This window comes from Psychroserpens mesophilus (assembly GCF_050617655.1).
GTDB lineage: Bacteria > Bacteroidota > Bacteroidia > Flavobacteriales > Flavobacteriaceae > Psychroserpens > Psychroserpens mesophilus_A.
In genome coordinates this window covers 461,371-519,041 of sequence record NZ_JBODQC010000001.1, presented here as the reverse complement: position 1 = coordinate 519,041, position 57,671 = coordinate 461,371, and the positions used below count along the sequence as shown (strand labels likewise).

50 protein-coding genes (2 of these 50 only partly in view) are annotated in these 57,671 nt (G+C 33.9%); 23 read left to right on the top strand and 27 right to left on the bottom strand.

The features are described from left to right. The 13 genes from hemA to ACRHNM_RS02225 form a co-directional block, all read left to right on the top strand. Positions 1 to 152: the 3' end of a glutamyl-tRNA reductase gene (gene hemA, locus ACRHNM_RS02285; protein WP_431133235.1), read on the top strand. Its footprint begins 1,111 nt before the window's first position; the window shows 152 of its 1,263 coding nt (coding positions 1,112–1,263); its start codon lies beyond the left edge, outside the window; the stop codon is at positions 150 to 152. Continuing rightward, positions 145 to 1,725 (top strand): hydroxymethylbilane synthase, encoded by a 1,581-nt coding sequence (hemC, locus tag ACRHNM_RS02280; RefSeq protein ID WP_431133233.1) that lies wholly within the window; start codon positions 145 to 147, stop codon positions 1,723 to 1,725. The genes hemA and hemC overlap by 8 nt, the downstream gene beginning before the upstream one ends. 104 nt (positions 1,726 to 1,829) lie before the next feature. After that, positions 1,830 to 2,855 (top strand): uroporphyrinogen decarboxylase, encoded by a 1,026-nt coding sequence (hemE, locus tag ACRHNM_RS02275; protein ID WP_431133231.1) that lies wholly within the window; start codon positions 1,830 to 1,832, stop codon positions 2,853 to 2,855. A gap of 17 nt (positions 2,856 to 2,872) precedes the next feature. Further along, complete coding sequence (locus ACRHNM_RS02270; RefSeq protein ID WP_431133229.1) at positions 2,873 to 3,643, top strand: EI24 domain-containing protein; 771 nt, start codon at positions 2,873 to 2,875, stop codon at positions 3,641 to 3,643. Then, positions 3,640 to 3,795 (top strand): hypothetical protein, encoded by a 156-nt coding sequence (locus ACRHNM_RS02265; RefSeq protein ID WP_431133227.1) that lies wholly within the window; start codon positions 3,640 to 3,642, stop codon positions 3,793 to 3,795. The genes ACRHNM_RS02270 and ACRHNM_RS02265 overlap by 4 nt, the downstream gene beginning before the upstream one ends. A gap of 27 nt (positions 3,796 to 3,822) precedes the next feature. Further along, positions 3,823 to 4,725 (top strand): oxygen-dependent coproporphyrinogen oxidase, encoded by a 903-nt coding sequence (gene hemF / locus ACRHNM_RS02260; RefSeq protein WP_431133225.1) that lies wholly within the window; start codon positions 3,823 to 3,825, stop codon positions 4,723 to 4,725. A 98-nt stretch (positions 4,726 to 4,823) separates the two neighbouring features. Beyond that, the gene (hemB, locus tag ACRHNM_RS02255) at positions 4,824 to 5,813 is read left to right on the top strand and encodes a porphobilinogen synthase (RefSeq protein WP_431133223.1); all 990 of its coding nucleotides are present in this window, start codon (positions 4,824 to 4,826) and stop codon (positions 5,811 to 5,813) included. Positions 5,814 to 5,842: 29 nt separating this feature from the next. Beyond that, positions 5,843 to 6,967, top strand: coding sequence for a CNNM domain-containing protein (locus ACRHNM_RS02250; RefSeq protein WP_431133221.1), 1,125 nt, complete (start codon positions 5,843 to 5,845; stop codon positions 6,965 to 6,967). Between the two features lie 2 nt (positions 6,968 to 6,969). After that, a complete protein-coding gene (locus ACRHNM_RS02245) occupies positions 6,970 to 7,443 on the top strand; it encodes a methylated-DNA--[protein]-cysteine S-methyltransferase (RefSeq protein WP_431133219.1) in 474 nt (157 codons plus the stop codon). A 69-nt stretch (positions 7,444 to 7,512) separates the two neighbouring features. Continuing rightward, entirely contained in the window at positions 7,513 to 8,658 is a 1,146-nt protein-coding gene (locus tag ACRHNM_RS02240) for a serine hydrolase domain-containing protein (RefSeq protein WP_431133217.1), read from the top strand. Between the two features lie 112 nt (positions 8,659 to 8,770). Beyond that, positions 8,771 to 11,176 (top strand): penicillin acylase family protein, encoded by a 2,406-nt coding sequence (locus ACRHNM_RS02235; RefSeq protein WP_431133215.1) that lies wholly within the window; start codon positions 8,771 to 8,773, stop codon positions 11,174 to 11,176. Next, positions 11,173 to 11,535, top strand: a complete 363-nt coding sequence (locus ACRHNM_RS02230) for a hypothetical protein (RefSeq protein WP_431133213.1) — start codon at positions 11,173 to 11,175, stop codon at positions 11,533 to 11,535. Before ACRHNM_RS02235 ends, ACRHNM_RS02230 begins: the two co-directional genes overlap by 4 nt. Before the next feature lie 4 nt (positions 11,536 to 11,539). Beyond that, positions 11,540 to 12,253, top strand: a complete 714-nt coding sequence (locus ACRHNM_RS02225) for a 3'-5' exonuclease (protein WP_431133211.1) — start codon at positions 11,540 to 11,542, stop codon at positions 12,251 to 12,253. A gap of 328 nt (positions 12,254 to 12,581) precedes the next feature. Here the strand turns inward: ACRHNM_RS02225 and ACRHNM_RS02220 are convergent, their stop codons facing one another. Then, positions 12,582 to 18,458 (bottom strand): immunoglobulin-like domain-containing protein, encoded by a 5,877-nt coding sequence (locus tag ACRHNM_RS02220; protein WP_431133209.1) that lies wholly within the window; start codon positions 18,456 to 18,458, stop codon positions 12,582 to 12,584. A 230-nt stretch (positions 18,459 to 18,688) separates the two neighbouring features. Next, positions 18,689 to 23,464, bottom strand: a complete 4,776-nt coding sequence (locus ACRHNM_RS02215; protein ID WP_431133207.1) for a reprolysin-like metallopeptidase — start codon at positions 23,462 to 23,464, stop codon at positions 18,689 to 18,691. A gap of 232 nt (positions 23,465 to 23,696) precedes the next feature. Between ACRHNM_RS02215 and ACRHNM_RS02210 the strand changes: the two genes are divergently transcribed. Beyond that, entirely contained in the window at positions 23,697 to 25,388 is a 1,692-nt protein-coding gene (locus tag ACRHNM_RS02210; protein WP_431133206.1) for an ABC transporter ATP-binding protein, read from the top strand. Positions 25,389 to 25,788: 400 nt separating this feature from the next. Here the strand turns inward: ACRHNM_RS02210 and ACRHNM_RS02205 are convergent, their stop codons facing one another. From ACRHNM_RS02205 to ACRHNM_RS02185, 5 genes are all read right to left on the bottom strand, one after another. Further along, positions 25,789 to 26,442 (bottom strand): CoA transferase subunit B, encoded by a 654-nt coding sequence (locus ACRHNM_RS02205; RefSeq protein WP_431133204.1) that lies wholly within the window; start codon positions 26,440 to 26,442, stop codon positions 25,789 to 25,791. Positions 26,443 to 26,444: 2 nt separating this feature from the next. Continuing rightward, on the bottom strand, positions 26,445 to 27,146 hold the full coding sequence (locus ACRHNM_RS02200) for a CoA transferase subunit A (protein ID WP_431133202.1): 702 nt from the start codon (positions 27,144 to 27,146) through the stop codon (positions 26,445 to 26,447). Positions 27,147 to 27,239: 93 nt separating this feature from the next. Continuing rightward, the gene (locus ACRHNM_RS02195) at positions 27,240 to 29,594 is read right to left on the bottom strand and encodes a penicillin-binding protein 1A (protein WP_431133200.1); all 2,355 of its coding nucleotides are present in this window, start codon (positions 29,592 to 29,594) and stop codon (positions 27,240 to 27,242) included. A gap of 2 nt (positions 29,595 to 29,596) precedes the next feature. Continuing rightward, positions 29,597 to 30,097, bottom strand: a complete 501-nt coding sequence (locus tag ACRHNM_RS02190; protein WP_431133198.1) for a gliding motility lipoprotein GldH — start codon at positions 30,095 to 30,097, stop codon at positions 29,597 to 29,599. Beyond that, a complete protein-coding gene (locus ACRHNM_RS02185; RefSeq protein ID WP_431133196.1) occupies positions 30,084 to 31,256 on the bottom strand; it encodes a PSP1 domain-containing protein in 1,173 nt (390 codons plus the stop codon). The genes ACRHNM_RS02190 and ACRHNM_RS02185 overlap by 14 nt, the downstream gene beginning before the upstream one ends. A gap of 243 nt (positions 31,257 to 31,499) precedes the next feature. On the opposite strand from ACRHNM_RS02185, the gene ACRHNM_RS02180 reads away from it, so the two are divergent. Then, positions 31,500 to 32,915 carry a peptidoglycan DD-metalloendopeptidase family protein gene (locus tag ACRHNM_RS02180; RefSeq protein WP_431133194.1) on the top strand — a complete coding sequence of 472 codons (1,416 nt, stop codon included), beginning with the start codon at positions 31,500 to 31,502 and terminating at the stop codon, positions 32,913 to 32,915. Between the two features lie 35 nt (positions 32,916 to 32,950). Here the strand turns inward: ACRHNM_RS02180 and ACRHNM_RS02175 are convergent, their stop codons facing one another. Further along, positions 32,951 to 34,015 carry a rhodanese-related sulfurtransferase gene (locus tag ACRHNM_RS02175; protein ID WP_431133191.1) on the bottom strand — a complete coding sequence of 355 codons (1,065 nt, stop codon included), beginning with the start codon at positions 34,013 to 34,015 and terminating at the stop codon, positions 32,951 to 32,953. 448 nt (positions 34,016 to 34,463) lie between these two features. Between ACRHNM_RS02175 and recA the strand changes: the two genes are divergently transcribed. The 4 genes from recA (at position 34,464) to ACRHNM_RS02155 (ending at position 38,177) form a co-directional block, all read left to right on the top strand. Then, on the top strand, positions 34,464 to 35,468 hold the full coding sequence (recA, locus tag ACRHNM_RS02170) for a recombinase RecA (protein WP_431133189.1): 1,005 nt from the start codon (positions 34,464 to 34,466) through the stop codon (positions 35,466 to 35,468). A gap of 117 nt (positions 35,469 to 35,585) precedes the next feature. Then, on the top strand, positions 35,586 to 35,999 hold the full coding sequence (locus ACRHNM_RS02165) for a hypothetical protein (protein ID WP_431133187.1): 414 nt from the start codon (positions 35,586 to 35,588) through the stop codon (positions 35,997 to 35,999). Between the two features lie 34 nt (positions 36,000 to 36,033). Then, the gene (locus tag ACRHNM_RS02160; RefSeq protein WP_431133185.1) at positions 36,034 to 36,576 is read left to right on the top strand and encodes an RNA polymerase sigma factor; all 543 of its coding nucleotides are present in this window, start codon (positions 36,034 to 36,036) and stop codon (positions 36,574 to 36,576) included. Next, on the top strand, positions 36,576 to 38,177 hold the full coding sequence (locus ACRHNM_RS02155; RefSeq protein ID WP_431133183.1) for a hypothetical protein: 1,602 nt from the start codon (positions 36,576 to 36,578) through the stop codon (positions 38,175 to 38,177). Before ACRHNM_RS02160 ends, ACRHNM_RS02155 begins: the two co-directional genes overlap by 1 nt. 52 nt (positions 38,178 to 38,229) lie before the next feature. Here ACRHNM_RS02155 and ACRHNM_RS02150 read toward each other — a convergent pair whose 3' ends face one another. Continuing rightward, positions 38,230 to 38,991 (bottom strand): lysophospholipid acyltransferase family protein, encoded by a 762-nt coding sequence (locus ACRHNM_RS02150; RefSeq protein ID WP_431133181.1) that lies wholly within the window; start codon positions 38,989 to 38,991, stop codon positions 38,230 to 38,232. A gap of 146 nt (positions 38,992 to 39,137) precedes the next feature. Here ACRHNM_RS02150 and trpS point away from each other — a divergent pair, with 146 nt between their 5' ends. Both trpS and ACRHNM_RS02140 read left to right on the top strand, forming a co-directional pair. Further along, on the top strand, positions 39,138 to 40,106 hold the full coding sequence (gene trpS, locus ACRHNM_RS02145) for a tryptophan--tRNA ligase (protein WP_431133179.1): 969 nt from the start codon (positions 39,138 to 39,140) through the stop codon (positions 40,104 to 40,106). A gap of 1 nt (position 40,107) precedes the next feature. After that, the gene (locus ACRHNM_RS02140) at positions 40,108 to 40,287 is read left to right on the top strand and encodes a hypothetical protein (RefSeq protein WP_431133177.1); all 180 of its coding nucleotides are present in this window, start codon (positions 40,108 to 40,110) and stop codon (positions 40,285 to 40,287) included. Here the strand turns inward: ACRHNM_RS02140 and dprA are convergent. Beyond that, positions 40,270 to 41,373 (bottom strand): DNA-processing protein DprA, encoded by a 1,104-nt coding sequence (gene dprA, locus ACRHNM_RS02135; RefSeq protein ID WP_431134007.1) that lies wholly within the window; start codon positions 41,371 to 41,373, stop codon positions 40,270 to 40,272. The genes ACRHNM_RS02140 and dprA overlap by 18 nt on opposite strands. A 101-nt stretch (positions 41,374 to 41,474) precedes the next feature. On the opposite strand from dprA, the gene ACRHNM_RS02130 reads away from it, so the two are divergent. Together ACRHNM_RS02130 and ACRHNM_RS02125 are read left to right on the top strand one after the other, a co-directional pair. Continuing rightward, positions 41,475 to 42,416 carry an SPOR domain-containing protein gene (locus ACRHNM_RS02130; protein WP_431133176.1) on the top strand — a complete coding sequence of 314 codons (942 nt, stop codon included), beginning with the start codon at positions 41,475 to 41,477 and terminating at the stop codon, positions 42,414 to 42,416. A gap of 225 nt (positions 42,417 to 42,641) precedes the next feature. Beyond that, entirely contained in the window at positions 42,642 to 43,154 is a 513-nt protein-coding gene (locus ACRHNM_RS02125; protein ID WP_431133174.1) for an acyl-CoA thioesterase, read from the top strand. Positions 43,155 to 43,250: 96 nt separating this feature from the next. Here the strand turns inward: ACRHNM_RS02125 and ACRHNM_RS02120 are convergent, their stop codons facing one another. The 17 genes from ACRHNM_RS02120 to ACRHNM_RS02040 all read right to left on the bottom strand — a co-directional run. Next, positions 43,251 to 44,477, bottom strand: coding sequence for a murein hydrolase activator EnvC family protein (locus ACRHNM_RS02120; RefSeq protein WP_431133172.1), 1,227 nt, complete (start codon positions 44,475 to 44,477; stop codon positions 43,251 to 43,253). Beyond that, a complete protein-coding gene (locus ACRHNM_RS02115) occupies positions 44,467 to 45,249 on the bottom strand; it encodes a DUF4292 domain-containing protein (protein ID WP_431133170.1) in 783 nt (260 codons plus the stop codon). The genes ACRHNM_RS02120 and ACRHNM_RS02115 overlap by 11 nt, the downstream gene beginning before the upstream one ends. Before the next feature lie 4 nt (positions 45,250 to 45,253). Next, complete coding sequence (locus ACRHNM_RS02110) at positions 45,254 to 46,615, bottom strand: tetratricopeptide repeat protein (protein ID WP_431133168.1); 1,362 nt, start codon at positions 46,613 to 46,615, stop codon at positions 45,254 to 45,256. Between the two features lie 100 nt (positions 46,616 to 46,715). Then, the gene (locus tag ACRHNM_RS02105) at positions 46,716 to 47,735 is read right to left on the bottom strand and encodes a sugar phosphate nucleotidyltransferase (RefSeq protein ID WP_431133166.1); all 1,020 of its coding nucleotides are present in this window, start codon (positions 47,733 to 47,735) and stop codon (positions 46,716 to 46,718) included. 37 nt (positions 47,736 to 47,772) lie between these two features. Further along, complete coding sequence (locus ACRHNM_RS02100; protein ID WP_431133164.1) at positions 47,773 to 48,087, bottom strand: GIY-YIG nuclease family protein; 315 nt, start codon at positions 48,085 to 48,087, stop codon at positions 47,773 to 47,775. A 34-nt stretch (positions 48,088 to 48,121) separates the two neighbouring features. Next, positions 48,122 to 48,556 (bottom strand): dUTP diphosphatase, encoded by a 435-nt coding sequence (dut, locus tag ACRHNM_RS02095; RefSeq protein ID WP_431133162.1) that lies wholly within the window; start codon positions 48,554 to 48,556, stop codon positions 48,122 to 48,124. Between the two features lie 35 nt (positions 48,557 to 48,591). Beyond that, positions 48,592 to 50,055, bottom strand: a complete 1,464-nt coding sequence (locus tag ACRHNM_RS02090; protein WP_431133160.1) for a lipopolysaccharide biosynthesis protein — start codon at positions 50,053 to 50,055, stop codon at positions 48,592 to 48,594. A 57-nt stretch (positions 50,056 to 50,112) separates the two neighbouring features. Further along, positions 50,113 to 50,622, bottom strand: coding sequence for a hypothetical protein (locus ACRHNM_RS02085; RefSeq protein WP_431133158.1), 510 nt, complete (start codon positions 50,620 to 50,622; stop codon positions 50,113 to 50,115). 92 nt (positions 50,623 to 50,714) lie between these two features. Beyond that, positions 50,715 to 51,869 carry a hypothetical protein gene (locus ACRHNM_RS02080; protein WP_431133156.1) on the bottom strand — a complete coding sequence of 385 codons (1,155 nt, stop codon included), beginning with the start codon at positions 51,867 to 51,869 and terminating at the stop codon, positions 50,715 to 50,717. 79 nt (positions 51,870 to 51,948) lie between these two features. Then, positions 51,949 to 52,809, bottom strand: coding sequence for an ATP synthase F1 subunit gamma (atpG, locus tag ACRHNM_RS02075; protein ID WP_431133154.1), 861 nt, complete (start codon positions 52,807 to 52,809; stop codon positions 51,949 to 51,951). A 51-nt stretch (positions 52,810 to 52,860) separates the two neighbouring features. Continuing rightward, positions 52,861 to 54,441, bottom strand: coding sequence for a F0F1 ATP synthase subunit alpha (atpA, locus tag ACRHNM_RS02070; RefSeq protein WP_431133152.1), 1,581 nt, complete (start codon positions 54,439 to 54,441; stop codon positions 52,861 to 52,863). Positions 54,442 to 54,501: 60 nt separating this feature from the next. Beyond that, positions 54,502 to 55,038 carry an ATP synthase F1 subunit delta gene (gene atpH / locus ACRHNM_RS02065; protein WP_431133150.1) on the bottom strand — a complete coding sequence of 179 codons (537 nt, stop codon included), beginning with the start codon at positions 55,036 to 55,038 and terminating at the stop codon, positions 54,502 to 54,504. Positions 55,039 to 55,044: 6 nt separating this feature from the next. After that, a complete protein-coding gene (locus tag ACRHNM_RS02060; RefSeq protein ID WP_431133148.1) occupies positions 55,045 to 55,542 on the bottom strand; it encodes a F0F1 ATP synthase subunit B in 498 nt (165 codons plus the stop codon). Positions 55,543 to 55,624: 82 nt separating this feature from the next. Continuing rightward, positions 55,625 to 55,819, bottom strand: a complete 195-nt coding sequence (atpE, locus tag ACRHNM_RS02055) for an ATP synthase F0 subunit C (protein ID WP_008272393.1) — start codon at positions 55,817 to 55,819, stop codon at positions 55,625 to 55,627. A 39-nt stretch (positions 55,820 to 55,858) separates the two neighbouring features. Next, the gene (gene atpB, locus ACRHNM_RS02050) at positions 55,859 to 56,968 is read right to left on the bottom strand and encodes a F0F1 ATP synthase subunit A (protein ID WP_431133146.1); all 1,110 of its coding nucleotides are present in this window, start codon (positions 56,966 to 56,968) and stop codon (positions 55,859 to 55,861) included. 129 nt (positions 56,969 to 57,097) lie between these two features. Next, a complete protein-coding gene (locus ACRHNM_RS02045; protein WP_431133144.1) occupies positions 57,098 to 57,484 on the bottom strand; it encodes a DUF6168 family protein in 387 nt (128 codons plus the stop codon). After that, positions 57,485 to 57,671 carry the 3' portion of an AtpZ/AtpI family protein gene (locus ACRHNM_RS02040; protein ID WP_431133142.1) on the bottom strand. The gene runs 86 nt beyond the window's last position, so only the last 187 of its 273 coding nucleotides appear in the window; the start codon falls outside the window, past its right edge; it ends in the stop codon at positions 57,485 to 57,487.

The window sequence follows — 57,671 nt, the reverse complement described above, 5'->3', positions numbered from 1 at the left end:
AAGTTCAGGCCGAAGTGATTAGTAAAAATATCATTCAGAAAATCACAAACCACTTTGCGCATCATTTAAAAGGCGATGATATGTCTACAGATGACAGCCTTGAACTCATAAAAAAAGTGTTTCAATTAGAAGCAACCGCAGACAATGTCTAAAATTATAAGAATTGGAACTCGTGATAGCGAACTCGCGCTATGGCAAGCCAAAACCGTACAAAGTCAACTCGAACATTTAGGTCATAAAACACAATTAGTTCCTGTGAAATCTACAGGAGACATTGTACTTGACAAACCCATTTACGAATTAGGAATTACAGGTGTTTTTACAAAAACACTCGATATCGCAATGCTTAATGGCGATATTGACATTGCTGTACATTCTTTAAAAGATGTGCCTACGCTATTACCAAAAGGCATAGTGCAGGCAGCTGTTATTAAACGCGGAAATGTTAGAGATTGCCTGGTATTTAAACATAACGAAGAATTTTTATCACAACGAGAAGCTGTTATAGCAACAGGTAGTTTACGCAGAAGAGCTCAGTGGCTAAACCGTTATCCAACACACACTATTGTTGGTTTACGTGGTAATGTAAACTCCCGATTACAAAAGTTAAAGGACAATGATTGGAATGGTGCCATTTTTGCTGCTGCTGGTTTAGGCAGACTGAATATGAAGCCTGAAGAAAGCTTTAATTTAGAATGGATGATTCCTGCACCTGCTCAAGGTGCTGTTATGATTACAGCCATAGAAAATGATGAGGAAACCCTTGCTATTTGTGCTGAAATAAATCACAAAGACACTGAAATTGCAACATCTGTTGAGCGCAAATTCCTGAACCTTTTAGAAGGTGGATGCTCTGCTCCTATTGGCGCTTTAGCCTTTGTAAAAGATGAAGAAATACATTTTCAAGGCGTTTTGTTAAGTCTTGACGGAAGTAAAAAGATTGAAGTACAACGTACAATGGCTCTTGAAAAACATGATGAACTCGCTCAATTCTGTGCTGATTTCATTATCGAACGTGGCGGAAAACGTTTAATGGATAACCTTAAAAAATCATCTCAACATACTAATATCTATTCCACAAAAACATTAACTGACCAGCAAAAACAATTGTTTCATGATGATGTCGTTTCAGAAAGTTCAGACTTTATAAAAATTAGTTTAAACCGAATGACACCACAAGTCATAAAACCTTTACCTCAAAATGTCATCATTACCAGTAAAAATACTGTAGATGCCTTATTGATGAATTTTTCTTCAGAAGAATTGAAATTTGAGAACATTTATTGTGTAGGCAGACGAACCAAACGTCTTGTAGAACGTAAAATTGGTAAGGTAAAACACACTGAAAATAACTCTAAAGCTTTAGCCGAACACTTAGTTGAATATATTGAAGGAACTGAAGTCACTTATTTCTGCAGTGATATTCGTTTAGATGAACTACCAAGTATTTTAAATGAAAACAATATTGAGATTAAGGAAGTTACAGCTTATGAAACCAAATACGATCCAGTAAAAATTAATGACACTATAAAAGGTGTGATGTTTTACAGTCCATCAACAGTACAAAGTTACAAGCAAGAAAATGTTGTGTCTGATGATATGATTGCATTTTGTATTGGAGACACTACAGCTAAAGAAGCTAGTAAACATTTTAATGATGTAAGAATTGCAAAAATACCAACCGTTGAAAGTGTGATTGATTTGGTAAATGAACTTTTTGTTTAACTATTAAATGTCATTACGAGGAATGAAATGACGTGGTAATCTTATTAAGCACAAAAAGATTGCCACACCAACAAGTTTGCTTCGCAATAACAAAACGAAAAACAATGATTAAAAACGATTTATTTTTAAGAGCCTTAAAAGGAGAAACCGTTGAACGTCCACCAGTATGGATGATGCGTCAAGCTGGACGTTATCTTCCGGAGTTTATGGAAATCAAAGCTAAATATGATTTCTTTACGCGTTGTCAGACTCCAGAATTAGCAAGTGAAATCACTGTGCAGCCAATCCGAAGATATGGAATGGATGCTGCCATATTATTTTCAGATATTTTAGTGATTCCTCAGGCAATGAATATTGAGGTACAAATGAAACCAAATTTTGGACCTTATTTGCCAAATCCTATTCGTACACAAAAAGATGTCGATAATGTCATTGTTCCAGATGTAAAAGAGGCATTAAATTATGTATATGAAGCGATAAAAGCTACCAAAGAAAAACTAAACGATGAAATCCCTTTAATTGGCTTTGCAGGTTCACCTTGGACCATATTATGCTATTGTGTTCAAGGACAAGGCAGCAAAAACTTTGATAAGGCTAAAGAGTTTTGTTTTACCAATCCTATGGCTGCACATCAATTATTACAGAAGATTACAGATACTACAATTGCTTATTTAAAAGAAAAAGTAAAAGCAGGTTGTAATGCTGTTCAAGTATTTGATTCTTGGGGAGGCATGTTGTCTCCTGTAGATTATCAGGAGTTTTCTTGGCAATACATTCAACAAATTATTGATGCATTAAAAGATGATGCTCCAGTTATTGCCTTCGGAAAAGGCTGTTGGTTTGCACTTGGAGACATGGCTAAATCTGGTGCTTCTGCATTAGGTGTTGATTGGACTTGTTCTCCAAAAAATGCACGCTATTTAACAGGAGGAGATATCACCTTACAAGGTAATTTTGATCCAACGCGATTGTTTTCTCCTCCATCAGAAATTAAAAAAATGGTACACCAAATGATTAATGATTTTGGGAAGGATAAATATATTGTAAATTTAGGTCATGGTATTTTGCCAAATATTCCTTTAGATCATGCAAAAGCATTTATTGATGCAGTAAAAGAATATAAGGCTTAATAAATTTAAGTTTTAATATGATAAAGAGTATCCTAAAAGGTATCCAAGCGTATTCTGGCGCTTTAGCATTAATTTCAAAATTAAATCTTTGGAAGTTCTTTTTCATTCCAATCATCATTAGCATTATTACAGCAACCGTAATTGGGTTATCTGCTTATGGCTTTTCTGATAATATTGGTCGGTTTATTTCTAAAATTTGGATTTGGGATTTTGGTAAAGAGACATTTACCACCATTTCAACGTTTATTGGTGTCATAGTTGTTTTAGCTATTGGTTTGATTCTTTACAAACACATCATTATGGCATTATCTGCACCATTTATGAGTCCTGTATCTGAAAAAATTGAAATTTACCTGACTGGTATTAAAAGACATAATCACAGAAACACAACGTTTACGGAACAGCTGTGGCGAGGTATTAGAATAAACATGAGGAACCTTATTAAAGAACTTTTAATAACCATCCCAATCCTGTTACTAAAGTTTATTCCTGTCGTCAATATTTTTTCAACCGTTTTATTATTTGTGATACAAGCCTATTATGCTGGTTTTGGAAATATGGATTATACTTTAGAGCGGCATTTAAATTATCGCAAAAGTGTTCAGTTTGTAAGAAAGCATAAAGGTTTTGCCATTGGAAACGGCATGGTGTTTATCTTGTTTTTACTCATTCCTGTTCTTGGTGTCATCTTAGTATTGCCACTAAGTGTAACTGCTGCTTCTTTAAAAACTGTTCATCTTCTTAACGATGAACATCTACTTCTGGAGCATAAAATCACAGTAACATGATTGCTCAATTTAATGGTTTTGAAATCAACCCTATTTATGAAGGTGATGCCTGGAAAATTTGTGATTTTGTAACTGTAAATACAAATCGTTTAAAACGTTACTTTCCGAAGACATTAGAACTAAATTTACTCCAGCTGGTGAACAAACTCTAGACATGGAGCTAAATGAATTATATAAACATGAAAGATAAATTCTTCAATTACATACACGAATTACAAGATACAATCACTTCAAAATTAGAAACAGTAGATGGTACAGCCAGGTTTCAGGAAGACATCTGGAAACGCCCTGAAGGTGGAGGCGGAAGAACACGTGTAATAGAAAACGGAAACGTATTTGAAAAAGGTGGTGTTAATATTTCGGGAGTTCATGGAAAATTACCAGATTCGATGCAAAACTACTTTGGTGTTAAGGATACCAATTTTTTTGCTTGTGGTTTGAGTTTAGTCTTACATCCTAAAAATCCAATGGTGCCAACTGTTCATGCAAATTGGCGCTATTTTGAAATGTATGATCAAGATGGAAATATCGTTGATCAGTGGTTTGGAGGTGGTCAAGATTTAACACCTTATTATTTGTTTGAGGACGATGCAACACATTTTCATCAAACCTGTAAATTAGCATGTGATAAACACAATGCAGACTTCTATCCAAAATATAAAGCGCGTTGTGATGAATACTTTTACAATGCTCACAGAAATGAAGGTCGTGGTATTGGTGGTTTATTTTTCGATTACTGCAAAGCTTCAAACGATATGAGCATGCAAAACTGGTATGATTTCGTAACCGAAACAGGCAATAGTTTCCTTGATGCTTATGTTCCAATTGTAGAAAAACGGAAACATCTTAATTATACAAAAGCACATCGCGACTGGCAGGAAATTCGTCGTGGTCGATATGTAGAATTTAATTTAGTTCATGATAAAGGCACCTTATTCGGATTAAAAACCAACGGAAGAATTGAAAGCATTTTGATGAGTCTTCCTCCACATGTGCAATGGGTTTATAATCACCATCCAGAAGCAGGAAGCGAAGAAGAAAAATTAATAAAAATATTAAAAAACCCAATTGATTGGGTATAAATTTGTCATTAAGAAGGAGTGAGACGACTTAAAAATCTCTTTGTATTATAAAAAATTCTTCACTGCATTCTGAATGACTCCTAATAAAAAATTAAAATATGTATCCATTAAGAAGAAACCGAAGATTAAGAACTAATGACGCTATTAGAGGTTTAGTTCGTGAAACGATAATTACACCAAATGATTTCCTCGTTCCACTCTTTGTAGTAGAAGGAAAAGGTATTAAGCAGGAAATTGCATCAATGCCTGATTACTATCGGTTCAGTTTAGATATGTTGGAAAATGAAGTTAAAGAACTCTGGAAGCTCGGTTTAAAATCGGTGTTACTATTCGTCAAAGTACCTGACAATCTCAAAGACAACAAAGGCACTGAAGCTTTAAACCCAAACGGACTCATGCAACGTGCGATTAAAACCGTTAAGAATGTGTGTCCTGGAATGTTAGTAATGACAGATGTTGCACTCGATCCCTATTCGTCTTATGGTCATGATGGAATCATTAGAGATGGAAAAATCATCAACGACGATACTGTTGATGTTTTAGCAGAAATGAGCTTGTCACATGCACAGGCTGGAGCCGATTTTGTTGCTCCAAGTGATATGATGGATGGTCGTATTTTAGCAATTCGTGAAGCCTTAGAAGACGACGGATTTACAGATACAGGTATTATGAGCTATTCCGCAAAATATGCTTCTGCCTTTTATGGTCCGTTTCGTGATGCTTTAGATTCTGCTCCTGCAGATATTAAAAACATTCCAAAAGATAAAAAGACCTATCAAATGGATTTTGCCAACCGTTTTGAAGCCCTTAAAGAAACCGAAATGGATATTGATGAAGGCGCTGATATCGTCATGGTAAAACCAGGTTTGTGCTATTTAGATATTGTTCGAGAAATAAAAAACGACGTTGATGTTCCTGTGGCAGTATATCAGGTTTCTGGTGAATATGCAATGCTTAAAGCTGCTGCTGAAAAAGGGTGGCTAGACCATGATGCAGTCATGTTAGAGCAAATAACAGCAATCAAACGTGCTGGAGCAGATGTGATTGCTTCCTATTTTGCTAAAGACGTTGTAAAATTATTGTCGTAAATTCGTAATAATCAAACTAAAATCAATTCATGGGATTACTCATATTCTACGCACTTATATCTATTTTCTTTTCTTTTTTGTGTTCTATTCTGGAAGCTGTACTTCTTAGTATCACGCCTACATTCATCAATTTAAAAAAGAGTGAAGGACATGCCTATGCTGATAATTTAGAAGCACTCAAGAAAGACGTCGATCGTCCACTAATTGCCATTCTTACTTTAAATACCATTGCACATACAGTTGGAGCAATCTTGGTTGGTGTACAAGCAAAAGTTGCTTATGCTGAACTTTATGGCTCAACATCAAGACGCGTTTTTGGAATTACATTTACTGAAGATTTAATGGTAGGTATTGTCTCTACAATTATGACGATTCTCATTCTTGTAGCTTCAGAAATCATACCTAAAACGATTGGAGCAACCTATTGGAAACAGTTGGCACATTTTACAACAATAGCGCTTAATCTTCTTATTTTTCCTTTAAAATGGACAGGTATTCTGTGGGTTTTACAATTGACTACAAAACTTATTGGTGGCAAAGGTCATGGCAGTGTATTAAGTAGAGAAGGCTTCCTCGTTATGGCAGATATGGCTCACGAAGAAGGTGTGTTTCAAGAAAATGAAAGTAAGATTATTAAAAACTTATTGACCTTTAAAGAGATTTTTGCTAAGGACGTAATGACACCTAGAACAGTTATGAAATCTGTTGATGAGAATACAACTGTAGAAGATTTTTTTAATAAAAATATGAACTTGCGTTTTTCCAGAATTCCAATTTATGCAGATGATCCTGATAACATAAAAGGACTTGTCTTAAAAGACGAGGTTTTTAAAGAAATGGCATTGGATCGTGGTCCAAAAAAACTATCTGAACTCAAGCGAAATATAATCGTGGTTTCTAGAGAATTACCTATTCCAAAACTGTTTGAAAAATTAGTAGAAAGCAGAAACCACATGGCTTTAGTTGTTGATGAATATGGTTCGGTAAGTGGTTTAGTTACTATGGAAGATGTCATAGAAACACTTCTTGGTTTAGAAATCATGGATGAAAGTGATAATGTATCAGATCTTCAGCATATGGCAAGAAAAAGCTGGGAAAGCAGAGCTAAAAAATTAGGCATTCTTGACGATGAGCCTTCAGAAGAAAACGAATAATATTGGAACACTGTATTATAAAATCACCTTTAGGTTTTACCAAAATTGTTGGAGATGAAGTTGGCATTTCTGAAGTGACTATTCTTAATTCTGAAGAGAAAGAAACAACTATAATTCCATTAGAACTTGAAGATTGTGTCATTCAACTTCAGGAGTATTTTGAAGGTACCCGAACTCATTTTGACCTCAATTTAAATCCTAAAGGCACTGACTTTCAAAATAGAGTTTGGAATCAGTTGCAACAAATTCCTTACGGAAAAACCATTTCCTATTTAGAACTCTCTAAACAGCTTGGTGATATTAAAGCCATTAGAGCAGTTGCCAATGCCAATGGTAAAAATCCGCTATGGATCATCATTCCATGTCATCGTGTGATTGGAAGTGATGGTAGTTTAACAGGATATGCTGGTGGGTTATACAGAAAACAATGGCTCTTAGAACATGAAAGTCCGTACAAACAACAAAGTCTTTTTTAATAGATAAAATAATTACTTTTATAAAGCAATTTATATAGCTAAAAAAAATCAAAACAATAATACGCTCCAATGAACTACTTAAAAAAATTCCTAAAATGGACCCTTTTTACAATTGCAGCATTAGTCCTTTTAATGTATATTTTTGATTATGGATACATCTTAAGAGGTGTTCGTGTCGTCTATTTCACAGGGCACAATACAGCCTTTATAGACGATTTTCCTTATTTTGAAAATGATACCATTAAAAAAGGAGATAAAACAGATGTATGGCCAAATCATAAAGATTACAATTCTGTTGAAGCTACAAACATCTTAAAAAGGGCAAATAAAGATTGGGGAACAGTTGCCTATCTCATCATAAAAAATGATAGTATTTGGTTCGAAAGCTATTATGATGGTTTTGATGAAAATTCGAAAACAAATTCGTTTTCAATGGCAAAAAGTTATGTGTCTGGTTTATTAGGAAAAGCGATTATGGATGGTCATATTAAAAGTTTAGACCAACCTATAAGTGATTTTTATCCAGAATACAGTTATGCTAAAACTACTGTTGGCGATTTATCGTCTATGGCTTCTGGTTTAGATTGGGTTGAACATTATACAAGTCCATTTTCTGTAACTGCTAGAGCAAATTATGATGATGATTTGGCAGAAACTATTTTAAATCAAAACGTAGTCAAAACTCCCGGTGTTGAATTTGAATATTTAAGTGGAAGCACACAATTATTAGGTATGATTATTGAAAAAGCTACAGGTAAAACACTATCAAATTATCTATCTGAGAGCTTTTGGAAACCTCTAGGTTCTTCAGATAATGCGTTATGGCAATTAGATGATGAAGATAATAAACTTGCTAAAGCGTTTTGTTGTATCGGAAGTAATGCAAAAGATTTTGCGCGATTCGGAAAACTTTATAAAGACCACGGAAAATGGAATGAACAACAGATTTTAGACTCTGCATTTGTAGCTAAATCTATAGTACCTCGTTTTCCTGAAAGTCCAGAATATGGTTATGGTTTTTGGCTTAAAGAGCATTTAGGAAAACAGTTTTTTATGATGCAAGGTCATCTTGGTCAATATGTCATAGTAGAACCTAATGATAATATTATAATTGTTAGATTAGGACATTCAAAAGGTCCTGGTGATCCGTTAGAAACTTATACTGAGGATATTCAACTTTATATTGAAGAAGCTTATAAAATGTTAAATAAATAGATATTTGACACACTAAATTATATTAACCACAAAGTATTAAAGCTACAATATATAGATTATATTCTATATTTTTATATCTTTGGTGCTGTATTGAGATACATCTATGAAATATATGAAGTTCATTAGTTCGCTTATAGCTGTTGTGGCTATGTTTTATGCTTTAAATACTAAGTTGGGCAGTCTTCCTCCTCTTGGAAAATTTTTAGCTCCAAATGAAGGTATCTGGCAAAATGAAATAGATGATGCCACTTCTGGCGATGTTTTGATTAGTAGTTTTGAAGATGATGTTACTGTCCATTACGATGCACAACTCATTCCCCATATTTTTGCTAAAAATGATTATGATTTATATAAAGCGCAAGGGTATATTACTGCTAAGCATCGCTTATGGCAAATGGAATTCCAAACTTTTGCAGCAGTTGGACGTCTTTCAGAAATTATTGGTGAGAAAGCTTTAGACTATGACAGAGCACAACGCAGAAAAGGTATGTTATTTGGTGCAGAAAACAGCTTAGAGGTTATAAAAAATGATCCTCAAGCTCTTAAATATCTTCAAGCGTATAGTGATGGTGTCAACGCGTACATCCATCAGTTAAAACCTGAAAACTATCCTGTTGAATATAAGTTATTAGACTACCAGCCTGAAGCATGGAGTATTGAAAAAACAACGCATTTATTAATGTATATGACAGACATGCTCTGTGGAAGAGACTCAGATTTAGAATACACTAACATGCTCAGAAAGTTTGGTAAAGAGCGCTTCGATTTATTATTTCCTGATTTTTTTGATATCAACGACCCTGTAATTCCTAAAGAACAAGACTGGAGTTTCATTGATGCTGAACAAACTGAAATTCCTCTTAGTGAATTGCCTTTGGATTCCATTTCAGAAACGATGGAAAAACCTCATCCAAACAATGGAAGTAACAATTGGGCTGTGGCTCCAAAAAAATCGTATTCTGGACATGCAATTTTAGCTAACGATCCGCATTTGGGTTTAAACCTGCCTTCCATCTGGTTTGTGATGCAATTAAATTCTCCTAATCAAAATGTTTTTGGTGCCACACTTCCTGGTGCCTTAGGAATTATTATCGGATTTAATAATGATATTTCCTGGGGAGTTACCAATGCAACAAGAGATGTAAAAGACTGGTATAAAATTGAATTTCAAGATAAAAGCCGTCAAGCTTATAAGTATGATAACGCTTGGAAAAAAACATCTGTCAGGTTAGAAGAAATTAAAATTAGAAATAAGGAAACCTATATCGATTCTGTAATTTATACACATCATGGACCAGTAAGTTATGATCACACATTTAAAAGTGATGACGAGAAAAAAGGCTATGCTATGAAGTGGGCTGGGCATACAGGACATAACTTTACAGAGTTATTTTTAAAACTCAATAGAGGCAAAAATTATAACGATTATGTGAATGCGATTTCAAATCATGTAGCTCCAGCTCAAAACTTTGCTTTTGCTTCAACTGAAGGTGATATTGCCTTATGGATACAAGGTCAATTTCCCAATAAATGGGAAGGGCAAGGTAAGTTTCTATTAGATGGAAGCAATCCAGAACACGACTGGCAAAGTTATATTCCTAAAGAATTTAATGCTCATATAAAAAACCCAGAACGTGGATTTGTGAGTTCTGCTAATCAACATCCTGTTGATGAATCTTATCCCTTTTATGTGTTTAATGATGGTTATGAAACCTATAGAAACCGAGTTATTAACGACTATTTTAGAGCAAGAGAAACCGTTAATATTCAAGATTTTAAACGTCTTCAAAATAACAATTTCAATTTAAAAGCGATAGAACTTATTCCTTATATGCTCGATAATATGGAAACTCCTGCGCTAACTGAAAATGAACAACAACTTCTTAACCACATTAGAGTTTGGAATTTTAATAACACTACTGATAATGTTGGTCCAAGTATTTGGTCTACTTGGATCAAGCATTTGTACAAACTCACTTGGGATGAGTTTGATGTAAATGATGAAGCACTTAAAACACCTTTTATGTATCAAACCATTTACATGTTAAAGAATCATCCTAATGATCCTTTTATGGATATTGTAGAAACACCAGAGAGAGAAACAGCTGTTGATTTATTTATTTTATCATTTAAAGCTGCTGCTAAAGAATTAGAAGCTTGGAAAACAGAAAATGGAGATTACAATTGGCAACATTATAAAGGAGCTTATGTTGGTCATTTATTACAAGCATTACCTGCTTTTTCGAGATTTGATATTCCTATTGGAGGTGACCGAAACACGGTAAATGCATCAGATGTTAATCATGGACCTTCTTGGCGAATGATTGTTGAAATGTCTTCACCTCCTAAAGCTTACGGCATTTATCCTGGTGGACAATCTGGAAACCCAGGAAGCAAATACTACGATAATTTTATCGATGATTGGGCTGCTGGAAACTACTATAACCTATTATTTATGCAAGACCAAAACACTACTGAAGGCGTTACTTCTACACAAACACTAACACCAAAACAATGAAAAAAAATCTGATTAATTTTATAGTCACTATTACCATTGCTTTACTACTATCTCTGGTTTTACCTTGGTGGTCTGTAATGCTTGCCGGTTTTATTACAGCCATACTTTTCAGTTTAAAAAAGAGTGCTGTATTTTTTGTGCCTTTTTTAGCTATTGCTCTATTTTGGATGGTGTATGCGTTTTGGTTGAGTAGTAGTAACGACTTTACACTTTCTAAAAAAATTGCAGTATTATTACCACTTGAGGGTAATCCTTACCTATTGATTTTAGTCACAGGAATCATTGGTGGAGTTGCTGCTGGAACTGCTGCTATTTTTGGAAAACAATGTGCAACCTTATTAAAAACCACTAAAACCTAATATTATGATTTCTAAACTCAACTTAGAACATATTTTGTTTTTAGATATTGAAACCGTTCCTGAAACTGAACATTTTTCAGGTTTAGATGACACGAAACAAAAACTTTGGGAATTAAAATCGCAATATCAAAGACGTGACGATTTTACTGCTGAAGAATTTTATGATCGTGCTGGTATTTGGGCTGAGTTTGGCAAAATTGTGTGTATTTCGGTTGGGTATTTCACCTATCAAGGTGATGTTAGAACGTTTAGAGTGACTTCTTTTTATGGAGATGAAATGAAGATTCTGAAAGATTTTAAAAATCTTTTAATCTCACATTTTAGTCAGACAAGACATTTACTTTGTGCACATAATGGGAAAGAATTTGACTTTCCATATATCGCAAGGCGAATGATTATTCACCATATTGAATTGCCTTATAAATTAAATCTCTTCGGAAAAAAACCATGGGAAGTGCCTCATCTCGATACTTTAGAACTATGGAAATTTGGAGATTACAAAACCTATACGTCCTTAAAATTATTAACTAATGTTTTAGGCATTCCTTCGCCTAAAGATGATATTGATGGCAGTGAAGTGTTTAACGTTTACTATAAAGAAAACGATATAGATCGTATTGTTCGGTATTGTGAAAAAGATACGATTGCTGTAGCTCAAATATTTTTAAGATTACGAGGTGATGAGCTGCTTCATGAGAATGAGATTATTCATATTTAAGTTGAGTTCGACGTGATAATAATTGTATTTGTTAATTGAGTACAACAAAATTAATTATTTGACTTAGGTTTCGACTGCGCTCAACCTGACAAAACGAATAAACACTTGAAAAAGCATGGCTAATCTATGTTATTTAGTTTCGCAAAAAGGATTGAACGGTTTGTTTGAAATCCTTTTTTTATTTTCAAAAAAAGATTGAGTAGTGAAAGCCTGGTTTATGGTTTTATACCTCTTTATATTTAAAATTCTATAAAACTATAAATTTGCACAAATAAAAAAAGCCCAGACTTAACATCTGGACTTTTCTCGATTAGTAGTTGGTTAATTATTACTGTTTTATAAAACGCTTAACCAAAGTCTCACCTTCAGTCGTGAATTTAACCTGATAGATAGCTCCATCTAAATTGCTTACATCAATAGCATTTCCTTTAAGTTCTCCTTTGGCTACAGTTTGACCAACAGTATTGTAAATTTCATACGTTACATTCGTATAGGTTGTAGCAACATGTAATGTACTTCCTTTGACAGGATTAGGGAATAATTTAATCTCCTTAATCGTTTCAATTGACGAATCTGCAACCACGTCTCCTTTAGCTGTAGAACCCGTTGAAAGATTAATATTATCAATTGCAAGATCTGCCTGCCAGGTATTTCCTGTGACTCTGTTAAAACGCAATTGTACGCTTCCGCCAACATAAACTGATAGATTAACATTAGCTGATTGCCAAGCATTTCCTAAGTTTCCTGAGCTACTCCAGATGGATGTCCAGCTTGAACCATTATCATTACTAGCTTCAAGATTTAGAGTTCCCATATTAGCAGCACCATATTGATGGTAGTTGAAACTAAAAGTCGCAGACGATTGCGAACTTAGATCAAAACAAGGTGAATTTAGAATTGCTTGTTTGGTTGGATATCCAGTATTATTCCCAGATGCTTCCACAAAAATGTAGAAACTTCCTTGAATAGCACTTGATGGACCAGTACCACTTGAAGGTGTTCCGTTTGCATCACGTGTCCAGTTCAAATCATCAGCTACAGACTGTGTCCATGCTCCAAAAGAACTTTCAAATCCTTCAGTATAAGGATACGAAGTGATACCTCCTGAACAACCTGTAGATGTAGTACTACCATCGGTTAAACTCACATCGTCAACAGCAATATCTGCCTGCCAAGTACTCCCTGTAATTCTGTTAAAACGCAATTGAATACTTCCTCCAACATAAGCGTCAAGGCTTACATTAGCCGTTTGCCATGTATTTCCTAAGTTTCCTGAACTGTTCCAGATTGAAGTCCAACTTGCACCTTCATCATCACTAACTTCTAAATCGAAAGTTCCCATATTTGCAGAACCATACTGATGGTATTTGAATGTGAATGTCGCTTCAGATAATGTTGATAAATTAAAACAAGGTGAATTTAAAATGGCTTGTTTAGTTGGATATCCAGCACTTCCCGAGGCTTCCACATAGACATAATACGACCCTTGGAAAGCACTTGATGGTCCTGTATTGCTTGAAGGTGTTCCATTAGCATCCACTGTCCAGTTAATATCATCTGCACTAGATTGCGTCCAGGCACCAAGTGTGTTTTCAAAACCTTCATTATAAGGGAACGATGAAACTCCTCCTGAGCATCCTGTAGAAGACTCAGAAACGTTTATAGTTCTTGTGACCTGAGCAGCAGCATTTCCAGAAGAATCACTAACGTTATAATAGACATTGTATGTTCCTGCGGAAGCTGTATTGACCAATCCTGAAATTACAATACTAGACGTTAGATTTCCATCTAAATTATCGGTTGCTGTTGCACCTTGTTCGTTATAAGTGTCACCAACATTTAAGTTGATAGTAGAAGCTCCCACCAATGTGATTACAGGAGCTGTAGTATCTGGATTAACCGTTACTGTTCTTGTAACTTCTGTTGCTGCATTTCCAGCAGCATCACTTACATTATATGTAATGACGTAAGTTCCAACTACATCAGTGTTAACCGTATCTCCTCCAACAACAATACTTGATGTTAAATCACCATCAATATTATCGGTTGCCGTTGCACCTTGATCTGAATACGAATCACCAAGTTGTAAATTAATGTTTGAAGATCCAATAAGGCTGATGACTGGAGCAGTGGTATCTGGACCAGAACCTTCAATTGTTACAGTATAATCTTCTACTTCGCCATAAGTGAAATTATCACATGGTCCAGGAATTTGATTGTAACGCATAATGACTCTCATTCGTGTTGAAGTTTCAGCAGCACCTGAAGGAATAGTAAAACTACCACTAACTGAAGTCGCTTGCGTATTACCTTGTGTGAACACCTGTTCTCCAGCATCTGTAAAATCACCATCTTTATTGTAATCTATCCAAACACCATACGCTTCGTTATAAACAGTACCTGTCCATGTTGGAGTAATTGTAATAGTATACTGCGCATTCTTAGTTAAAGTTGTTGAAATATTTGTAAAATCTGAATAAAACTGAGGTCCTGAGCTATTGTCAATAGTATTCAATTGAACTCTACTTATGTATTCATCATTTGTATTTGTACTTGCCGCATCACAATACGTTATCTGAACCGTTGAAACATTTACAGTTCTTACCACTTCAGTAGCTGCATTTCCTGCAGAATCACTAACATTATAAGTCACTAAATAGGTTCCTATAGCAGCAGTATTAACTGTTCCAGCGATGACTATGCTTGATGTTAAGTTCCCGTCTAAGTTGTCGGTTGCAGTTGCGCCTTGCTCGTTATACGTATCGCCAACATTTAAGTTAATTGTTGAAGCTCCAACCAATACGATAACTGGAGGTGTTGTATCTGCATTAACGACAACTGTTCTGGTAACCTGAGCAGCAGCGTTTCCAGAAGAATCACTCACATTATAATTTACAAAATATGTTCCAGCAGAAGCCGTGTTTACGGTTCCTGAAATTACAATACTAGACGTTAAATTTCCGTCAATATTATCGGTTGCAGTTGCTCCTTGTTCGTTGTAGGTGTCACCTACATTTAAATTAATCGTAGAAGCACCATTTAATGTAATCACTGGAGCTGTGGTATCTGGATTAACTGTAACTGTTCTTGTAACTTCAGCTGCATTATTTCCTGCAGCATCACTTACATTATATGTTATGATGTAAGTTCCAACAACGTTGGTGTTAACCGTATCTCCACCAACAACAATACTAGAAGTCAAATCTCCATCTATATTATCTGAAGCTGTTGCGCCAGCATCTGAGTATGAATCTCCGAGTTGTAGGTTTATATTTGCAGATCCAATAAGTGTAATTACAGGAGCCGTCGTATCAGGAATCACATTCACTGTTCGAGTGACTTCAGTAGCAGCATTTCCTGCAGTATCACTTACGTTATAAGTCACAATATAAGTGCCTGCTAAACTTGTATTAACAGTATCTCCACCAATGATAATACTTGACGTAAGATTTCCGTCTACATTATCAGTAGCAGTTGCTCCCAGTTCTGTATAGGTATCACCTACATTAAGATTTACTGTAGAAGCACCATTTATTGAAATCACTGGAGCTTCAGTATCTGGTCCAGAGTCTTCAATAATAACAGTATAATCTTCGACTTCTCCATATTGAAACGTTTCACAAGAGGTTGGAATGCCGTTATATTTCATAGAAACTCGCATTCGTGTTGAATTTTCAACAGCGCCTGACGGAATTGTAAAGCTTCCGCTTACTGGAGTGGATTGAGTAGCCGCTTGCGACCAAACTAATTCTCCAGCATCTCCAAAATCACCATCTCTGTTATAATCAATCCAAACCGCATATCCTTCACTATAAACAGTACCTGTCCATGTTGGTGTTACTGTTATCGTATATTGTGTATCCTTAGTTAACGTTGTAGAAATACTCGTGAAATTAGAATAAAACTGAGCACCTGAACTGTTATCAATGGTGTTTAACTGAACTCTCCCTATATATTCATCATTTGTATTTGTGCTAGCAGAAGCGCAATAGTTTAATTGCACATCTGTAGTCGTAAAGTTTACTAAACTCGTATAGGCAGAATTACTTCCTCCAGTACACTTACTTCTTACTTGAGCTTCATATTGCGTTAAAGCTGTTAAACCTGTCACGTTTGAAGAAATTCCATTGACAGATGTTGTAGTCCAAGCAGAAGCTCCAACTTCACGATATCTTAGATCGTAACTAGCTCCAGGAACTGCAGTCCAACTTAATGTAGCAGAAGTTGCAGCTACATTTGAAGCTGCTAAACCTGTTGGGATATTTGCATTACAAACAACGGTTCCTGCAATGGTAAAATTAGAATTTGAAATATCAAAGAAGATGTTGTTGGCTCCTTTAACCATAATTCTGCATTGAGTTCCTTGATTGTTTGGCACTACGATATCATGAGAACCATCGTTAGGAACTCCAGAAGCAAGAGAAATTGGGTAGGTGTCTCCACCATCAGTTGAAAGAAAAATATCGACATTTGCAGCATTAACTCCATTGCCAGTTGTGCCAGCAACATTCCATGTTACAGTTTGTGTTGTTCCAGCGTTCCAAGTTACATTGGTATTAGGAGTGTTAACCACAAAAGGACCAGCAGTACCATTTACAGTAACAACCATATCATCACTATTGTTCGTTGCTCCTCCTGCTCTATTATCTCTAACTGTTAATCTGAAATTTAAATTTCTAGCAACATTAGGAACCGCTTCCCATTGCCATGAAGTTGCACCTGTTTTAATCGTTGATAATCTTGGAAAATATCTTTTTGTGTTAGTTGTTGGACTATAAGATCTAAATGCTACACCTGCTGTGGCGTTAACACTAGGATATGTAGTAGATGCATTATTTTCATCATACTGTTCCCAGCAATAGGTTAGTACATCTCCAGAATTAGCATCGGTTGCTGAGCCATCCAGAACAAAAGCGGTTCCTTTGGGGATTGTATAATTAGATCCAGCATTTACAGTTGGCACTGCATTTCCAGTAGCAGTATTTGTTTGACAACTGGTTGTTTTTATGTAGTTAGTGATTTGCTCTATAGACCTTGCATGAAAATACGGGTCACTGTTAGACTGTACGTCTGTAGCTCCAGTAATTCCTGCATAGCCCATAATTGTAGAACCACTACCAGGTTCCATTTGTGCATCAGTGCCTTCGTTACCATTGAAAGTCCATGTATGATTTCCTCCAAACTGGTGACCAATTTCATGGGCTACATAATCTACATCAAAAGGGTCGCCTTCAGGGTCTGTACGAGATGTAAAACCACTTCCTTTTTGACCATTTACACAGACACAACCAATACATCCAGCATTACCGTTATTTGAAGCTCTTGCAAATAAATGTCCAATATCATAATTAGATTCTCCAATGACACTTGTTAGTGTAGATTGAAGTTGTGAATTATAAGATCCTGAACTTGTATAAGGGTCAGAACTTGAGTTGGTATAAATAACATCATCATTATTACCAACAACTACCATTCTCACATTAAAATCATTCTCAAAAATACCATTAACACGAGTCATGGTTTGATTGATTGCAGCTAAGGCCAAAGTTTTTGTTCCACCATGATAAGCCGTGTATTCTCCAGTTGTAGAAACAGCTAGTCGATATGTTCTTAAAATACTATCGTCTGCATTTCTCATTGACATATTATTATCTAGATTTTTATTCATGTGATCTGTTACTTCACATATAAAATCATCAGAAAAATCAATTTTATCTGCTCTTTTATAAGCAGCATATAATGTTAAATCTTGAGAATAAGCTTCAATAAATGTTGCAGGCATATTAGCAGACAAGCGCATGCTTTGAAACCCTAGTGGTGAAACACTAAATCTAATTATGGCAGAAGGATCATCAAGTCCTTGTCCAATATAAGATCGGATTTCTGGATAACGCTCTTGAAGCTCTTGGCTAAAAACTGGAGCTTCAGCAATCTTAAAACGTTCAAACTTACCTTGATCATTGGGAAAAGACAACACAACTCCTGAAGACATTACCTCTGTATTTTGTCTGTTAGGCACATTAATTAAAGCTTGTTTTAGAGCTTCAATATTAAGTGTATAGGTTTGAGTTTTAGGAAGGTTTTGTTTACTAGATTTTACTCTAATGGTCTTATTGAATGTCTGTTTTTGCCAAAGCGATTTACTTTGTGACAATGCAAGACTTGAACTCATCAAAAAGACAAGTAATAGTAATTTAATTTTCATTATTCTGAAGGTTAAAAGGATTAATGTAGTAGTAAAAAAATTCGATGTTCAAATTAGTATTTTTCATAAAGAAATTGCTAAAATGTTAATAAGTTTACATTAAAAATTGGAAATTTACGGTTTTTCCTCAATTATTCTGAAGAAAAATACTACAATTCATCATGGGTTTTATTCCAAAAAAAAAGCTCAGACTGAAAATCTGAGCTTTAATTGTTATGTATGTTTTATACTTATCTAATCATTAGTTTTTTACTAATTGTAGTAGACGCATTAATAAGTTGAACCAAATAAACTCCTTTTGAGTAATTTGATGCATCTATTATATTAATTGTATTTGTTATATCTAAATCTGTTCTTATAATTTCTCTTCCTTGAATATCATACAAAACAAACGTTGTTTCCTCATTTAATCGACCTTTAACAATCAGCTGTTTTACATTTGCATCATTATATACTTGAATAGAATCGAGGTTAGATTCAGAAATTGATAATGTTTCAGCTTCAAATCTTAAATAAAAACGTCCAGTACCAAATAAATCGGTATTAGCAGTTAAATTATAATCTGATGTATTTAATAAAACAGTTGTATTGGTAAGTATATCTTCAAAATATACGCTGTATTCTAAATCTGAAGTATCCATACTAATACTAACTTGTTGTCCTTGTGTAAGATTTATACCTATAGGAATTAAAGTAGATTCATTAACATCATTAAATCCAATGGTTTGAATCGCCATATTTAAATTCTGACCATTTTCAGTTAGCTCAGAATAAATAGAGAAAGATGAAGGTTCTTCTTCAAATAATTCAGCATCATAACCAATATTTAATCCTAAAGTAGCAGTATCTTTGAAATAGATGTCCGTATTGTAAGTTCTATTAGGCTTACTCATAGTAATTACAAAGTGAGCAATGCTTGAATTTCTTCCTTCGATAAAATCATCAGAAGTCCCTGTAGTTCTCATTGAAGGATTAAATACAACGTTTGAACCACCATCTTTTGAAGACACAAAAAATCCTTGACCAGGAGCGATTAAACTTCCAGGATTATTATCTGAATACGCCATATTCCAAATGGTCCATTCAGTTCCAAAAGTCAAATCTGCATCATAGCCATAAACAGCAACAGTATTAGGGTCTAATTCGTTTAAGTTAGCTAACAAGAAATCTTCTAATTTAATATAAGATGTATATGGATTACCAACTAAATTCCATTTAGCAAAGTCGGTTCCTGATTTTATAATAGGGATATTTAATGACGCTGTTGTTACGGTACCTGTAAATGTAAACGTTCCATCATCAGTTGATGCTGCACGATAACCAGTACCAGCGTCAAGATTTACAGCCTCAACATTAGAAAACAAACCATAATCATTAAGTGGTTTTTCAAAAGGACCAAACAAATATAAGGTTTGTCCTGAATTAGCAAATACATTAGCATTATTAGAAATAAAACTTGTAAAAGACTCTCCGCTTACTGGTGGAGCAATTAAATCGTTTCCTCCAACATTTGAGGTCACATGTCTATTATACGTTACATCTCCAGTTACAGTTCCATCAACTATTAAACTTGAAAATACTGTTGAACTAGAATTTAATACAAGGTTTCCGTTATTCAAGATTTCGATATCACCTCCAACAGTAATATTATATGCTTGATCAACATCAATTGAAGCTCCTGAATTTACTGTCAAGTCATTTATACTAATATTTGTAGTATTTACATTGTATAAACCATCTAAGATTAATACATTTTCAGCCGTTGTTGTTCCGTCAGGAGCACTTGGATCCCAGGAACCTCCAGAATAAAGTAATCCGTTATACTTTATATTAACCGTGTAATCTTCGACCTCACCATCAAAATTAGTAAGACATGCTGTTGGATCTGCATTATATTGGGCAGATACTCTCATTCTAGTATTGCCAAAAATCATACTCTCAGGAATAGCAATTGATAATGTTGGTAAGGCACCATCAGCTACATTAGTTATATCTCCTAAATCATATGCTTCTCCAGGATCGTCGAAGTTACCATTTTTATTCCAATCAATCCATACAAATGTGTGAACTGTATAGTTCCCATCTGTATCTACATGAACAGTAAGATCTACAGTTGTTCCTTGGTAAACATCTGTATTGATATTTGTAAAATCTTCGTATCCTACATCTTTAGGAGTACCATCAACATTGTCTATGGTTCCAAAGATGACTCGAGTCACTCCAGTTTCATACTGTGTAGTTCCGCTTGAATCACAATAAGTTACTGGTATCACAACAGGATCTCCAATACCTATATGGTCAATTGCCATATCACTGGCAAATCCATCTCCAGTAGTTCCGATAAACCTTAGTTTAATATTTTGATTGTGATATAATGCTAAATCAATATTTTCCACATTCCAGACATCGCCTTGATTTCCAGTTATAGAAAAGATATTTATCCATGATGCGCCATTGTCGTTAGATAATTCAACTTCAAGTGTTCCTGTGTCAGCTCCAAACATATGGTAATAAAAAGAAAGTGTAGCTTCGGTTAGCCCATTTAAATCAAAACATGGACTTTCTAAAATAGCTGTAGCATTCGCTCCAATTTCTCCTGTTGAACCATTACTTGAAGCTTCAATAAATAAGTAATTTCCACCTTCTGTAATGTCATCTGAAGGCCCTGTATTTCCTGATGGAGTTCCATTATTATCTTCAATCCAATTGCCATCATCACCAGTTGGTTGTGACCAATCTCCAAGACCTGAATCAAATGTTTCTAAATATGGATAAGACACTATTTGAGTTCCTGTACAAGGTGGAATCGCTGTAGTCGTGAAATTGATAATTGCTGAGTATGCAGATGTTGAATTGTCAGGACAACGGCTTCGTATTTGAGCTTCATAATTTGTTTCTGGTGACAGTCCTGTTAAATCAAAAGTAATATTACTTGTTGTAACATCTATCCAAGTACCAGATCCAATTTCCCTAAATCTAATTTCAAAAGTTGTTCCTAAAATAAAGTCCCAACTTAGCGTTGCTGCATCCGAAGTAATGTTTGTGGCTACGAAATTATTTGGTATATCTGCGTTACATTGAACAATTACAAAATCAGCATCAGATATATCAAAAAAGATGTTATTAGCTCCTTTTACCATTATACGACTTTGATTGCCTTGATTGTTAGGAACAACGATATCATGCGAACCATCATTAGTAACTCCTGTAGCTAAAGAAATTGGATAGGTATCTCCACCATCAGTAGACAAGAAAATATCAACATTTGCAGCATTTACTCCATTTCCAGTTGTTCCTGCAACATCCCATGTAATTGTTTGAGTGGTTCCAACATCCCATGTTACATTAGTATTTGGAGAATTCACGACAAATGGTCCTGCAGTTCCGTTTACAGTAACCACTGCATCATCACTATTGTTGGTTCCTCCTCCAACAACATTATCTCTAACCGTTAATCTAAAATTAAGTGTTCTTGCCACTTCTGGAACAGCTTCCCATTGCCATGACGTAGCTCCAACTTTAATGGTTTCTAATCTAGGAAAATAACGATGTGTATCTGTTGTTGGTTCATAAGCTCTAAAAGCGACACCAGTTGTTGCAGTGACACTTGGGTATGTTGTTGATGCATTATTTTCATCCATTTGTTCCCAAACATAAGTCAGAGCATTAGAAGGTGTATCTGCATCTGTCGCTGATCCATCTAAAATAAATGCTGTTCCGTTAGGTATGGTATAATCTGAACCTGCATTTACTACAGGAACAGCATTACCAGTAACTGTTTCAGTTTGGCAACTTGTACTTTTAACATAATCTGTAACTTGTTCTATTGAAGCAGCATGGAAATTAGGCGTTACATTTTGCTCAACATCTGTAGCTCCTGTAATTCCAGCGTAGCTCATAATAGTGGTTCCACTTCCTGGCTCCATTTGAACATTAGTACCTTCATTGCCTCCGTGAGTCCAAGTATGGTTTGCTCCAAATTGGTGTCCCATTTCGTGCGCCACATAATCTACATCAAAAAATTCTCCTGTAGGAACTGCAGCTGAAGTCCAACCACTTCCTTTCTGATTATTCACACATACACATCCAATACACCCAGCATTACCATTGTTTTGTAAATTAGCAAACAAATGTCCTATATCGTAATTTGCTTCACCAATTGTACTTGTTAATTCAGATTGAAGTTCACTATTATAGTTTCCTGTCGTATTTCCATATGGATCAGTGCCAGCGTTTGTAAAAATAACATCATCTGTATTGGCAATTAAAGTCATATTAACATTAAAATCTACCTCAAAAATCCCATTAACTCTAGCCATTGTTTGTACTATCGCAGCTAAAGCACCTGCCTTAGTTCCTCCATGGTAATTTGTATATTCTCCTGTTGCGGAAACTACCAATCTGTATGTTCTTAAAATCCCATCATCTGCATTTCTAAAAGCTATATTTTGTGAATTCAATACAGTATTCAAGCTTTCTGTTACAGAACATTCAAAATCATTATTATAATTAATTCTACTTGCTCTAGTAAATACCGTATACATTGAAGCATCGTCTGTAATAGCTTCAATAAAAGAGGCTGATTTGTTTGCTGATAAGCGCATACTTTGAAATCCTAGAGGTGTGACACTAAACCTTATAATTGCGGTAGGATCATCAACACCTTGTCCAGCATACGATTTAATTCCTGGATATCTTGCAGCTAAATCCGGATGCATTACTGATGCTTCGTAAATTCTAAATCTTTCAAGTTCTCCATTTGCATTAGGAAATGATAAGATCACATTAGATGTTTTAGAAAAATCACCTCTTTGAGGCACACTTGATAGAGCCTGTTTTAAGGCTTCTATATTTAAACTGAAAGTTTGTGTTTTTGGAAGATTTTGCTTGCTTGTTTTTACTCTAAAACTGTTGCTAGCTATTTGTTTTTGCCAAAGCGACTTGTTTTGTGACAACAACAAACTTGAGCTCATTATAAAAATGAGTAATAGTAATTTAATTTTCATTATGTGGAGTGTTAAGGGATTTTAGTGTCGGTAAATATATCATTATTTAGCAGTTTTTAATCTACAAAAAGCATAAATAATCGACGAAATACATTATTAAGAAATAAAAAAAACACAAGCAGCTGATATATAGTGATTTAAAAAATAATAGATGTTGACCTATTTTTAAAATATTGAGGATAAATCATAAGTTTTGCTGTTTTTTGAAGTGAAAATTTATCTATTTTTACATATGACTAATACTATTTTACTTGAAGTAAATAATCTTTCAATCTCATTTTTTAACAAAAAAAAAGACACTGAAATCATTCATAATATTTCCTATCATTTAAATACCAACGAAATTCTTGGTATTGTTGGTGAGTCTGGTTCAGGAAAATCAGTATCCTCATTAGCTGTGTTAGGATTACTTCCGAAGAACATTTCAAAAATCACTGATGGAACTATTAATTTTAATGGTAAAGATTTATCTAAACTTTCTGCGAATGATTTTCAAAAAATAAGAGGAAATGATATTGCTATGATTTTCCAAGAACCAATGAGTTCTTTAAATCCATCCATGTCATGTGGGAAACAAGTTATTGAAATACTTCTTCAGCATAGTAACTTATCAAAACTTCAAGCAAAAGCTGAAACGCTGTCTCTTTTCGAAAAAGTAAAACTGCCATCACCTGATCGCATATATAATGCTTATCCTCATGAAATTTCTGGTGGACAAAAACAGCGTGTCATGATTGCTATGGCTATTGCATGCAAACCAAAACTTTTAATTGCAGATGAGCCAACAACTGCTTTAGATGTTACTGTTCAAAAAGACATTATTGAACTTTTAAAACAGTTACAAACCGAAGAAAATATGAGTATTTTATTTATTTCTCATGATTTAGCTTTAGTTTCTGAAATTTCAGATCGTATTTTGGTCATGTATCAAGGTCATATTGTTGAACAAGGAAATGTGTCTGATATTTTCCATAACCCTCAGCACACGTATACAAAAGCGCTATTAAGCTCTAAACCTTCTTTAGATTTTCGTTTAAAACGCCTGCCAACCATTAAAGATTATATGGAAGGTAATACAATAACTGAAACAATAACTGTATCCCAACGGAAAGCTGCTCACAAAACGTTATACGATAAACCACCTTTATTAGAAGTCCATAACCTTGAAAAGGAATACATTTCAAAATCAGGATGGTTCGGAAAACCAGAAACATTTAAAGCCGTAAATCGGGTAAGTTTTAAGCTTTATGAAGGCGAAACATTAGGTTTGGTTGGGGAATCTGGTTGTGGCAAATCTACATTAGCAAATGCAATTTTACTTTTAGATAAATCTACATCTGGGCAAATATTATATCTTGGTAATGATATTAATAAACTTAATAGAAATGAAGTACGACAATTAAGAAAAGATATTCAGATAATTTTTCAAGATCCATATGCTTCATTAAATCCGAGAATTACTGTTGGAAATGCGATAATTGAACCTATGAAAGTCCATGGGTTAGGCAACTCTGATTCTGATAGAAAAGAAAGAGTATTGGATTTACTATTAAAAGTAGGTCTTGATGAGAGCTGTTTTAACCGTTATCCACACGAGTTCTCTGGTGGTCAACGTCAACGTATTGGAATTGCAAGAGCCATTGCTTTAGAACCTAAACTTATTGTTTGTGACGAATCGGTGTCTGCTTTAGACATTTCTGTTCAAGCACAAGTGTTGAATTTACTAAATGATCTTAAAGAAAATTTCGGATTTACATACATTTTTATTTCACATGATCTTGCTGTTGTGAAATATATGTCTGATCAGCTTATGGTAATGAATACAGGTAGGATTGAAGAACTAGACGATGCAGATGTCATTTATAACAATCCCAAAAAAGAGTACACTAAAAAACTTATTCATGCTATTCCAAAAGGTTTATAGCATGAATATTTTTTTAGTTAGGGTTAAGATGTTTTTGAGCAATCTTAATGTGTTTCTAAAATTAAGTTTTAACTTATTTTCAGAATCTGTAGGTTTAAGTAGATTTGGGGCAAAAAAATTCATAGGTTAAAATTTATGATAGATTTGGGGCAAATCATAAAGTTAGGTTTATGGTAAATTTGGTTAATTATGTATTTCGATTTGGTTTTGCTAATATGTGACAAGTTTTTTAATTTATCAGTTTAAATACATAATAAATCGATAAAATACATTAAATTTTAACATATTATAAGTTTATTCTTACAAAATATTTTGTTTTACATACATGTATTTTCATTTTACAACATAAAAAAACCACTATAAAAGTGGTTTATACAATTTTTTAATTATTTGTAAAGTATCAAATCTGCATCTCAGGAATATCGCCTTCAATAATTAATGTGCCTTCAGTAGCATTTTTAATATCATCAACTGCAACTCCAGGTGCTCGTTCTAAGAGTTTAAATCCCTTGTCTGTAACTTCCAGCACAGCTAAATTAGTTACTATCTTTTTCACACAGCCTACACCTGTTAATGGTAAAGAACATTTTTTTAATAATTTAGATTCTCCCGCTCTGTTGGTATGCATCATAGCAACAATGATATTTTCTGCACTGGCAACGAGATCCATTGCGCCTCCCATTCCTTTTACCATTTTTCCTGGTATCTTCCAATTGGCAATATCTCCATTTTGAGCAACTTCCATGGCACCCAAAATTGTTAAATCTACGTGCTTCCCTCTTATCATAGAAAAGCTAGTTGCAGAATCAAAAAAACTTGCTCCAGGTAGTGTGGTTATAGTTTGCTTTCCTGCATTTATAATATCTGCATCTTCTTCTCCCTCAAAAGGGAATGGTCCCATTCCCAAAACACCATTCTCACTTTGAAATTCTACTTCAATATCATCTCGAACATAATTTGCAACTAAAGTTGGGATTCCAATTCCAAGGTTAACATAATAACCATCTTGAACTTCTTTTGCGATTCGTTTTGCAATTCCGTTTTTATCTAACATAATTAATCTCTTTGTCTTACAGTTCGTTGTTCAATTCGTTTTTCGTAACGTTCACCTTTAAAAATGCGTTGTACAAAAATGCCTGGTATGTGAATTTGATTTGGATCTAGATTTCCAACTGGAACTAATTCTTCTACTTCTGCAACGGTTATTTTTGCTGCACCACACATATTCGGGTTAAAATTTCTGGCTGTTCCTTTAAAGATAAGGTTTCCAGCAGCATCACCTTTCCATGCTTTTACAAAGGCAAAATCTGCTTTAAAGGCATGCTCCAACACATACATTTTTCCATCAAATTCTCGGGTTTCTTTTCCTTCAGCTACTTCAGTACCATATCCAGCTGGTGTATATATCGCTGGAAAACCTGCTTGTGCTGCTCTGCAACGTTCTGCTAAAGTTCCTTGAGGAATCAACTCAACTTCTAATTCTCCAGATAACATTTGTCTTTCAAATTCATCATTTTCTCCAACATAAGATGATGTCATTTTATCAATTTGTTTACCTTGTAGCAATAAACCCAAACCAAAATCATCTACACCTGCATTATTAGAAATACATTTAAGTCCTTTAACACCTTTTCGAACTAATTCTGCAATGGCATTTTCTGGAATTCCTGATAGTCCGAAACCACCAAACATAAAGGTCATGTTATCTTTTACACCTTCTAAGGCTTCGGAAACATTCGCTACTTTTTTATTAATCATTATTATTAAATTTTGATACCGAAAAATACGAAATAAAAAAGCCATTCTAAAATGAATGGCTTTGGTTTTTTTATCAAAAAGAACATCTGCAAATTAAAAATCTAAAACATCTTTTAAATCATCTGCTGGATCTTTTTCTGTAGAATCATCGTCACCTAAATTATCACAATCAACTTCGATAGATAAATTTTGAGGTTTTTCAAATTCGCCTTTTGATATGCTTAATTCAGAATCTTCATAACAGGACTTCATATACAATGCCCAAATTGGTAAAGCCATTGAAGCTCCCTGACCATAAGTAATTGTTTTAAAGTGAGCTGCACGATCTTCTGCTCCAACCCAAACACCTGTAACTAAATTGGGAACCATTCCCATAAACCAACCATCACTTTGATTTTGAGTTGTTCCTGTTTTTCCTGCTATTGGATTTGTAAATCCGTACGGATATCCTGTAATTATTTCCTTATACACTCCTTGGTCTGCACCCCAAGTTCGTCGCAGTCTGGCTCCAGAGCCAGATTCAGTAACACCTTCCATTAAATTTACTGTAGTGTAAGCTACTTCGTCACTTAAAACATCACGACTTTCTGGAGTAAACTGATATAAAACAGTTCCGTTTTTATCTTCGATACGAGTTACCATTACAGGTTTGTTGTAGACTCCTTTATTGGCAAATGTTGCATATGCAGCAACCATTTCATAAACGCTCAAATCTGGAGTTCCCAGTGAAATTGCTGGAACTGGTGGAATTTCTGATGCTACACCTAAACTTCTTGCCATATCAATTACGGGTTGCGGACCTACTTTATCCATCAATCGAGCTGTAATCGTATTAACTGAATTTGCCAAAGCATCTTTTAATGTTAAAAATCCATCATAACGACCATCTGAGTTTTTGGTAGTCCAAGGATCCGGATTTCCATACTTGCCTGCCTCAATAGTAATTTGTTGTCTTGGTAAGGTGTCACAAGGCGATAAATGTAACTGGTCTATTGCTGTTGCATAAACAAATGGTTTAAATGTAGAACCTACTTGTCGCTTTCCTTGCTTTACGTGGTCATATTGAAAATGCCTGTAATTCATTCCACCAACCCAAGCTTTAACATGTCCAGTCTGAGGATCCATTGACATCATTCCTGGATGCAAAAACGACTTGTAATAACGCATAGAATCGATAGGTTTCAAAATGGTATCCACCTCAGATGCTTGACCGTTTTTCCAGGCAAATACAGTCATTTGTGTTGGCTTGTTAAATGAAGCTTCTATTTCTTTTTCAGACTTGCCTTGATTTTTTAAAACTCTCCAACGTTCTGACCGTCTCATTGAGGTTTTCATTAGTGCTTTTATTTCCTTTTCATCAAGTTCTAAAAAAGGTGCTGTTTTATTTCTATCTGGTGTGTTTTGATGGTCAAATTCTGCTTGCAGTCTTGGCATATGCCTTTGTACTGCGTTTTCAGCATGGTTTTGCATTCTCGAATCTATAGTTGTGTAGATTTTAAGTCCGTCATTATACAAATTATAATTCCCTCCATCAGGCTTAGGGTTGTTTTTTATCCAATCTTTCATAAAGCCATCAAGATATGCTCTAAAATAAGTCGCTATACCTTCGCGATGTGATTCTGGTGAATAATTTAAATCTAATTCTGTTTTTTGAAGTGAATCTTTTTGAGCTTCAGAAATAAAATCATACTTCTCCATTTGGCTAAACACAACATTTCTTCTGTTTTTTGTACCTTCAGGATTACGATGTGACCTTGGGTTATATAATGAAGAGTTTTTAAACATTCCAACCAGCATTGCCGATTCTTTTATATCTAACTCTTTGGGTTCTTTCCCAAAATAAATTCGAGCAGCACTTCTGATCCCATCAGCATTATTTCCAAAATCATAGATATTGAAATACATGGCAATAATTTCTTCTTTTGTGTATTGACGCTCCAACCGAATAGCGATAACCCATTCTCTCACTTTTTGAAAAAGCCGTTGTATTTTATTTGAAGAAACTTGTTTGGTAAACAATTGTTTTGCCAACTGTTGAGATATGGTACTTGCTCCTCCTCCACTTCCTAATTTGGTAATTGCTCTTAATGTTCCTCTGGCATCAATACCTGAGTGGTCATAATATCTGATATCTTCAGTAGCAACTAACGCGTCTACAAGATGTTTTGGTAATTCACTATAATCAACAGGAGTACGATTATCATTAAGGTAAAACTTACCCAGTGTTTTATCATCTGAAGAAATTATTTCAGTTGCCAAATGGGTTTTAGGGTTTTCTAATATGGTATGATCTGGCATTTCACCCAAGAAACCCCAAGATGCTAATAAAAACATAAGAATGAATAACAACACACCTCCTGTAAATGCCATCCAAAACCAACGCACATACTTAGAAAAATCAACGGTTGTAGTCGATGTTGATTTCTTTTTTGTTGTTTTTTTTGCCATAATTAATTTGTATTATCTCTCTCAATTCTAAAACCGACATCTGTAATCCCTTCAAGATGTAACACCCCATTTATTTCTCCGTTTTTACGCATAGCGTGTTGTACTTTTACTTGATAATCACCAGACTCATTAAAAACAAAGGGTTGTTCATAGCCCTTATACCAAAGCTTATTTTCTTTAATATCTGTAAACCCTGAACCTAAAAACTCACCTTCTGGTGAGGCCATTCTGTATTCTAGCGTGTCTTTTAAGGTTTTACCATTGGGATAATTTAACTCTACTACTAAGTACAAGTTACTATACTTATAGTCGTTTGTGTTTCTTAAATTAACGAATAAGTTATAATTATTAATTGTATCTGGTGGTGTAACCTTAAACGAAACAATAGAGTCTTTATGCCATTGATTTGGTATGGACTTGTATTGGTCAAAAACACGATTAGAATCGCATGAGACCGCAATTAAGACCATTAAAAAAACAATGCAATACTTACTTTTTAGCATTATTCTGAGACTTTTGACGACGTCTTTGTTTTCCTTTATTATTTCTACGTTTGTTTTTACGTTTTGGACTATCGAAACGTGTTAAACTATCCTGACCAACAACGTTTTCAAACTCTCTTTTAGTATCTTGAATTAGTTCGGCTGCATATTCTTCTAAACTTGCAACTTTTTCCTTTTTTTTATTTTTTTCAATTATCTCAGAGACTTGATCTGTGGTAAGAACATGCCAATTCATCCATTCTCCTTCATAAGCATACCAAAGATGACCTTTAAATATGTCTGTCTTTTGACAAACTGCTGTTCCTTTTTCAGTATATAATTTAGTGTCATTTTTTGGAAAAGCCTTTAAGGCATCTAAATATGTATCTAACTCATAATTTAAACAACACTTAAGCTTACCGCATTGTCCAGCTAATTTTAGTGGGTTTAAAGACAATTGCTGATATCTTGCTGCAGATGTGCTCACAGATCTGAAATCGGTTAACCAAGTAGAACAACACAACTCTCGACCACAAGAACCTATACCTCCTAATCGTGCAGCTTCTTGACGGAAACCAACTTGTTTCATTTCGATTCGGGTTCTAAATTCTCGGGCAAATAACTTAATAAGCTCTCTAAAATCTACACGCTCTTCAGCAGTGTAATAAAATGTAGCTTTGCTAGCATCTCCTTGATATTCAATATCAGAAATTTTCATTTTAAGTTTTAAATCAATAGCAAACTGACGAGCTTTAACCTTCATTGGTTCTTCCTTATCTCTTGCTTCTGACCATATATCAATATCTTTTTGTGATGCTTTTCTATAGATTTTCATGACATTTTCTTGATCATCAATATCTATATTTTTTCGCTTCATTTGTATTCTTACTAATTCTCCTGTAAGCGTAACCATTCCAATGTCATGTCCAGACTGTGCTTGTGTAGCAACTATATCACCAATGCTTAACGTGAGGTTTTCAGTATTTTTGTAGTATTGTTTTCTTCCGTTTTTAAAACGCACCTCAACGCCATGAAAAGGCTCTTCTCCTTGAGGCAAAGACATATTAGCCAACCAATCAAAAACAGTTAGTTTGTTGCAGCTATCTGTACCGCAAGTTCCATTGTTCTTACATCCTTTTGGTTGACCATCTTTTCCAGTTGAGCAACTGTTACAACTCATAAATTTTATATATAAATTCTGAAAGGGTTTCTTTCAGAAAACGATTCATAGTTCTTTTGAAACGTAAAGATAAGATTATTTATTGAGTATAATCTATGAATAAGATTAACACATTTGCTTTTTTTATATGTCATATAGCATGGTGTTTACAAACAGGTTAAGTAAATAAAAAAACAATTTATTTATAATGCTCACAATCTTATTCCAATTCGATGATAGCCTATAAACTTAAAACTATTGAATATGACATCTAAAATTACACTATTCCTTTTTGTGATTCTTATCACATGCTTGGGAGCTGCTCAAACTCCAGGTGAACCAACTGTTAGCGAAGGACTCGTTTTTAATCCAAACAAAAAAGCGTGCGTGACTCCAGAACAAAGAGCTGATATGATTCAAGATATCCAAACTAGTATCGAAACATTACGACAAGAAAATAAATTGTTATTTTCAGAACAACGAAGAGGAAATCATCCTCTTTTTATTTGGCCTTTACAAAAAGCTAGTAATGTCACCTTTAATGAAATCTATGGTATTGGTGCATATGTTGATCATAATTCGGCATTTCCAAACCAATTAACAGATTATAACTGTGGGACAAAGACTTATGATACAAACGCTGGATATAATCACCAAGGCACTGATATGTATACGTGGCCTTTTGGATGGAAAATGATGGACGACGATGGTGTAGAAATTATAGCAGCTGCTCCAGGACAAATCATCGTTAAACAGGATGGCGCTTTTGACCGAAGCTGTAACTTTGGCACAACAACACCTTGGAATATCGTTATTGTACAACATAGTGACGGAAGTGTTGCTGCATATGGACACATGAAAAATGGTTCTACTACATCAAAAAATGTTGGTGACATGGTTGTTGCAGGTGAATATTTAGGCATTGTAGGCAGCTCTGGTATTTCAACAGGTCCTCATTTACATTTTGAAGTTTTAACTGATGCTACGTTTACTACAATAATTGACCCTTATTCTGGGACTTGTAATTCAACAACTACAGATTCCTGGTGGCAATCCCAAAGACCTTACACGTATCCTGGTATTAATGCTGCATTAACTCATAATGCTGCTCCTGTTGTGTTTCCTCCATGTCCAACAGCAGAAACTCCTAATTTGAGTAATGATTTTGAAACTGATGATGCGATTTATTTTAGTAGCTTTCTAAGAGACCAGACCTCTGGAGAAACTGTTAGTTTTGAAATTCTAAGACCTGATAATTCCTCCTTATTTGGAATTTGGAATGAAACTGTACAAACAACAGCATCTAGCTGGTATTATTTATATGGTCCTTATTCTGGCTTTTTTGATATGGTAGGTGAATGGTCCTGGCGCGTCACTTTTGAAGGAGAAACTGTGACACATACATTCAATGTTACTGATGCTCTGAGTATTAAAGATGATGATTTTAGTCAAACTTCCGTTTATCCTAATCCGTTTAACGATGTGATTCAGATTTCTTCAGCGAAGAAAATTATTAAAACTCATATTGTAGATATTTTAGGAAAATCTGTGTTAATTATCGAGGATGCTTCTAACGGAATTAACAAAATAGATCTATCAGATTTTTCTAACGGAATGTATTTTTTAATGCTTGAAAGTGAAACAAACGAAAAGAAAACAATCAAATTAATAAAAGAATAAAAAGTCATACAAAAGGCTCCAATTTGGAGCCTTTATTATTTTTTTAAAACCTCAAAAATATTTCTTAAGTCTTTTTTATAAGGCAAATGATCTGCTCTGCCTTTTTTGAAAATATCGTTACTATTACCTTGTCCTTTTCGTAATGCTTTTTGCTCTTCATAAGGCAATCTGTTTATTTCCATACAGTTTGAAGAACAACAATTTTCCATTTGTTCTTTACAATCGTCACATTGGATAAACAATAAATGACATGCTTCATTGGCACAGTTTGTATGTAAATCTGCAGGTTTGCCACATTGATGACACTTGGCAATAACATCATTAGAAATTCGTTCAGAACGACGTTCATCAAACACGAAGTTTTTACCTATAAATTTATTCTCTAAGTCATTAGCTTCAACTTGTCTCACGTAATTGATAATACCTCCTTCCAGCTGAAATACATTTTTAAAACCTTTATGTTTGTAGTAAGCACTTGCTTTTTCACAGCGAATTCCTCCTGTACAATACATTACCAGGTTTTTATCTTCTTTATGTTCTCTAAGATCTTCTTCAATTAAATCTAACGACTCTCTAAAGGTATCAACATCTGGAGTTACTGCATTTTTAAAATGTCCAATCTCACTTTCATAATGATTACGCATATCAACTAAAACCGTGTTTGGATCTTCAATTAAATAATTAAAGGTTTCTGCATTGACATGAACTCCTTTATTGGTCACATCAAAAGTATCATCATTTAAACCATCGGCAACAATCTTATGACGTACTTTAACTTTCAATTTTAAGAACGCAAAATTATCATGCTCTATAGCAATGTTTAATCTCACATGTTCTAAAAAAGAAATGGTATCTAGATGACTTTTAAAAGGTTGAAAGTTTTCAGCAGGAACAGAAAGCTGGGCATTAATGCCTTCTTTAGCAATGTATATTCTACCCAGAACATCTAAATCGTTCCAAGCTAAAAACATATGGTTTCTGAAAATTTCGGTATTGCCAATCTTGGCGTACTTGTAGAAAGAGATAGTTAAGCGGTCTTTTCCCGCTTTCTCTATAAGTTCTGCTCTTTCTTTAGCACTTAAGTTATTGTACAGTTGCATGCTATACTAATTTTTAAGGTTAAAGATTATTACCATTCTGGTATTGAACTGCAAAGGTATGATTTTTAACAAAAAATCAAATCCTTGCAATAAAAAAAGCCCTTTAAATGATTTAAAGGGCTTTTTTGAGGACTAACTCGTTTATTAATATTTTTAATTTGTCTTAAAAACACCTAACGAGCTATCCTCCATCGGCTTTACAGTTACTGTTTGTATATACAGCCACTGAAACACCTGATGTATTGTTAAAAATAATTTTTCTAAAAAATCTCATCCTAACTGTAAGAATTAATTTTAACTGGATAAGTCATGTACTGACCTTTTTCATAGCAAGATTTCCCAATCTCATTTGGTAGATGCAAAATGTTTAAAAAGGTTGCGTCAGAAGATTGAAAAAAATTAAAAGTTATTGTAATTTAGCAGACCTATCAATTAAAAACAGATTGTAATGAGCAGTGAAAAAGACGCAAAATTAAAAGCCTTAAAATTAACCTTAGATAAGCTTGATAAAGCCTACGGAAAAGGGACAGTAATGAAAATGAGCGACCAGGCAGTCGTTGATGTTGACGCCATCTCTTCCGGTTCTTTAGGATTAGATATTGCATTAGGTGTTGGAGGATATCCTAGAGGTAGAGTGATTGAAATATATGGACCTGAATCTTCGGGAAAAACAACGTTAACACTTCATGCTATTGCTGAAGCTCAAAAAGCAGGTGGAATAGCAGCTTTTATTGATGCAGAACATGCTTTTGACAGAACATATGCTGAAAAATTAAATGTTGATATTGATAATCTTATCATTTCTCAACCAGACAATGGTGAACAAGCACTTGAAATTGCAGATAATTTGATTCGTTCAGGAGCAATTGATATTGTAGTCATAGATTCGGTTGCTGCGCTTACACCTAAAAGTGAGATTGAAGGCGAAATGGGAGACTCAAAAATGGGTCTTCATGCACGATTAATGTCTCAGGCTTTAAGAAAATTAACCGGTTCAATTAGTAAGACCAATTGCACTGTAATTTTCATTAACCAATTAAGAGAAAAAATTGGTGTGATGTTCGGAAATCCAGAAACGACAACTGGAGGAAATGCTTTAAAGTTTTATGCGTCTGTAAGATTAGATATTAGACGATCGACTCAAATTAAAGAAACTGATGGTAATGTTGCAGGAAATAAAACGAGAGTTAAAGTTGTAAAGAACAAAGTAGCTCCACCGTTTAAAATGTGTGAATTTGATATTATGTATGGTGAGGGAATTTCAAAAGTTGGAGAAATATTGGATCTGGCGGTTGAACACGAAATCATTAAAAAGAGTGGTTCTTGGTTTAGCTATGGAGAGACCAAACTCGGACAAGGCAGAGATGCTGTTAAAGCATTAATAAAAGACAATCCAGAACTAATGGATGAGCTCGAAGATAAAGTAAGAGCACTTATTAAAGGTGATGCTTAATAAAAATAACTAAACAAAAAATCCCTTATTAGGGATTTTTTGCTTTTTGACGCAACCTTTAAATGAATGTTGCATCTATATATTAATTAAGGCATGTATTGCTTAAATATTTATTATATGAAGAAATTTCTTTTACTAGGTGTTATTATGTGTTCTCTTTGGTCGTGTAGTCCAGAAAAAGACGATTCATTGAACTTTTTCTATGAGACCTTACCTGTTGAAAGTGCTAGTTTACCTGACGTTTTCGAGTTTGGTCAAATTTATGAAATATCAATGACTTATTTAAAACCTTCAGGATGTCATCTATTTAATGATTTTTATTATGTAAGTGAAGACAACCTGAGAACGATTGCTATTATCAATACTGTTTTTCCAGACCAAGATTGTGAAACTTATGAAAATGAAATAGAAGAAGTTTCTATTAATTTTCAAGTAAATAGTTTTGGACCATACGTATTTAGATTTTGGCAAGGTGAGGATGATAATGGTACTGATACTTATTATGTTGTTGAAGTTCCAGTAATAGAGTAATTAAATTCGTATAAATTAAATCCCAACAATACACTTGAGTTTAGAACAACTCATAGAACAATGCAAAAAGAATGATGCTCAGGCTCAAAGTCAAATATATAAACTCTACGCGAGTAAACTGTTTTCGATTTGCTTGAAGTATTCGCGTAACTATGCTGAAGCCGAAGATAATTTGCAAAACGCATATATCACAATATTTAAAAAAATAGATCAATTCAAAAATAAAGGCTCTTTTGAAGGATGGATAAAAAGAATAACAATAAACACAGCCTTGCAACGCTACAGAAGTGCTGGCGTATATGATATCGTTAACGAAGATCAAATTGAAGATGTTTCTGTTGAAATTGACGAAGAGACTGTTAGTTTAGATTTTTTATTAAAAATCATTCAAGAGCTACCTGATCGTTACAGATTAGTCTTTAATTTATATGCCTTAGACGATTTCTCTCATAAAGAAATTGCAAAAATGTTAGACATTTCGGTAGGCACATCAAAATCAAACCTTGCAAGAGGTAGGATGATTTTAAAGGATAAAATAGAACAATACAAAGTGAATACTAATTCGCAAAGTTTATAATGAACGAAAAAAAGAACATAGATAAACTCTTTAAAGAGCAACTCAAAAACTTTGAAGTTACTCCGCAAGATCATATCTGGGAAAACATACAAGAAAAACTCCATGAGGATCAACGTAAAAAACGACGAATTATTCCTATATGGTGGAGAGTTGCAGGAATCGCTGCTGGTTTAGTGCTTTTATTTACAGTAGCTCATCCTTTTTTTAGTTCTTCTGACAAAGAGGATCCTTCAAAAGATAGTATTGTTAATGACTCTAAAAACAATAACAATTCTAATTCGCAAAATAACCATAATACGTTACAGCAAAATGATTCAAAAAGAGATGAATTAGGAAATGAAATTCCTGATGATATAGTTGACACTAACTCTAAATCTTCAGTTGAAGAAGAAAAGTCATCACTAAATAAAAGTAATGCTGTTACTACAGATGCCAAATCAAATCCTGTAATAGCTTCAGATAATTCCAACAGAACAAACCCTAAAGATAAAACTCAAAATGGCGCTTCTGAAAACAGCACCAATTATAAAAATATACAGGAAGAAAAGCGTAATCCGATACAGAATCGTTTAACAAAAGATGCCGTTGCTGAGACAAACAAAACAAACTCTAAAACCGATAAGGAGACACAAAACGCAATTAAAAATAAATCAGAAATAGATAAATTTTTAAAATCAAATACTTCAGAAACAACTACTACTGTTGCTGATGTCAACATCAAAAACAAAGGAGGTTCAGAAAAAGAAAACGCTGAAACAAATGATAGTTCTTTTGATAACCCTCCAAATAAAGAAGATAAAGAGGCTGAAGTCAATGCTATTGAAAATGCCATTGCTGAAACTGATAACACTGAAGAAAAAGAAGAAGATGAAGAAAAATTAAACAGATGGAGTGTTTCGCCAAGTGTAGCTCCTATTTATTTCAGTTCACTGGGACAAGGCTCTCCTTTAGATAATCAATTTGTAGAAAACACTAAGGAATCTGAAATTAACATGAGTTATGGTATTAACGGAAGTTATGCTGTGAACAAAAAGTTTAAAATTAGAGCAGGTATCAACAAAGTTCAATTAGGGTACAAAACAAATGATGTTCTAATTTTTGAAAACACAAATCCTGTAGCCAGAGGAAGACGTCAAATTGCTAATGTGAACTTAACAGATAGCATGAGTCAACATTCTATTTACAGTGCGAGAAATTTTAAATTTGATAATGCTCCAGCTACCTTATTTACAAAAGAACTTGGATCATTAGACCAGCAACTTGGTTTTATTGAAGTGCCTATTGAAATAGAATATAATGTTATAGAGCGCAAAATAGGATTAAACCTTATTGGTGGTTTTAGTACTTTGTTTTTAAGCGAAAACGATGTATATGCTGTTTTAAATGATGGTAATCGTACACGTTTGGGAGAAGCAAGTAATATTAAAGATTTAAGTTATACAGCCAATTTCGGGATTGGTATAGACTATAATTTCTCAAAACAGTTTCAATTTAATATTGAACCTACATTCAAGTACCAAATTAACACATTCAATAATACATCTGGTGATTTTAAACCCTTTTTTATAGGTGTTTATACTGGACTTAGTTTTAAGTTTTAAGTTTTTTAGTTGGTTAGACTGTTATTGTTAAATCACAATAACCACTCAAAAGCTACTCTGTGCCAAGGGTAGCTTTTTTGCTTTTAAATATCAAAAGCTGATTTAATATCAACGTTCTGGATGCCTCATTTACCTTTTTTGTATCTTCAACGGTCAATCCTTCGGTAGAAACAAACTCATGAATTTTAGCTCTCATAAGACCAGGACTTCCACTAAAAAATGTATAAGAAAATCTTTTTTTATTATCGGCAAAAGTAATAGGCACAATAGGAATGTGATGATTAATAGCCATTCTGAAAGCACCATCTTTGAATTCGTCTAAAATAATTGTTTCATCAGGCACACCTCCTTCAGGAAAAATGCAAATGCTCATCCCTTGTTTTAAACGTCGTTGTGCTCTTAAAAAAACAGCCTGTCTGCTTTTCGGGCTATTTCTATCTACCAAAATACTGGTGCGTTTATAGAAAAACCCAAATAATGGAATTTTAGCCAACTCCTTTTTACCTACAAATACAAACGGGTTTTTCACTGTAACGAGCATGAGCATAATATCTGCCATAGATGTATGATTTGCAATAAACATATAGCTTTTAGAAGCATCTGGAATTTGCTCTCTTTCAATTTTAACATTAAAACCCATCCCAATCAAAATAAAGTGTGCCCAAAACCGAGCCAGCTTAAAAAAGAAAGGATACCATGATTCTTTTAGAATAGATATTACAAGTACTGGCAATAAAACAATAATTGGAAGAGCTACCAAAATGTAGAACCATATACGATACAAAATCCAGAAGATGTACTTAAATAGCTTCATGTGGCTCAAAACTAGTCAAATTAATTCAACAATTCTACTAAAAAAAGTACCTTTGCTGACGATATAAGTTAGCTGTTAGAATTTAATAACTATATCATCATTGTAATACGTTTAATAAAAAGATACTAGCTTTTGCTGGTAATATTATGGCAAGAATACTTACAGGAATACAAAGTACAGGGACACCTCATTTAGGAAACATACTAGGAGCTATCTTACCTGCAATTAAAATGGCTAACGACACAAAAAATGAGTCGTTTTTGTTTATCGCTAATTTACACACGCTTACACAAATTAAAGATGCAGAAGAATTAAGACACAACACCTATTCGGTTGCTGCAACTTGGTTAGCCTTTGGACTTGATGTTAATAAAACTGTTTTTTACAGACAAAGTGATATTCCTCAAGTCACTGAATTAGCCTGGTATTTAGATTGTTTTTTCCCATATCAACGATTAAAACTTGCTCATGGTTTTAAAGATAAAGCAGATCGTCTAGATGATGTAAATGCTGGTTTATTTATGTATCCTATGCTTATGGCTGCAGATATTTTATTGTATGATGCTGAAATCATTCCAGTAGGAAAAGACCAGTTACAACACATAGAGATGACACGTGATGTCGCAACACGTTTTCATGCTAAAATGGGCGAAACTTTTGTCTTACCAGAAGGCAAGGTTCAAGAACATACGATGCTTATTCCTGGTACTGATGGTGAAAAAATGAGTAAAAGTCGAAATAACTTTATTAATATTTTTCTTCCTGAAAAAAAATTACGAAAGCAAATCATGGCTATCGAAACCGATAGTACGCCTTTAGAAGAGCCTAAAGACTGGAAAACCTGTAACTGTTTTGCGATTTATAAATTATTAGCTTCAGACGCTGAGATTGATACTATGAAAACTAATTACCAAAATGGTGGTTATGGTTATGGTCACGCTAAACAAGCCTTGTATGAATTGATCTTGACTAAATTTTCAACGCAACGTAAGCGTTATAATCATTATATGAATCATCTCGGTGAAATTGATGCTGCTTTAGCTATTGGAACTGAAAAAGCAAAATTAGTTGCCAATGATGTCCTGAAACGTGTAAGAGAGAAAACGGGCTATTAAAATGAAAAAGTTAATCTGGTTTACAGTTTTAAATACCGCTTCGATGGCATTATTAATTGCTTCAAGACTTACTTCTGAAACTGAAGGATTTGATTGGTTCATTTTTATTTCTGCAATACTTATCGTACTCACCTTGATTCACTTTTTTGTAGAACGTAACAAATTAAATCAGCTCAAATAATTTTCCTGGAAGCGGTCGTATAATACCTTTTAATTCCATAGTTAATAAGAGACTAGCAACTCTAAAAATTGGCATATGACACTCTAAAGCAATCACATCAAGAAGCTGTTTGTCTTTGTTTTTCAGATAGTTGTATATGGTTTGCTCTTCGGAAGTTAGTTCTACAAACAGTTGTTTCTGAATTACTGGCTGCTGTTTCAATTCTAATTCCCAGTTTAATATATAAGGAACATCTAAAGGATTTGATAGCACGTGTGCTTGTTGAAATTTGATTAAATTATTACACCCTAAACTCTGACTATCAGTTACTCGGCCAGGAACGGCAAACACATCTCTGTTATAAGAATTGGCAATATCTGCAGTGACTAAGCTTCCTCCTTTTTCAGCAGATTCAATAACGATTGTTGCTTCGCTTATTCCTGCAATAATTCGGTTACGTTTTAAAAAATTGTTTCTGTCAAAAGAATCTGAACTCCAGAAATCCGTTAAAAACCCACCATGCGTTTCAACCTCAGCAATATATTTTTTATGTGTTTTTGGATACATCTGATTCAATCCATGAGCGAGACAACCAATCGTTTGAAGTTGGTGTTTCATAGCTGCTTTTTGCGCAGAGATATCAGTTCCGTAAGCAAAACCAGACACAATAACCGGATTAAAAGCAGCTAATTGTTCAATTAATTGTTTACAAAATGCAATGCCATAAGTTGTGATTTTTCGAGTGCCAACAATACTTATAATACGTTGTTGTTTTAGGTTCACGTTTCCTGTTTGAAACAAAAGTATTGGAGCATCTATACAATGTTTGAGTTTTTCAGGATATTCATCATCTGTAAAATACAAACAAGAAATCGTATTGTCTTTAATAAATTGCAATTCTTGTTCAGCAGCTTTTAAATGCTCAGAATGAAATAGTTCTTTAATTGTAGTCGTACCAATACCTTCTATTTTAAGGAGATGCTGTCGTTTTTCTTTGAATACGGCTTCTGCAGAACCACAGTAATGAATTAACTTTTTAGCTGTCACATCTCCTATTTTTGGAACGTGTTGCAAAGCCAGAATATAAATGAGATCATCATCTGTCATTTTTTGTAGATTATTTTCTATGAAAATACTAAATTTTTCCTTGTTAATAAATACTTCATTGGATGTTTTATTCAGGAGCAAAAATTTTTAACTTTGTTTCTATGCAACTAGAGACTTATATCAGCGATTTATTATACAGATACGATTGCGTTACTGTGCCTGAGTTAGGTGCATTTTTAACGCATCGTGTTTCGGCAAAAATTCACGACACAACTCATGCTTTTTATCCTCCTAAAAAAGTGTTGTCTTTTAATGAGCAATTGCAAAATAATGATGGATTATTAGCGAATTACATTGCTGATGTTAAGAAGATTCCTTATGAAGTGGCTGTTGAAAAAATCGCTAAACATGTAAAATCTATTAAATCATATTTAGTTGAAGGCGAAACAATTGCATTTGAAAACATTGGTGAATTGTTATTAAATAAAGAAGGAAAAATTAATTTTGAGCCTTCGCTTCATATCAATTACTTAACAGATGCTTTTGGCTTATCACAATTTACATCTTCAGACATTACCCGAGAAGTTTATAAAGAAAACACTGAAGCTATTGAAAACGTCATTCCAATAGCTGTGACACCTGAGAAACGCAAATCTCGTCCTTATTTAAAATATGCTGCAATTGCAGTTATAGCCTTAGCTGTTGGAGGTTTTGCTGCTTCAAATTATCACATGAAGCAAATTGACACACACAACCAATTAGCACAAGAAGAAGCTAATCAAAGGTTAGAAACGAAAGTTCAGGAAGCGACATTTATCATAGATAATCCATTACCTGCTGCGACACTTTCTGTAGAGAAACAACAAACAGGTCATTATCATATTGTTGCAGGAGCATTTAGAGTAGAAGCTAATTCAGACAAAAAAGTGAATCAATTAAGAGCTTTAGGTTATAAAGCCAGAAAAATTGGAGCTAACAAATATGGACTTCATGAAGTTGTGTATGCTAGCTTTTCTGATAGGCTAGAAGCTATACAAGCGCTTCGTCAAATTAAACGCGAGCATAATAGAGATGCCTGGTTGTTGGTCAAAACTTTAGATTAAATCCTTTGTCATTCAGAGTAAAGCGAAGAATCTCATAATTATAAGCTTTCTTGTCGTTTATGCTTCACTTTGTGGAAATGACAACTATCATTAATGACTCTTCATTTCACACAACTAAAATCATAAAACATTTAGCTTAGATTTAAATTCAGCTTACCTTTGCACTTTCTAAACGAGCATGTATTCCCTAATGTTTCTGGAATACAATTTTTTAAATAAAATGTCATGGAACCAAAAACCGCATTTCAATCTAAAACCATAATGACCGATTTGGTCTTACCTAGTGAAACCAATCCTATAAATAATCTATTTGGAGGTGAACTATTAGCTCGAATGGATCGTGCTGCCAGTATTGCTGCAAGACGACATAGCAGACGTATTGTTGTCACAGCTTCAGTAAACCATGTTGCTTTTAACATGTCTATTCCTTTAGGAAGTGTCGTAACTGTTGAGGCTAAAGTATCTCGTGCATTTAGCAGTTCTATGGAAGTTTATCTGGATGTATGGATTGAAGACCGAGAATCTGGAGAGAGTATCAAAGCCAATGAAGCTATATATACTTTTGTTGCTGTTGATGAAACTGGTCGTCCGGTTAAAGTGCCACAACTAATTGCTGAAACCTCTTTGGAAAAAGAGCGTTTTGAAGGTGCTTTACGTCGTAAACAATTAAGTTTAGTGCTTGCTGGAAAAATGAAACCTAGTGAAGCCACAGAATTGAAGGCCTTGTTCTTAAAGTGATGTGATTAACTTAACATTTCAACAGTTGAAGCATTAATGTTAAGAAATCTTATTGTAATAAGATTCTTAAAACCGTTCTGAATAACGTGTTTTATATTACATCTTATAAATCCAGCTCGCTGGATTTTGCGTTTTAGAATCTTTATAAACACCAAAACCAAGCATGGTTTCACCATTAGATTGATTAGTAAACACCTCTCCTATTTCTTGTTTTGTGTTAACTTTATCGCCTTTTTTGACGTAAATCTTAGACATGTTTTTATAAACTGTTATGTAATTACCATGTCGTATCATTACCACAGGATTAGCATTTGGTATCACTAAAATCTGTGATACTTCACCATCAAAAACGGATCTTACTTTAGTTCCTTTTTCGGTGGCTATTTTAACGCCCTGACTATTTATGGTAACCGTTCTATCAATTGGAGAAGGCTGTGTTCCATACTTCACTTTTACGACGCCTTTTTCAACTGGCCAAGGCAATTGACCTTTATTCGATTCAAAATTTCTAGCTAAGGCTTTTGCTTCAGGAGTTAATACAAATTTACTGGTTGGCGACGAAGTTTTACCAGCTTTCTTATTAGAAGCAGCAATAGCTTCACGAATTAAGCGCTCTATTTCACGATCTATCCTGTCTATTTCTTGTTGTTTTTTCTTGGCTTGGGAAGCATAAGTACTTAAGTTTTTCCGAATAGAAACCATTAATGCTTCTTGTTCCTTAAGTTCAATCTCTAGCTGTTTTTTAACTTCCCTGTTTTCTAAAACTAATTTATCCTTATCCTTTTTTTGACGCAATAAATCGGTGTTTAGCTCCTGTAATTTCAGGGTCTTAGCCTTTATGAGCTCTCCTTGTTCTTCCTGATAATTTCTATATTGTTTGATATACTGCAAACGTTTGTATGCTTGTTTAAAATTGTCTGAAGACAATAAAAACATCACTCTGCTTTGTTCTGATTTACTTTTATAAGACTTGACAATCATTTCAGCATAATTGTCTTTTAGCTCTTTAAGTTGTTCTCTTAAACTACTAATCTCATTTTGATTGGCATTAATTTCACGTGTTAAAAGATTAGCCTGATCGTTCGTTATTTTGATTAGGTTTCGTCTAACATTTACTTTGTAATTCAAATCTTCAACTAAAGATACCAGAGACTTCTCTTTTTTCTTATCTGAAAACAAAAGCGCATTAATTTGTTTGAGCTCGTTTTGATACTTTTGACGTTTAGCTTCAAGTTCCTTTTGCTTATTACTTTGTGAATTGGCTATAGGAATACTTAAAAGAAAGCATAACAATACGATGATGTAGGTTAGTTTATTGTGCATCGGCTAATATTATTTCTTTAAACCCTGAAGGTATTTTAAACGGAAAACGTACTTCTTCGTTGAGAGATACTGATTTATATTCCATAGCAATAATGATTTCTTCATTATTTTCAATAGCCATAATTTTAATATCTTTTGGTAAAATTTCTTTATCGATATCCTGGTAAGCCAAATAATCTACTTGAAGAAAGCGCTTTTTTAAAGGTTGAAGCAATTGTTGTGAATCCATTTTAAAATGGGAAGGGTTAAGTAACAAAAATAATTCTAACAAAGCCGTTTGTTCCTTAGGTTGTAAGATGTAGGACGTGTCGTTTGTTGAAGCGATATACTTTCCGTCTTTTAAATTGAAAAGCGATTCTCCCAATAACAAACTTTGTACCTTTTTAAAATTAAGTTCAACACCTAATAAATTGCTTAATAAAGTATAGTCGCCTTCAAAATACTGATTGTTTATTCTATCGTAAAACCTCACTTTATCAGGAGTTATCATAGCTCTTGCCAAGCCTAAAGTCGCATTAATCCAAATGGTTTTATCTTTTTCTATTCTTAGATTAACGGTGTAACCTTGTTCTTGTAAATCTTGTGTATAATCGATTTTAACTCTGGCTTGCAGTGTTTTAAACTTAGCATCTTGTTTGGCATTTTCTTTTATCAATTGCTTTGCCGAAATGTTATCGCTAATTTCTCCAGTAGCAGCAACTGTTCTTGCAGACTTACAGGATGTTGCAAGACCAATTAAAAGAATGATTATACTAAGTTTATAGGTTTTCATAGTATTATTGCTGTTTAGACAATGCTTCTGCCTTTTTAGCAAACGCTTGAGATTTGGTAATATTATTATTTTGCTCGTAAGCAATACTTAGTTGGGTATAAAAATCAAATAACATTTTAGAATCATCAACTATAAAATCGACTCCCATTTCTAAACTTTCAATGGCTTTTTTAGGTTGATTCAATTTAATATTTGCCATCCCATTCATCAAATACAATACGGGTTGTGCAGGATATAATTCTAATGTTTTGGCACTTAGTTTTTCAGCTTCAGCATCTCTATGTAAATCTAAACGCAGCATAAGCACCTCTTTAATCGTGTTGAAATTGTTTGGGTCTTCCTCTAAAATTTTCTCAAAATAGCCTAAGGCTTTTTCTTTATCATTGACTTTTAAGTGGTATTGTGCCAACTCATTTAAGGTTTTAGCACTTTTTTCATCATCAATTAACGCTGTAATCTCAACAAGTTGAGGTTCGTATTCTGGATTTTTAGACACAAAATTCACGAAATCATTTAATACTTTAGCTTTAGCTTCTGGTTTTATATCTGGACTCGTAAGTACGGTTTTCATAGAATGAATCGCACTTTTTGTATTATTGTCGTCTAAATAAAATTTATATAATGCTAAATGAACCAGTCGTGATTCAGGATTCAATTTTAGTAGATCTTTGGCAGTATCAAATGCTTTTTCAGTATCTCCTGTTTCACTATACCTGTAAATTAACCTAAGGTAATTCGCTTCATCTTCTGGATTGCTTTTAATACGTTCTTCAAGGTTTTCAATTCGGTCATCATCATTACCTGTCAAATCATAAATTTGATTTCTTAAATAGTCTCGGTCTTCGTTATACCCAAATTCTTTATCAAGTTCATCTAGAATATCGAGTGCATTCTTATATTTTTTAGCTTCAATGTATAAGCTAGCTAAATCTTGTTTATAGTCTGGATGAAATTTTACCAGTTGTTTGACGGTTTTTAAAGCCTTATCTATATCATTTTGCTGCATATAGACATCATAAAGCTCGTCAAGAAACCATTCATTTTCTGGTGATTTAGAAAGGGCTTCTTTGAGTGCGTCTTCAGCTGCACCAAAGTTTTTAAGCGCTTTATAGTTCTTCCCTAACTCAAAAAATAACGTAGGATCTGAATCATTAATTTTAATACATTTTAATAATGCATCAACAGAGCGTTGATAGTTTTCAATTCCTTTTTGCTTTAAGGCTTCAAAAAAATATTCTTGGTAAGCATCTTCATAATTTCCCAAATCATCATCTGGTCGCTTATTAAAATCGACTTGCGCATATGTATTCTGCGAAATCATAAAGACTCCGAATAGCAAAAAAAGTATATAAATGTGTTTATTCATATTTGTTTGAGATTCTTGGCTAGCTCTGAATGACCACTATTTCAAATTTTGTTCCAAATATCATGAGATTCTGAATATGTTTCAGAATGACAAACTTTTTTTATTCCAAAACCGAATAATCACCAATACTTACACTTGAAAAATTCCCATCATAGTTAACGTGATTTCCTATCATAGCATTGTCTAAGTTAGCATTTTTAATGGTTGTATGTGTTTGAATTAAGCTATTTTTAACGGTTGAATTATCAATTGTACAATGATTACCTATACTAACGTTTGGACCTACAGTTGCATTGTTCAAGACTACATTTTCTCCAATACAACAAGGTTCAATGATTGTTGAATTATTGTTTATTACCGAATCTGCTATTAATTTTTCGTCTCCATCTGAAGCTAAGAATCCAAGCATTTTAGCATTGGTTTCAAGCGTGACACTTTTGTTTCCACAATCCATCCATTCGTCAACAGTTCCTGTTTTAAAAATTCTGCCTTCAGCCATCATGCGTTTAATGCCATCATTAATTTGGTATTCACCTCCATTCATGATATTTTCATCAAGGATTTCCTGAAGTTTTCCTTTTAAAACAGCGACGTCTTTAAAATAGTAAATTCCGATAACGGCTTGATCGCTTACAAAACGTTCAGGCTTTTCTACCAATTCTACTATTTCTTCTTTGTCATTGAGTTTTACAACACCATAAGCTTCTGGATTTGCAACACGTTTTGTCCAAATCACACTATCTGCTTCTGAATCTAAATCAAATTCTGCACGAATTAAGGTATCAGCATAGGCTATTACTGCAGGACCAGATAATGAAGGCTTGGCACACATAATGGCATGACCTGTTCCTAAAGGTTGATCTTGACGGTAAATAGAAGGTTTTGCGCCTAAACCTGTTGCTAAACTTTTTAAACTCTCTACAACATCATCACCAAACCAAGCTGGATCTCCTAAAACAAACGCTATTTCTTCAATAGGTTGCTTTAAAACTTTTGCTATGTCTTTAACAAGTCTGTGAACTATAGGTTGTCCAGCTACTGGTATTAATGGTTTAGGAACGGTTAAACTATGTGGTCTAAGACGCGAGCCTCGACCAGCCATTGGTACTATTATTTTCATATCATGCCTGCGAAAGCAGGTATCTGTTTAATTAAACTTAATTTCTAATTTTATTATAATTCAAATTCAAATTGACACTTAAATCTGACCAACTTGGATTCATTTCTTCAATTAATTCAATCTTCCAGTCTCTTTTCCACTTTTTGAATTGTCTTTCACGTTTTTTAGCTTCCGAACCACATTTAAACTCTTCAAAATAAACCAATTTATCACAATTGTATTTTGCAGTAAACGATTTAGTATAAACCTTCAGTTTATGTTCTTTTACTCTTTCCTTAATATTATCTGTTACTCCAATATATAAAACTCCATGAGGTTTATTTGTTACGATATAGACATACCAGAATTTCATTTAATCGATTAAGAGATTCCTGCTTTTGCAGGAATTATTTTACACCTGTACTACCAAAACCTCCTGAACCACGATCAGTATCAGACAAGACTTCAACCTGTTGCCATTCTGCGCGTTCGTGTTTAGCAATCACTAATTGGGCTATCCGTTCACCATTATTAATCACAAAATCTTCATTAGATAAATTGATTAATATTACTCCTATTTCACCTCTGTAATCTGCATCGATTGTTCCAGGAGCATTAAGCACTGTGATTCCTTTTTTTGCGGCTAAGCCACTTCTTGGTCTCACTTGAGCTTCAATACCAACTGGCAATTCGATAAAAAGTCCTGTACCTACAATACTTCGCTCTAATGGTTTTAATGTTCTTGGTTCTGAAAGACTTGCTCTTAAATCCATACCTGCTGAAGCTATTGTTTCGTAATGCGGTAAGTCATGATTTGATTTGTTAATTATTTTTATTTGCATGTTTTAAGATTCTTAGCTGTGCTCTGAATCACAGATTAATTTCTTTTTATTAATTGTTTTAATTGATTCTTTTCTAAAATGAATACAATACCCAAAAATACAATTAACATAGATATTCCAATAACATAATGACCTCTAAAATAATAGAATGAAAGTATTGACATGACAATTGATAGACCCATATAAAGTCCTATTTTTTTAACATTGTAAGGTATCGGGTAGTATTTTTTTCCAAAGAAATAGGAAAGTAACATCATGCTTGCATAAGCAGATAATGTTGCAATTGCAGAACCTTTAAAGCCTATAAACGGAATCAATATATAATTTAAAGCAAGTGTAATTAGTGCTCCAAAAACTGAAATATATGCACCAAACTTTGTTCTGTCAGTGATTTTGTACCACACTGAAAGGTTATGATAAATTCCTAAACAAAAGTATGCTAGCAATAAAACAGGAACAATCCACATCGCTTGCCAATAAGCTTCATCTCCTATAAAAATAATTTTTAATACATCTGCAAAAACGACAACAGTTAATAGAATTACAGAGCCACATATCACAAAGAACTCTAAAATTTTAGCATAATTATGTTGAGGGTTCTCTGACTTAGAATGGCTGAAAAAATAGGGTTCTATACCTAATCTGTAAGCTGTCGCAAACAAGGTCATAAATAAGGCCAGCTTGTAACATGCAGAGTACATTCCTACTTGTGTTTTTGCTATGTTTTCTGGCAATAATTTATCTAAAAGCACACGATCAAAAGTTTCATTAATTGAAAAAGCTACTCCAGCAATTAGAACTGGAAAGGCATATTTAAGCATCTTTTTAAGTAAAGAAATACTGAAAACATATTTAATTTTCATATAGAATGGCACCAGTAATGCCAGCGTCACAGCACTAGCTATAAGGTTTGCAATAAAAATATAATTGATTTCGAAATCAGGCTTATAAAAGATTTCAAAAAAGGAACTTGTAGAGGCTAACCCCTTCAAATAAAGTAACAGAAATATGTTTAACCCAAGATTTACGGCGACATTTAAAATTTTTAAAATGGCATAACGCATGGGTTTTTCTTTTGCTCTTAACCAAGCAAAAGGAATAATAACTAAGGCATCAAATAGTAAAATCCAAATGACTAAATTAATATATTCTACTTTTAAATCGGTTAAATAAGCTATCTGGTTATTGCATAAAAAAGCAAGTACAAAAAATAATAATGAAGATATAATTAATATAATTGTTGAGGTTCCAACGACTTTATCTTTATTGTCTTCATTATTGAAAAATCTAAAAAAAGCAGTCTCCATTCCATATGCTAATATCACATTGAATAAAACGAAGTATGCATAAATCAATGAGACACTTCCATAATCTGCAACAGAATCTAGTACACTTTCATCGGTATGAAGTCTTACCAACAAAAAGCTTAACATTCTAGGAAGCACAGTGGCTAAACCATAAACAAATGTTTGTTTAAAAAGAGATTTTAACGAGCTCAAAGATTAAATTTTGTTCTGCTAAAAATACGTTTTTAGCAAACGCTAACCAAAGATAAGTTATTGCCCTTTTGGTGGAGCGCTAGGATAGTGAAGTGGTTGCTTGATTTTAATATTTGATATTTTAAAATACAACGTTTGACTTCCTTTTCGATATGTGATAATACATTCATCATCCTTAAGTTCAAATGGCATCTCTTCTTTAAGTTTTGGGAGTACATTTTTAGCTTCTTCTTTCATATCAGAACTTAAGATGATGTCTTGTTTCTGATTAAAATCTATTTTAAATCGCCCAATATAGAACGCCTGATCACCATTATTAAATTCAAGATTTACTTTTTGATTTCTAAAATAAATACTATCTAAAGTCACCGCAGTGTCTTTAACCGGAATAAAAACGTTGATACCTGAGCCTCCTTCTTGAATTCCTGCAACCCATTTTTGAGCATATGTTTCTCCTATCTTTACTGGTGGTTTCTTTTGTAACTTTTGAGCTGTAGAACATTGTGAAAAACTGACCATGAGTATGATCATGACCATTAAAAAAGATATTTGTTTTAGCGATTTCATATACCGTTTATTATGATTCTAAATATACAATTTCAAATTTAATGCCATAAAAAAGCCTCACTTACAGTGAGGCTTTTTTATATAGTTAAATATCAATAACTTCTAATTGGGACGTATCCATACGAATAGTATTTTTCAGATACATAAGACGTTATATCTCCACTACTAGAATCATAAATCACTCTATAAGCAGTACCAGAACTAACTTCTGTAGATGTCCAATGTGAACTTAAATATAATGCATTTAAATCTGATAAGCTTCTTAATACGATTACCGCTTCTAATCTAGAGGGTAAAAACCAGTCGGAATATCCATTATAACTATAAAAATAGGCAGTTCTAGTAGCAAAACTAGCCTCATTACAATTACTCATTATTTGATTTGTATTGGCAAAACCAGCTCCAACATCCTCATAAGTATTAGAAATAAAGGTATTGTCACAACCCCATTCGTTACTAAAAATGGATTGTTCTGGAGAAGCTTCTAAATATCTCCATCCTTCAGAATATTCACCTTTATCAAAAACCACATAACCACCTGCAGGTCCAAAATAACCTGTGGTTTTAAAAGTCTGTTGGTTACCATAAATATATCCGAAATTAGTGTTAGCATATGGTCTAACATAATATGTCGTATTAGGATTAAGATTGTTTATTTGTCCTCCATACTCGCCTACTCCATAACCTAATTGAACAGTAATATTATCAATGGTTGGATTAGGTGAAGTATCGAAAACAAATCCTCTATTTGAAACATAACTAGTACTTTCAATAATAGCCGTTAAATCGACTCTGGTTGTGTTAATATTTTTAGGAATATCGAAATCAAAGTCTACAACATCTCCAGTGGTAAATGTGATATCATTACCATAAACAGTATTATTACTATTATTATTGGCAAAAGCTCTTACATGATAAGTTGTATTTGGTTCTAAATCATCGATATCAACTGTATAAGTTCCTAAACCACTTCCGTCAGAATATCTTGTATAATTTGAAGTTGTAGGGTTAGCATTTAAACTCCAACACACACCTCTGTTATTTACAGAACTACTTCCTTCGCTAATTATATTGCCACCTAATGTAACTGTAGTTCCTGTAATATTAGTTGCAGAAAGAGTTGAAAGCGTAGGTGGTACTACTACTCCAGTATCAGAAAATGTTTCTGAATCATCTGTTCCATCTGTTCCACATGATATTATTAAAAATAATACGAGTAATCCTAAGATTTGTTTAGTTGTTTTCATTATTACTGTTTAGACTAACAAATGTAAATAAAAAAAACCTCACATTTCATGTAAGGTTTTTTAGTATAAAAATATAATCTTAATTGTTCAGTGCCTCAGCACCACCAACTATTTCTAAAATTTCATTAGTAATTGCTGCCTGACGAGCTTTGTTATATGTTAATTTCAACTGATCTCTTAATTCAGTAGCATTATCGGTAGCTTTGTGCATTGCTGTCATTCGTGCTCCATGTTCACTGGCAAAACTATCTCTTATGCTTTTGAATAATTGTGTCTTTAAGGACTTCGGAATTAATTGTTCTACAATTTCAGCCTTTGATGGCTCAAAAATGTAATCTAGACTCACGTTAGAATCACTTTCAAAAGGAACAATTGGTAAAAACTGTTCAGTCATTACGATTTGAGTAGCTGCATTTTTGAATTTATTGTAAACGATTTCGATTTTATCAAATTCGCCTTCAACAAACTTTTCCATGAGCATTTCAGCAATTTCAGCAACGTTATCAAAAGTTAAATCGTCATACACATCACTTTTGTTAGCAATTACTTTATTGGTTTTCTTGAAAGCATCGTTCGCTTTCTTACCAATCGCTAAATAAGAAACTTCTTGATTAGCATACTTTTCTGTTGCTAATTTAGTGACCTCTTTAATGATGTTAGAGTTAAACGCTCCTGCAAGACCTCTGTTAGACGTAATAGGTACTAAAAGTACTTTTTTAACTGCTCTTTGATCTGAATACTTGCTTCCTGAATCTGCATCTAAAGTTGCACTTAAACCTTGTAAAAGCTCAGTCAACTTATCTGAATAAGGTCGCATTGCAGTAATAGCATCTTGGGCCTTTTTCAATTTAGCAGCAGATACCATTTTCATGGCACTGGTAATCTGCATGGTTGAAGATACCGATGATATTCTGTTACGTATTTCTTTTAAGTTTGCCATATTGAAAATATGAAAATATCCTACTTTCTAGTTAGAAAGTAGGATTATTAATTATGCTCTATACTTACCTGATAAATCTTTAGCTACAGCGCTTAAAGTATCTGTAACTTCATCAGTTAATTTACCTGCTTTTAAAGTCATTAACACATCGTTGTGCTTCGCTTTAAGGAACTCTAAGTAATCTCTTTCGAATTCTTTTACTTTTTCAACAGGAACATCTCTTAATAAGTTTTTAGATCCAGCGTAAATAATTGCAATTTGATCTTCAACTGTAAATGGATCGTTTTGAGCTTGCTTTAAGATTTCAACGTTACGTTTACCTTTTTCAATTACGTTTAAAGTAACTGCATCTAAATCTGAACCAAACTTAGCAAATGCTTCCAATTCACGGAATTGCGCCTGATCCAATTTTAATGTACCAGCAACTTTTTTCATGGATTTAATCTGAGCGTTACCACCAACACGAGATACAGAAATACCTACGTTAATTGCCGGACGAACACCAGAGTTAAATAAATCTCCATCCAAGAAAATTTGTCCATCAGTAATCGAAATTACGTTTGTTGGAATATAGGCAGAAACGTCACCTGCTTGTGTTTCAATGATTGGTAAAGCTGTTAAAGAACCGCCTCCTTTTACCATTGGCTTTAAGCTGTCTGGTAAATCGTTCATCTCTTTAGCAATATTATCATCGTTAATCACTTTTGCAGAACGCTCTAATAATCTTGAGTGTAAGTAGAAAACGTCACCTGGATACGCTTCACGTCCTGGTGGACGACGTAATAATAAAGATACCTCACGATATGCAACCGCTTGCTTAGATAAATCATCATAAATAATTAAAGCCGGACGACCAGTATCTCTAAAGTACTCTCCAATTGCTGCTCCTGCCATTGGTGCATAAACTTGCATTGGTGCAGGATCAGAAGCGTTTGCTGCTACAATTGTTGTATACGCTAATGCGCCTCTTTCTTCTAATACTTTAGCAATGTTTGCTACCGTAGATGCTTTTTGACCTACAGCAACATATATACAATATACAGGCTCACCTGCATCATAAAATTCTTTTTGATTAAGGATGGTATCAATACAAACTGTTGTTTTACCAGTTTGACGGTCACCAATTACCAACTCACGTTGCCCTCTACCTACAGGAATCATAGCATCAATAGACTTAATACCTGTTTGTAATGGCTCAGTTACAGGTTCACGATAGATAACACCAGGAGCTTTACGCTCTAATGGCATCTGGTAAGTTTCACCAGCAATAGGTCCTTTACCATCAATTGGAGTACCTAATGTATCAACGACACGTCCTACAATTCCTTCACCTACATTAATAGATGCAATTTTATTGGTTCTTTTTACTGTAGACCCTTCTTTTACACCTACTGAAGGACCTAACAATACGATACCTACGTTATCTTCTTCAAGGTTAAGTACAATACCTTCTAAACCACCATCGAATTCTACTAATTCTCCGTATTGTGCATTTGAAAGTCCGTAAGCACGTACGATACCATCACCAACAGTTAATACTGTTCCTACTTCGTCTAATGAAGCACCTGCTTCAAAACCTGAAAGTTGTTGTTTTAAAATTGCTGAAATTTCAGCTGGTTTTACTTCTGCCATCTTATTTAGTCTTTAGCTTTTAGCTGTTAGCCTTTAGTGAAAGGCCAACATAAAACTGTATTAATTTAATGTAAATTCTCTTTTTAACTTGTTTAGCTTACTAGCTATACTTGCGTTGTATTGAATATCTCCAACACGTAAGATGAAACCTCCAATAATGTTTTCATCTACAATATTTTGTAATTCAACAGATTTACTGGTCAATTCTTTGATTTTAGCCATCACTTTGATTTCTAAATCTTCAGTCATTGGAACCGCAGTGGTTACTGTTGCTTTTTCTTTTCCGATATGAGCTTCATATAACTCATTATACTTTAGAGCCACATCTGCTACAGCATCAATTCTATTATTATCTACTAAAACATCAAATAGCTTTGATGTTAATGGATTTAAATCTGTAAACACCTGATTTAAAATCTCTTTTTTAGTGTCTTGTTTAGCAATAGCATTTTTTAAGGCTAAGTCTAAATCTGTATGTTCAGAGATCGTTTTAGCGATTAGCTTCATGTCGTCATTAACAGTCTTTTCAGACTTTTGATCAATGGCTAAGCTTAAAACTGCTTTTGCGTAACGTATTGCTGCTCTTGTTCCTGACATAGTTGCTTAGTTTAATGTCGCTTCACCTAACATCGACTCCACCAATTTGATTTGTTTGTCTTTGTTAGAAAGTTCTTCACGAACTACTTTTTCTGCAATTTCTATTGAAAGATTAGCAACTTGCGATTTTAATTCGGCAATAGCTGCTTTCTTTTCAGTTTCGATAGACGCTTGTGCCTGAGCCACTAATTTACCAGCTTCTTCTTTCGCCTGGTCTTTAGCATCTTCAATCATTTTGTTCTTGATATCGCGAGCTTCTTTAAGCATCGCTTCACGTTCTGCTCTGGCTTCTTTTAATAGCTTTTGATTATCTGCCTGAAGGTTTTCCATCTCGCGTTTTGCTTTTTCAGCAGAATCGAGTGCATTTTTAATACCTTCTTCTCTATCATTAACTGCATTTAACATTGGTTTCCATGCATACTTCTTTAAAAGAAGTAATAACAACACAAATAATAATGTTTGCCAGAAAAATAGACCTATCGAAAAATCTTCTAATAAATTCATAATATATAACTGTTATATCAATTTAATTTTTAATTAAAGTAACCTTGCAACCAACCGTTACAAGGCTACTTTTCAAAGTGTTTTAGCTTACTGCAAATAAAGCAGCAAATCCAATACCTTCAATTAAAGCGGCTGCAATAAGCATAGCTGTTTGGATTTTACCGTAAGATTCTGGTTGACGAGCGATCGCTTCCATAGCAGAACCACCAATTTTACCAATACCAATACCAACTCCGATTACAACTAAACCTGCACCTACCATTACTGGAATTTCCATAATAAATATATTTAAAAATTAAACATTCAAATTAAACAATTACAAGTGTTGTATCTCACCATCATGCTCTTCAGCGTGATCGTGAGTTTCTGCAGCAAAACCAAAATAAAGCGCAGACAACATTGTAAAAATATATGCTTGTAGCAATGCTACTAATATTTCAATAAGAGAAATTGCGAAAGCCAAACCAAATGATAATGGGCTTCCAATCCAGCTTTTGAAAATAAACATTAAACCAATTAAACTCATTAATACAATATGTCCAGCCTGCATGTTTGCATATAGACGTATTAATAGTGAAAAAGGCTTGATGAAAATTCCTAAAACTTCAATAGGAATCAATATAATATATAGAGGGACTTTAGCGTACCAAGGCATAGAATCTCCTAATGGGTCAAAAATATGCTTCCAGTAATCTTTTGTTCCTGTTAAATTCGTCAATAAAAATGTTAATATCGCTAAAGATGCCGTTACAGCTAAATTACCTGTAACATTAACTCCTAAAGGTGTTAAACCAAACATGTTTAAAAACCAGATAAAGAAAAATACAGTTAACAAAAATGGCATGTATTTCATATATTTCTTTTCTCCAATATTAGGAATCGCTATATCATCTCTAATGTACAATACGATTGGCTCGAAGAAACGTCCAAATCCTTTTGCAATGCCTCCATTATTGGCATAAGATCTTGCTAAGCCTTTAAACAATAAAAACATTAGTAAACCTGTAATGATTATCATTACAACGCTTTTGGTAATTGAAAAATCTAAAGGTTTAACGTTTGTTGGGTGATGCTCTTCATCATAGTTGATAGTGCCTTGAGCATCTGTTTTATAAATTTTGTTATGATATAGTTTATAGTAATTACCATCAACCTCAGCCAGTGTTTCTCCATGATGAAATCTTGAAGACGAAAACACTTTTAAACCATTGTCCCAAAGAATAACAGGAAGAGGTGCTCCAACATACACATGTTCTCCAGCATCATTGGTATATGAAAATAAACTAAAGTCGTAAGAATCTTTCAAGTGATGTTGAATGTATTCCTTAATTTCAGTTTTTTTATCTCCTTTAGCAGCATCGTCTGTTTTACCAAATGAAACGAATGAAACTAAACATAGTAATAAGGTAATTGTCCTTGCGGTCATTTTTCTTTGCATATCACTTAAAATAATAGTGGCCTAAAAATCGCTGCAAAGGTAGGTTTTTATCTCAAAAACAAAAACAATTTTAAACTTTATTTTCAGGTGGTGATTTAATGGGAAGATTGAAAGCAATTATTCCATTTTATTGAGCCATTTTGCCAGGCTCATAGTCTCAAGAATTAGGCTCAACATATAAGGCACGAAAAAAGCAGCAAACTCGAGTTTGGAAATGACGCCATCGGCTTTATAAAATGGATAAAACACAATAAAAAAAACGACAAATTTGAGTACGCTTCCTCCTAGAAATAAAAACCCAAGTTGCTCTTTGTACTTGTCTTTCATTTTAAAGAGAAAACCAAAAATCAATATTGCCAGCACACCATTAACAATATAGGCTAAAAGAATTTTGTTTTCATAAACAGGCAATGATTTTAAGTTCAAAGCGAACAGATGAATTACCAGAGCAATAATTAGTATTACAATAAGCTTTACAGAGAATGAAGTAAATGCGTTTTTCATTTAATATTTAATTCGGTTGAGTTGTTTTACGACGACAAATAATGAAATTGCTATACCTAGAAGCGTACAGATAACAACAAAAAGTTTTCCACTATCGTTATAGGAAGTATCGAGCCATTTTCCAAGCATAACAAAGACATAGATGATGACACCCATTTCGATGCCTATTCCTGAAAGTATAGCGACA

Excerpts from the sequence above, each read along its gene's own strand:
- ACRHNM_RS02200 (WP_431133202.1), bottom strand. The coding sequence starts at position 27,146 with ATGATTAATAAAAAAGTAGCGAATGTTTCCGAAGCCTTAGAAGGTGTA.
- ACRHNM_RS02125 (WP_431133174.1), top strand. The coding sequence starts at position 42,642 with ATGGAACCAAAAACCGCATTTCAATCTAAAACCATAATGACCGATTTG.
- ACRHNM_RS02110 (WP_431133168.1), bottom strand. The coding sequence starts at position 46,615 with ATGAATAAACACATTTATATACTTTTTTTGCTATTCGGAGTCTTTATG.
- ACRHNM_RS02060 (WP_431133148.1), bottom strand. The coding sequence starts at position 55,542 with ATGAATTTATTAGAAGATTTTTCGATAGGTCTATTTTTCTGGCAAACA.
- atpB (WP_431133146.1), bottom strand. The coding sequence starts at position 56,968 with ATGACCGCAAGGACAATTACCTTATTACTATGTTTAGTTTCATTCGTT.
- ACRHNM_RS02190 (WP_431133198.1), bottom strand. The coding sequence starts at position 30,097 with ATGCTAAAAAGTAAGTATTGCATTGTTTTTTTAATGGTCTTAATTGCG.
- hemB (WP_431133223.1), top strand. The coding sequence starts at position 4,824 with ATGTATCCATTAAGAAGAAACCGAAGATTAAGAACTAATGACGCTATT.
- atpH (WP_431133150.1), bottom strand. The coding sequence starts at position 55,038 with ATGTCAGGAACAAGAGCAGCAATACGTTACGCAAAAGCAGTTTTAAGC.
- ACRHNM_RS02130 (WP_431133176.1), top strand. The coding sequence starts at position 41,475 with ATGCAACTAGAGACTTATATCAGCGATTTATTATACAGATACGATTGC.
- ACRHNM_RS02150 (WP_431133181.1), bottom strand. The coding sequence starts at position 38,991 with ATGAAGCTATTTAAGTACATCTTCTGGATTTTGTATCGTATATGGTTC.
- dut (WP_431133162.1), bottom strand. The coding sequence starts at position 48,556 with ATGCAAATAAAAATAATTAACAAATCAAATCATGACTTACCGCATTAC.
- ACRHNM_RS02230 (WP_431133213.1), top strand. The coding sequence starts at position 11,173 with ATGAAAAAAAATCTGATTAATTTTATAGTCACTATTACCATTGCTTTA.
- ACRHNM_RS02270 (WP_431133229.1), top strand. The coding sequence starts at position 2,873 with ATGATAAAGAGTATCCTAAAAGGTATCCAAGCGTATTCTGGCGCTTTA.
- ACRHNM_RS02105 (WP_431133166.1), bottom strand. The coding sequence starts at position 47,735 with ATGAAAATAATAGTACCAATGGCTGGTCGAGGCTCGCGTCTTAGACCA.
- hemC (WP_431133233.1), top strand. The coding sequence starts at position 145 with ATGTCTAAAATTATAAGAATTGGAACTCGTGATAGCGAACTCGCGCTA.
- atpA (WP_431133152.1), bottom strand. The coding sequence starts at position 54,441 with ATGGCAGAAGTAAAACCAGCTGAAATTTCAGCAATTTTAAAACAACAA.
- atpE (WP_008272393.1), bottom strand. The coding sequence starts at position 55,819 with ATGGAAATTCCAGTAATGGTAGGTGCAGGTTTAGTTGTAATCGGAGTT.
- ACRHNM_RS02100 (WP_431133164.1), bottom strand. The coding sequence starts at position 48,087 with ATGAAATTCTGGTATGTCTATATCGTAACAAATAAACCTCATGGAGTT.
- atpG (WP_431133154.1), bottom strand. The coding sequence starts at position 52,809 with ATGGCAAACTTAAAAGAAATACGTAACAGAATATCATCGGTATCTTCA.
- ACRHNM_RS02195 (WP_431133200.1), bottom strand. The coding sequence starts at position 29,594 with ATGGCAAAAAAAACAACAAAAAAGAAATCAACATCGACTACAACCGTT.
- recA (WP_431133189.1), top strand. The coding sequence starts at position 34,464 with ATGAGCAGTGAAAAAGACGCAAAATTAAAAGCCTTAAAATTAACCTTA.
- ACRHNM_RS02205 (WP_431133204.1), bottom strand. The coding sequence starts at position 26,442 with ATGTTAGATAAAAACGGAATTGCAAAACGAATCGCAAAAGAAGTTCAA.
- ACRHNM_RS02120 (WP_431133172.1), bottom strand. The coding sequence starts at position 44,477 with ATGCACAATAAACTAACCTACATCATCGTATTGTTATGCTTTCTTTTA.
- ACRHNM_RS02175 (WP_431133191.1), bottom strand. The coding sequence starts at position 34,015 with ATGCAACTGTACAATAACTTAAGTGCTAAAGAAAGAGCAGAACTTATA.
- ACRHNM_RS02165 (WP_431133187.1), top strand. The coding sequence starts at position 35,586 with ATGAAGAAATTTCTTTTACTAGGTGTTATTATGTGTTCTCTTTGGTCG.
- ACRHNM_RS02210 (WP_431133206.1), top strand. The coding sequence starts at position 23,697 with ATGACTAATACTATTTTACTTGAAGTAAATAATCTTTCAATCTCATTT.
- ACRHNM_RS02115 (WP_431133170.1), bottom strand. The coding sequence starts at position 45,249 with ATGAAAACCTATAAACTTAGTATAATCATTCTTTTAATTGGTCTTGCA.
- ACRHNM_RS02155 (WP_431133183.1), top strand. The coding sequence starts at position 36,576 with ATGAACGAAAAAAAGAACATAGATAAACTCTTTAAAGAGCAACTCAAA.
- hemF (WP_431133225.1), top strand. The coding sequence starts at position 3,823 with ATGAAAGATAAATTCTTCAATTACATACACGAATTACAAGATACAATC.
- ACRHNM_RS02225 (WP_431133211.1), top strand. The coding sequence starts at position 11,540 with ATGATTTCTAAACTCAACTTAGAACATATTTTGTTTTTAGATATTGAA.
- ACRHNM_RS02235 (WP_431133215.1), top strand. The coding sequence starts at position 8,771 with ATGAAGTTCATTAGTTCGCTTATAGCTGTTGTGGCTATGTTTTATGCT.
- dprA (WP_431134007.1), bottom strand. The coding sequence starts at position 41,373 with ATGACAGATGATGATCTCATTTATATTCTGGCTTTGCAACACGTTCCA.
- ACRHNM_RS02045 (WP_431133144.1), bottom strand. The coding sequence starts at position 57,484 with ATGAAAAACGCATTTACTTCATTCTCTGTAAAGCTTATTGTAATACTA.
- hemE (WP_431133231.1), top strand. The coding sequence starts at position 1,830 with ATGATTAAAAACGATTTATTTTTAAGAGCCTTAAAAGGAGAAACCGTT.
- ACRHNM_RS02265 (WP_431133227.1), top strand. The coding sequence starts at position 3,640 with ATGATTGCTCAATTTAATGGTTTTGAAATCAACCCTATTTATGAAGGT.
- ACRHNM_RS02240 (WP_431133217.1), top strand. The coding sequence starts at position 7,513 with ATGAACTACTTAAAAAAATTCCTAAAATGGACCCTTTTTACAATTGCA.
- ACRHNM_RS02085 (WP_431133158.1), bottom strand. The coding sequence starts at position 50,622 with ATGAAATCGCTAAAACAAATATCTTTTTTAATGGTCATGATCATACTC.
- ACRHNM_RS02185 (WP_431133196.1), bottom strand. The coding sequence starts at position 31,256 with ATGAGTTGTAACAGTTGCTCAACTGGAAAAGATGGTCAACCAAAAGGA.
- ACRHNM_RS02220 (WP_431133209.1), bottom strand. The coding sequence starts at position 18,458 with ATGAAAATTAAATTACTATTACTTGTCTTTTTGATGAGTTCAAGTCTT.
- ACRHNM_RS02140 (WP_431133177.1), top strand. The coding sequence starts at position 40,108 with ATGAAAAAGTTAATCTGGTTTACAGTTTTAAATACCGCTTCGATGGCA.
- ACRHNM_RS02250 (WP_431133221.1), top strand. The coding sequence starts at position 5,843 with ATGGGATTACTCATATTCTACGCACTTATATCTATTTTCTTTTCTTTT.
- trpS (WP_431133179.1), top strand. The coding sequence starts at position 39,138 with ATGGCAAGAATACTTACAGGAATACAAAGTACAGGGACACCTCATTTA.
- ACRHNM_RS02215 (WP_431133207.1), bottom strand. The coding sequence starts at position 23,464 with ATGAAAATTAAATTACTATTACTCATTTTTATAATGAGCTCAAGTTTG.
- ACRHNM_RS02180 (WP_431133194.1), top strand. The coding sequence starts at position 31,500 with ATGACATCTAAAATTACACTATTCCTTTTTGTGATTCTTATCACATGC.
- ACRHNM_RS02080 (WP_431133156.1), bottom strand. The coding sequence starts at position 51,869 with ATGAAAACAACTAAACAAATCTTAGGATTACTCGTATTATTTTTAATA.